Consider the following 55,761-nt stretch of genomic DNA (forward strand, 5'->3'; position numbering starts at 1 on the left):
ACCGTGCGGCTCGGCGGCGGACTCTTCGGGCTTGGGCATGGACGAGGAACTCGACTGGATGGGAACTTGCACGACGACCCGTTCGAAAGAGCTGAGAAGACAATCAGAAATCCTGCCCGCACTAACAAGGCGTATGTCCGCGGACAAGCAACCTGAAGGCGCAGCAGGGCCATGCATATGGGGCCATAAGCGCTCGCGCGATGGCAGGAATGAGGCGTTGGCCGGTATGCGCCGGTGCGCCTTCGCCGCCCGGACCCGGCATTGCGACGACGCGGCGAGAAATCCCCCTCCCTTCCGGCCCGCCTACACTAATGGCCCGAACGGAAGGGTCCCCATGGATACGACGCACAACCTCGATCTCCCGCTCATCGTCGCCGCACAGGCGCAGAAACACGTCACCCACAACGAGGCGCTGACATCTCTCGATGCGATCGTGCATATCGCGATCCTGCGGGACGACCTCGCCACGCCGCCTGCCGGGCCGGAGGATGGCGACCGCTATCTGGTCGCGGCGGGGGCGAGCGACGCCTGGCTCGGCCAGGCCGGTCGCCTGGCCGCGTGGCAGAACGGCGCGTGGCGGTTCTTCGAGCCTCGCCCGGGTTGGATGGCCTATCGCCACGATACCGCAAGCTGCCGGGTCTTTGACGGGGCCGAGTGGCAGCAGATCGGCGGCGCGGCGGCCGACGGTGCCAGCCTGTGGGGCGTGAACGCCGCCGCCGATGCCACCAACCGGCTCGTCGTCGCAGCGCCGGCCAGCCTGTTCACCCATGACGGCGACGATCACCGGCTGGCAATCAACAAGGCCGGGGACGACGACACGGCCGCCCTTCTCTTCCAAACCGATTGGTCAGGGCGGGCAGAGATCGGCCTTGCCGGGTCGGACGATCTGGCCCTGCGGGTGAGCGAGGATGGGAGCGCCTGGCGCAGTGGCGTGATCATCGAGGGCGACGGCCGCGCCAGCCTCCCCTTCACCCCCCTCGCCGACAATCTGGTCATCAACGGCAATCTCGCCATCAACCAGCGCGGCTTTGCCGGCGGCGGCCTCGCCGCGGGCGCTTTCGGCCCGGATCGCTGGAAGGCGGGTGCCGAGGGCGCCAGCCTCACATCGAGCGCCGGCGAGGTCACGCTGGACGGGGAGATCCTGCAGGCGATCGAAACCGCGCTCTGGCCCGGCGCTGCCGGAACCGCCTTCACGGTCACGGTGACCGATCTCCGGGACGCCGCCCTGGAGGTCACGCTGGACGACGCACTCGTCACGCTCGACCCCGCCGCCGGGCCGGTCTCCGCGGTGCTGGAGCCGAGCGCCGCGGGCCCCTTCCGCACCTTGCGGCTGCACACGACCGCCGGACCGGCCCGGTTCCGGAACGTCGCGCTCGTCGCCGGCGCGCCTGCGACCGCCCCGCGCGCACGTTCCCTTGCGGAGGAATTGCAGTTCTGCCGACGGTACTTCGCCAAGAGCTACGAGCTTGCCACGATGCCCGGCGACGGCCTCGGACCGCCGGGATACACGCTCGGCGTCTGCTACAGCGACGGCAATATCGCCTCCCAGCGAATCATGCTGTCGCCCCCCATGCGAACGCCGCCCAGCGTCGTGTTCCATGCACCGAACACTGGCAATCCGGTGGCCGCGGGACGCTGGCAGGCACTCGGACCGGGCCTCAGCTACCAGAATGCCGACAGCATGGCGCTGGCCGAGAATGCGTCCACCGGCTTCGTCGTCAATCTCGGCGTGACCGGCAGTCTGTCCGGCTCCGCCTATCTCGCCTGCGGTGGATGGACCGCCAGCGCCGAGCCCTGATCAATAAGTTTTGCTGAGTATTCGGCGGACTGCGAGGCTTGAGAACTGAGGGGTGAGCGTGTATTGGCGCTCCGTCCGGACCACAGATTTGCCCGAGATCGCTAGCGCGCCAACGGCCGATTGACGGCAGCGACGATGGTCACATGGATGGAGACGAAATTTGCAGTCACGTGCAGACGAGATCCGAGCAGAGACCGCGGCGGACAAACGGATCGTCTTTGTATCCGGCAATTTCAACATCTTGCATCCGGGCCATCTGCGCCTTCTGAAGTTTGCGGCCGACATGGCCGACGTTCTGGTGGTCGGTCTGCGGCCCGACGGGACGCCCGGCGTGACCGTGCGCGGCGAGATGCGCCTCGAAAGCGTGCGCTCACTGAATATTGTCGATCACGCGCTTATCCTTACGGAATCCACCACCACCTTCATCGAGCGTCTGCGCCCCGATTTCGTGGTGAAGGGCAAGGAATTCGAGGAGGAAGCCAATCCGGAGGCCGACGCGGTCGCCTCCTATGGCGGCAAGCTGATCTTCTCGTCCGGCGAGATGCGCTTCGCCTCGATGGATCTGCTGAACCGCGACACGGCGACCGATTTCTCGACCATCACCAAGCCGCACGCCTTCGCCGACCGCCATTCCTTCGACATCTCGGCGCTCGGCGACATCCTGCACTCGGTTTCGGGCATGCGGGTCGCGGTGATCGGCGACCTGATCGTCGACGATTACATCACCTGCGACGCCCTCGGCATGTCGCAGGAAGACCCGACCATCGTGGTCACCCCGATCCAGACCAAGACCTTCGTCGGCGGGGCCGGCGTGGTGGCCGCCCATGCGCGCAATCTCGGCGCCGAGACGACGCTGTTCACTGTGATCGGCGGTGACGACGCCTCCGATCTTGCCAGCGCCGAGCTCGGCGAAGCCGGGATCGACTTCCATGGCTTCCTCGACGAGACGCGACCGACCACCCGCAAGCAGCGCTTCCGGGCCCTCAACAAGACGCTGCTGCGAGTCAATCATCTGCGCCAGCACGATATCGGCCGGGAGATCGAGACCGAGATCCTGAAGCGGATCGAGGCGCTGCTGCCGAAGGTCGACCTGCTGATGTTCGCCGACTTCAACTATGGCTGCCTGCCGCAGACGCTGGTCGATGCGATCGGCGAGATGGCGCGGGCCCGCGGCGTCATCATGACCGCCGACAGCCAGGCCTCGTCGCAGGTCTCCGACATCTCGCGCTTCAAGGGCATGAGCCTGATCACCCCGACCGAGCGCGAGGCGCGGCTTGCCATGCGCGATTCGGCATCGGGGCTGGCGGTGCTCGCCGAGGAACTGCGCGAAACGGCCGACGCTGCCAATGTCATCATCACGCTGGGCGGCGAAGGCATGCTGGTGCACGGCAAGGGCGAGAGCGGGAAGCACATGACCGACCGGCTGCCCGCGCTCAACACCTCGCCGAAGGATGTCGCGGGCGCTGGCGACAGCCTCTTCACCGCCACATCGATGGCGTTGTGTGGCGGCTACGACATCTGGCGCGGGGCCTATCTCGGCGCCGTCGCGGCCGCCTGCCAGGTCTCGCGGGTCGGCAATTCGCCGCTGCGCTGCGCCGATATCCTCAAGGAGATCGAGCTGCCGGACGAATAGCGGGACGGCAGCGGATTTTCGACGGGGCACGGGAGACGACGATCACATGGCCATGCGGGCACTTCTACTGGCAGCCGGGCTCGGCACGCGGCTTCGGCCCCTGACGCTGACGGTGCCGAAATGTCTGGTACCGATCCACGGCAAGCCGCTTCTGGACTACTGGCTGGACCACGTCTTCGCCGCCGGCATCGACCGCGTCCTGATCAACACCCATTGGCTGGCCGACGCCGTCGAGCGCCACGTCGCCGCCTCGCCCTGGCGCGACCGCATCGATCTCGTCCAGGAAGACGAGCTCCTGGGGACCGCCGGTACCGTCGCCGCCAATCGCGATTGGCTCGGCAACGACCCCTTCCTGCTTGCCCATGCCGACAATCTCACCGATTTCGACGTGAGAAACTTCGCGCAACGTCATGCGGCGCGTCCGCAGCATTGCGCCATGTCGATGCTGGCCTTCCGTACGGACATGCCACGGACCTGCGGGATCCTCGATCTCGACGCCGACGGGGTCGTCCAGACATTTCACGAAAAGGTCGCGAATCCGCCCGGAAATCTGGCTAATGCTGCCGTGTATCTCTGCGAATCCGAGGTCGCAGACTTCATTACCGGGCTTGGCCGGCCGGTCGTCGACTTTTCGACCGAGGTCATCCCGCACTTTCTGGGGAGAATCCTCGCCGTGGAAACGGCCGGATATCACCGCGACATCGGCTCGGCGGAGGCGCTTGCCCTCGCCGAGGCGGAGTACCGTCCGTAAATGTCACAGGGCGATCGAAAGTACCGGTCGCAGTTGACACCGCATGGGAATTAGGCGACGCATCCGACCGATCCTGCGCCGCTGTGAGTTTTCGCGTCGACCATCGTAAAATCAAGTCTTCAGGAAGAAAATCACATGAAGATCTTCGTCACCGGTGCCTGCGGATACAAGGGCACTGTGCTCGTACCGAAGTTGATCGAGAAGGGGCATGAGGTCGTTGCCTTCGACATCCAGTGGTTCGGCAACAACCTGCGCGAGCACCCGAACCTGACCGTGGTCCAGGGCGATATCTGCGATACCGAGTCTTACGACCTGACCGGCGTCGACGCGATCATCCACCTGTCGTCGATCGCCAACGACCCGGCCGGCGACCTGAACCCGAAGCTTACCTGGGAGGTCAGCTGCCTCGCCACCATGCGGCTGGCCGACAAGGCCAAGCGCAGCGGCATCAAGCGCTTCATCTTCGCCTCCTCGGGCAGCGTCTACGGCGTCAAGGAAGAAGAGCAGGTCACCGAGGACCTCGAGCTCGTCCCGATCTCCGAGTACAACAAGACCAAGATGTGCGCCGAGCGCATCCTGTTGTCCTACAGCGACGACATGACGGTCCAGATCGTGCGGCCGGCGACGGTGTGCGGCTTCTCGCCGACGATGCGCAACGACGTGTCGGTGAACATGCTGACCATGCTGGCGCTGAAGAACGGCAAGATCACCGTGTTCGGCGGCGACCAGGCCCGCCCGAACGTTCATATCGACGACATCACCGATCTCTACCTGTTCCTGCTCGACCACCCCGAGCACACCGGCATCTACAATGCCGGCTTCGAGAACATCACCATCATGCAGATCGCCGAACTCGTCGCCAAGCATGTCGATGCCGAGATCGAGGTCACGCCGTCGAACGATCCCCGCTCCTACCGGGTGAACTCGGACCGCCTGCTGGCGACCGGCTTCAAGCCCAAGAAGGGCGTCGAGGAGGCGATCAAGGAGCTCGTCGGCCTCTATCGCCAGGGCGCGTGGACCGACGATCCGAGCTACCACCGCATGAAGTGGATGCAGAAGGAAGTCCTGTAATGTCGCTGGCCCGCCAGACCCCCGCAGGCGGCGCGAGCGCCGCGCATTTCGCCGATTACAGCCGGCGGCTGTCGGAGCTCCTGGCCGCCTTCGACTGGAGCGGTGTCGTTGCCCTCGCCGACGATCTGTTCGACGCGGCCTGTACCGGGCGGCAGGTGTTTCTGTGCGGCAATGGCGGCAGCGCCGGCAATGCCAACCACCTCGCCAACGATTTCCTCTATGCCTGGTCGAAGACCGCCGGCCAGGGCCTGCGGGTCAGCGCCCTGTCGGCCAATCCGGCCGTGCTGACCTGCCTGGCCAACGACGAAGGCTACGATCAGGTCTATTCGCTGCAGCTCGCCGTGCAGGCGCAGCCCGGCGACATCCTGATCGCCTTCTCCGGCAGCGGCAATTCGCCGAACATCGTCAAGGCGCTCGAAGAGGGCAAGCGGATCGGCATGCGATCCTATGCGGTGCTCGGCTTCACTGGCGGCAAGGCGAAGCCGCTGGCCGACGTTCCGATCCACTTCGAGACGGACGACATGCAGATCGCCGAGGATACGCAGGTCGTCATCGGCCATGCGATCGTTCAGTACCTCAACGCGCGACGCTCCGAAGTGAGCAAGTAAGGCACGATGGCCGATCCCAAATTTCTCGTTCTCGGCTCGAACTCGTTTTCGGGCGCCACCTTCTGCGACTACCTCGCCGAGCAGGGTTACGACGTCGTCGCGACCAGCCGCTCGCCCGAGCCGAACGTCGCGCAGCTGCCCTACAAATGGCAGGCCCGGCCCGGCTCCGTCCGGTTCGAGAAGGTCGACATCAACCACGATCTCGACGCGCTGGAAGCGCTGCTCAAGCGCGAGCGCTTCACCCATGTGGTGAACTTCGCGGCGCAGTCGATGGTCGGCCAGAGCTGGGATCATCCGGACGACTGGATGATGACCAACGTGGTCTCCACCGTGCGCCTGCATGTCCTCCTGCGCGGCCTCGACTTCCTCGACCGCTACGTCCATGTGACGACGCCCGAGGTCTACGGCTCGACCGAGGGCTGGGTGCGCGAGGACACGCCGTTCAACCCGTCGACCCCCTATGCGGTGTCGCGCGCGGCCGGCGACATGTCGCTGAAGACCTTTGTCGATACCTACCAGATGCCCGCCGTCTCGACCCGCGCGGCCAACGTCTACGGCCCCGGCCAGCAGCTCTACCGCATCATCCCGCGCACCGTGTATGCGGCGATGACCGGCCAGAAGCTGCGCCTCGACGGCGGCGGCAAGTCGGTGCGCGTGTTCATCCACATGCGCGACACCTCCGACGCCACGCTGAAGATCGCGCTGAAGGGCACCGTCGGCGATACCTACCATATCTCCGGCTACGAGCTGGTCTCGATCCGCACCCTGGTCGAGATGATCCTCGCCAAGCTCGGCAAGTCCTTCGACGAATGCGTCGAGCTGGGCCCCGAGCGCCCCGGCAAGGACGCGGCCTACACGCTGGATTCGTTCAAGCTGCGCACCGAACTCGGCTGGCAGGACAAGATCTCCCTCGACGAGGGCCTGTCCGACGTCATCGCCTGGGCCGAGCGCTTCCGCGACGAGATCCCCAAGCTGGACCCCGCTTACGTCCACAAGGCCTGAGCCCACCCCGTCCGCCGATTCTTCGGGAGAGAATGACGACATGAATGCACATGCGAAGATCAGCGACGGCGCCGTCCTGGCCCGCCAGGCGGCGGAGCTGCGGGGACGCGTCATCGAGATGTCGCACAAGGCGAAGTCGGCGCATCTCGCCTCCTCGCTGTCCTGCCTCGACATCCTGACCGCCGCCTATTGGGGCGTCCTCGACATCGACCCGGCCAATTCGGCCGACCCCAAGCGCGACCGCTTCATCCTGTCGAAGGGCCATGCGGCGATGGCGCTCTACGCCACGCTCGCGGCGCGCGGCTATTTCCCGTCCGAGGAGCTGGAGACCTACAATCAGGATGGCGGCCGCCTGGCCGAGCATCCGCCGGCAAATCTCCTGCCCGGCGTCGAGGCGGCCACCGGCTCGCTCGGCCACGGCCTACCGATCGGCTGCGGCATGGCGCTGGCGGCGCGGGTGAAGGGCGAGGATCCCTACCGAGTCTTCGTCTTGCTGTCCGACGGCGAGTGCAACGAGGGCTCGGTCTGGGAAGCGGCGATGTTCGCCGCCGGCCAGAAGCTCGACAATCTCTGCGTCATCGTCGACTACAACAAGTGGCAGGCGACCGCCCGGTCCAACGAGACCCTGGCGCTGGCGCCGCTGCGGGACAAATGGGCCAGCTTCGGCTGGGACGCCCATGAGGTGGACGGCCACGACGTCGGCAAGCTCGCCGAGCTGATGACCAAGGTGCCCAACGGCTCCGGCAAGCCCGTCGCCTTCATCGCCCACACCGTCAAGGGCAAGGGCGTGTCCTTCATGGAGGACGACAACAACTGGCACTATCGCGCGCCGACCGCCGAAGAGGTCGAACTGGCGCACAAGGAGCTCGGCCTCAAATGAGAAACGCCTTCGCGGACGAACTGACCAAGATCGGCACCGAGGACGACCGTCTGGTGATGCTGTCGGGCGACATCGGGAACCGGCTCTTCGACAAGTTCCGGGACGCCCGCCCCAACAGCTTCTTCAATTGCGGCGTCGCCGAAGCCAACATGACGGGCCTGGCCGCCGGCCTGGCGATGTCGGGCCTGCGCCCCTTCACCTACACCATCACGCCCTTCGTCACGACGCGCTGCCTCGAGCAGATCCGCACGGACGTGTGCTACCACGACCTGCCGGTGACTATCGTCGCGGTCGGCGCCGGCCTTGCCTATGCCGGTCTCGGACCGACGCATCACGCCTGCGAGGACATCTCCTTCCTGCGTTCGCTGCCGAACATGAACGTCATCTGCCCGGGCGACCAGTGGGAGGTGCGCGCCGCCATGCGCGCCGTGATGAAGCAGGACAAGCCGTCCTACATCCGCATGGGCAAGAAGGGCGAACCGGTCGTCCATGACGGTCCGCTCGCCGATTTCGCCATCGGCCGCGCCATCACCGTCGCCGAGGGCGACGAGGTCTGCATCCTGTCGACGGGCAACATGCTGCCGGAGGCCGTCGAGGCCGGCAAGCTGCTGTCCGAACAGGGCCACGGCACCCGCGTCGTCAGCTTCCACACGGTCAAGCCGCTGGACGAGGCGTGCCTCGCCGAAGCCATGGCCCGCTTCAAGCTCGTCGTCACCGTCGAGGAGCACAGCATGATCGGCGGCTTCGGCTCGGCCGTCGCCGAATGGGCGGTCGACCGGCGCGAGGACACCCGCAAGCTGATGCGCTTCGGCACCCCCGATGCCTTCTTCAAGAAGTCGGGCGAGCAGGAATATGCGCGCGAGCAGCTCGGCCTGACCGGCCACCAGATCGCCCATGCGATCGCCGCCCGGCTGGGCGAGCACTGACAATTCGGCCATGCCATCCGCCGCGCGGTGAGCGCGGCGGATGTTTCGACACGTCCGTCTGCCGGGCGACCGGGGCATCGTCCATGACCCGGCCGCACCCAGCGACGGACCACGCACAGTTCCAGGAGGGTCCCAGACCATGAAGACCGAAGCCGCACTGCTCGTCGCGACCGGAGAGCCCCTCGTTCTCGCCACCATCGAGACCCCCGAGCTGAAGCCGGGCCAGGTCCTGGTCGAGATCGCCTATTCCGGCGCCTGCGGCACCCAGCTCATGGAAATCGCCGGCGACAAGGGCGAGGACAAATGGGTGCCCCATTGCCTCGGCCACGAGGCGACCGGCACCGTCATCGAGACCGGCTCGGCCGTCACCAAGGTCAAGGTCGGCGACGACGTCGTCCTGTCCTGGATCAAGGGCAACGGCATCGAGGCCGGCGGCGCCGTCTATGACTGGGACGGCAAGAAGGTGAATGCCGGCGGTGTCACCACCTTCCAGCGCCACGCCGTGGTCAGCGAGAACCGCCTGACGCTGGTGCCGGAGGGCATGCCGCTCGACGTCGCCGTGCTGCTCGGCTGCGCCGCCCCCACCGGCATGGGCGCCGTCTACAACGTCCTCAAGGTCGCGGCCGGCGACAGCATCGCCGTGTTCGGCACCGGCGGCATCGGTCTCAACGCGATCATGGCCGCGGCGCTCGCCGGCGCCACCACCGTCATCGGCGTCGACCTGCGCGAATCGCGCCGCGAGCTCGCCCGGGCCTTCGGCGCCACCCACACGATCGACCCGGCCGAGGGCGATGTCGCGGCGCAGATCAAGGCGATCATCCCGACCGGCGTCGACCTTGCCGTCGAGGCGACCGGCGTGCCCGACGTCATGGCCACCGCCATCGGCGTCACCCGCCAGCAGGGCGGCAAGGCCGTCGTCATCGGCAATGCCCGCTACGACGCCCAGCTGTCGATCAGCCCGGCGGTCTTCAACCAGGGCAAGAGCCTGATGGGCACCTGGGGCGGCGACAGCGTGCCCGACCGCGACTATGCCAAGTTCGGCCGGCTGATCTCCCAGAGCCGCTACCCGGTGCGCAACCTGCTCTCCGAGCCCTACAAGCTCGAGGACATCAACGACGCCATCGCCGATCTGCGCTCGGGCAAGATCGGGCGCCCGCTGATCGACATGAAGAAGCGCTGAGGCCGCTAAGATGCGGATCGGGATCGACTTCGACAACACGATCGCCTGCTATGAGGGCGTGTTCCACGCCGCTGCGCTGGAACGCGGCCTGATCTCGGCCGAGATCGGCACGGACAAGAACTCGGTCCGCGACTTCCTCAACGGGTCGGGCCGCAAGGACGATTTCACCGAGCTGCAGGGCTATGTCTACGGGGCCCGCATGGACCTCGTGGCGCCCTATGCCGGCTTTGCCGATTTCGTCGACGCGCAGATCGCGGCGGGCCACGACCTCTTCGTCGTCAGCCACAAGACGCGCCATCCGATGATGGGGCCGGCCTACGACATGCACGAGGCGGCGCGCGGCTTCCTGGCCGCCAACGCCCTCGTCGCCGAGACCCGGCTGTTGCCCGACCGGGTGTTCTTCGAACTGACGAAGGACGAGAAGGTCGCGCGCGCCGCCAGCCTCGACGTCGACGTCTTCATCGACGACCTGCCCGAGATCCTCGCCATGGAGGGCTTCCCGGCCGGCACCCGCAAGGTGCTGTTCGATCCCCATGGCGTGCATCCGGCGGAGCGTTCGGCCGAGCGCGGCTGGATCCATGTCGACGGCTGGGCCGGCATGGCAGACGCCCTGGCAGCGGCCTCGGCATGACCGGCGACGCCGCGACCGGCACGACGCCCGACGACAGCGCGGCCGTCGCGGGCCGCCTGCTGGCGCAGGCACGGCTGCCTGCCCTGTCGGGCATCGGCCGGCTGGCCGGCGGCAAGAACAACCGCGTCTTCCAGCTCGATCTCGCCGATGGCGGGCGCGCCGTCCTGAAGCGCTACCATGTCGATGCCCGCGACGACCGCGACCGGCTCGGTGCCGAATGGCGCTTTCTCGACTATGTCTGGGCCCGCGGCGTGCGTAACGTGCCGCAGCCGTTCGCCTGCGACCGGGGCGTCAGCGCCGGCCTCTACGGCTTCATCGACGGCCGCCGGCTGGAGAGCGCCGAGATCGACGCAGAGGTCGTGGCGGCCGCCGCCGACTTCGTCGTCGCGATCAATGGCGAGCCGCGCCGGCCGGACGATCTGGCGCCGGGCTCGGAAGCCTGTTTCAGCCTCGCCGATCATCTGGCCACCGTCGACCGGCGCGTCGCCCGCCTCGACGCCATCGACCTGGGCGCGCCCCGTGGCGAGGACGCCGCGCGCTTCGTCGCAACGCGCCTCAAGCCCACATGGACCGCAGTGCGCGGCCGCATCCTTACCGCCGCGCAGCAAGCCGGCCTCGATCTTGCCGCGCCGATCGGCCGCCCGGTCGTCTCGCCGTCGGATTTCGGCTTCCACAACATGCTGCGCGACGCTGCCGGCCGGTCGATCTTCATCGACTTCGAATATGCCGGGCGCGACGATCCGGCCAAGCTCGTATGCGACTTCTTCTGCCAGCCGGAAGTGCCTGTTCCGGCGCAGTTCTTCGACGGCTTCGCCGACCGGCTCGCCGGCGCGCTGGCGCTGTCCGACGCCGACCGCCACCGCTGCACCCTCTTGCTCGACGCCTACCGGGTGAAATGGGTGTGCATCATTCTCAACGAGTTCCTGCCGCTCGGCGCCTCGCGCCGCGCCTTTGCCGATTCCGGCGAGCGGGCGGCCCGCTGCGCGCGCCAGCTTGCCCGCGCCGAAACACAGATCGCGCCCGTCAGCGCCTGATCGTCCACCTGAGAGGAGCCCCCATGGCCTATCGCGACTTCGTCAGCCTCGTCCACAAATCCACCCCGCGCGACTATCTCGCCCGCGTCACCGAGCGCGATAAGGCGGAAGTCGCCGAGCTCGCCCTGCAGTGGGACTATGATTACTGGGACGGCAGCCGCCAGACCGGCTTCGGCGGCTACAAATATGACGGCCGCTGGCGCAAGGTCGCCGACGCGATGGTCGAGACCTACGGTATCAAGCCGGGCATGCGCATTCTCGACGTGGGCGCCGGCAAGGGCTTCCTCCTGCACGACTTCCTGGAATCGGTGCCGGGCGTCGAAGTCCACGGCCTCGACATTTCGCGCTACGGCATCGACCACGCCATGGAGACGGTGAAGGACAACATCGTCGAGGGCACCGCGTCGAAGCTGCCCTATCCGGACGACCATTTCGACCTGGTCATCTCGATCAACACCCTGCACAACCTCTACATCTACGACCTGTTCTCGGCCTTCAAGGAGATCGAGCGGGTGTCGCGCGGCGGCAAGTACATCTGCGTCGAGGCCTATCGCAACGAGCGCGAGAAGGTGAACCTGATGTACTGGCAGCTCACCTGCCGCGCCTTCCACACGCCGGAAGAGTGGGAGTGGATCTTCGCCGAGACCGGCTACACCGGCGACTACGAGTTCATCACCTTCGAATAGGCGGACGATCCGCCGGCCACTCGTGGCAGCCGGACACGCTCTTGCGATGCGAAACGTCAGCCGCGCCCGTTCTGGGCGCGGCTGTCTTGCTTTGGGATGATCGGATCTCGGCGTGTGGTTGGCGCGCGGCGTCAGCGTCGGAAGAGGCGTCTGCCCAGGCTGCGCGGCACCCGCCGCCACGCCGCCGCCAGCAGCGGCCGTGTCGGCGCAGCGTGAACCACCGAATCGCGTGTCGCGGCACTGGCCCGCGGCAGCGCATGATTGCGCAGCCATGCCTCCACCTCGGGATGCAGGCCGCCCTGCCCGTCGCCGTCGGTGCCATTCACGCTGAGCTGGGCGAGCAATCGAAGAGATTCTGCGGGCCGACGTCCAGAATTCGCGCCTGCCCCTCCTTCAGGTAACCGCGCTGGGACAGGTACCGCAGATAGACAAATCGCATCATGGATCTGGATCCCGTGTTCGGCTCGGCGACGCGTTCCCCGACCGACGGGACGCGCGCAGCATGGTCCTCTCCTGCATCTATGGGATGCGAGCGCGCCCTAACGCAACTATTCCTCCGGCGTCGTCGACGGGCCAGTCCGCTGGCCCGACCGCCCGGCATCCGGCGGAGAGGTCAGCCGGTCCGTGTCGGCCCGCCGTGCCTTCTTCGACAGGTACGAACCGATCGAGATTCCGGGTTTTTCGATGAGCACGTAGGACACGATGGCCCAGAAGATCGCCCCGGGAGCGAAGATGGCCGGCAGATACCACCACGGCATGCGTTCGAAGGTTTGGAAGTATTCGACGTTCTGGGAAAAGCCCTGCATGCCGGGAAAGTTTGCCAGGATGTAGATCGGGTGGGTGACATACAGACTGTACGACACCAGCCCGAGAAGCCGCAGCGGATAGACGTCCAGCCCCTTGCCGAGGTTGTGCAGATGCGGCGTCGACGCCAGCATCAACATGAAGCCGATACCGAGGCCCGTGGTCTGCCTGTCAAAGCGGGGATAGGTGAAACCGATCATCGCGGCCCAGTCCGTATCCTGTGGCACACCGCTGAGATCGAACAACAGGAGCGCCAGTCCGACGACGAACAGCCAAGGGGCATGGCGCTTGATCATCGGGGATATCTCGGAGGCCAGGATACCCAGCATGAAGAACTGCCACAGGCCAAAATTCCGGCTGTGGAGATCCGCGAAGGCAACCGTCACCGCTCCCACCAGCGCGAACAGCGCCATCCGCCGACGCCCCACGACGATAAAGAACATGGGAAGCAGACAATAGAATATCAGCTCTATATAGAGACTCCACGCGACCGGGTTCGCAAAGCGAATGAACCCGATCGAATAGTACATGAGGATTTCGCCGACGAAGAGGCGCACAGGTGCTTCGTTGCCGTAGAAATCCCAGAACGCCAGCAATATCGTGGCGGCGGCATAGACTGGCCAGATACGAAACAGTCTGCGGATGCCATAAGCACGGAGGTCGGCGAGGGTCTGCAGTTTCTGGACTGAACGATAGATCAGGAAACCGCTGAGGACGCAGAAGATCGGAACGGCCGCCGCACCATATTCGAGCCAGGAGGCCTTGAGCTGCGTCTCGGCAAAGACCGGATAGGTAAAGAACCAGCAATGGCCGGTCGCGACCAAGACCGCAGCCAGGCCGCGATAGGCGTCAAAGCCCCTGAAATGCTGACTGGTCCCCTGGAAATGCGTGATCGGAAGCGGGAGATAGACCTCCCTGACCCGCGCGAAGGAGAGCGCGAACAGAATGGCATACAAGGCGAAGGCAGAGACCGACGCGAAGGGAAAAGCCCACAAGATCGACGTCACTGGCTACTCCCCGGATATTTGCCACTTGCGCCCTGCGCGCGTTCGTTGGCCGCCTGGGCACTCAACGAACCCCCTGAGCGCGATATTCGGACCCGGGCAATCATCTCGGAGCGACAACTTCCGTCCCCTTGCGAAACGTGCGTATTGGTGCGCTTTCCATGAAGGCGCAGCAAGCGTCCCGGCGGCTTCGGCTAAAGGCAGGCGACCAGCGTGGCATTTTCGGCACGATCGGCCGTCGCCTCGCCCCGCGGCGCGCTGCGCGATATCCGTATTCTGATCGCGCCGGAGGAGACTGCCGGGCCTCCATGCGCGATGGAAAACATCGATTCGCCCCCGCCCGGATTACAGCCTGGACGTTGCCAGCCCCGCCAGCCAGCCGCTGCACGCCACGACACTGTCCAGCCGCGTAACCGGCACCGGTTCGGCGGTCAGCGGCTCGCGATCGGCGCGGTCGCCGACAAGGGCGATGTGCGGCACGCCCGCCGCCGAAGCGGCGCCGGCATCGCTCCAGCGGTCGCCGATCATCGCCGAGCGCGAGAGGTCGAGGCCAAGATCGTCGCGCGCCTGCAGAAGCATGCCGGGACGCGGCTTGCGCCAGGGATGGTCCGGATGCCGGTACTGCGCAACCGTTGCCGCCGGGTGATACGGGCAATGATAGACCCGCGCGACGGCGGCATCCTCGTCCGCGAAGCGCGCGATCATCCAGTCCGTCAGGTCGAGGAAGGCAGCCTCGCTGAAATAGCCGCGGGCGATTCCGGACTGGTTGGTGACGATGACCGGCACGTAGCCCGCTGCCCGCGCCTGCCGCACCAGGTCGAAGATCCCGTCCATGAAGACGATGTGCTCGGGGCGATGGGCGAAGTCCGTATCGACATTGACGATCCCGTCCCGATCCAGAAACAGCGCCGGTTGGCCGGTTGCGATCCCATGAGGCATGTCGGGCACGTCCCTTCTTCAGCGCGGCGGACCGGCGCGAGGTGGCCGGCCGCCGTTGCAGGGTCTCCTACCCCGCCGGGCTGCCGTGACGGAAGAGGCTTTCGGGTCCCACTCCCCTTTCGGCCAGCGCGGGCGGGGTTGGCTTGTCGCCGAGCCACGTCTATAGGCAGGGCAACGAAGGTACCGATGTTCGCTGCACGCAACGGGGGCGCCGGCCGCGTCGTCCTCGCGTCCCGGCCGAGGGTGCAGTCCGGCAATGCCTGGAAGACATACGATGCCTCCCGGCCTGGAGAGTCCTGAATGAAGCTCGTTTCGCATCACGCCCGGGCCCGCAGCGACCTGCTGCTGGCCATCAAGGATGCCTATATCTGGAACTCGCTGGCGGTTGCGGACATCCGGTCGAAATACCGACTGTCGACGCTCGGCTCGCTGTGGATCACCATGAGCACCGGCGCGCTCGCGGTGGCCATCGGCCTCCTCTACGGCCAGTTCTTCGGCCAGGACATCCGCGACTACCTGCCCTATTTCGCGGCGGGCTACATCGCCTGGATCTTCATGTCGTCGATCATCTCCGAGGCCTCGACCAACCTCATCGAGTCCAGCGGCCTGATCAAGGGCACCTCGCTGCCGATCGTCTTCCACATCATGCGGATGATCCAGCGCCACCTGATCATCTACGGTCACAACTTCCTCGTGGTGATCGCAATCTGGCTGTATTTCGCCTGGCCGCTCGGCCTGTCGACGCTGCTCGCCCTCTACGGTCTCATCACCTGCTATCTCTTCATGGCGGGCCTCGCGGTGATCATCGCCGTCATCTGCGTGCGCTATCGCGACATTCCGCCGTTGATCCAGGCGCTGACCCAGTTCCTGTTCTTCGCGTCGCCGGTGATCTGGCAGCCCGAAAGCCTCTCCTATGGTCGGATCATCCTCTATCTGAACCCGATCACCTATTTCCTCACCACGATCCGCGACCCGCTGCTGAACCGCCCGCTCGACGGCTTCGCCTTCCTCGGCGCGACGGTGCTGGCCATCGGCTCGCTTGCGCTCGGGTCGCTGTTCTACATCCGCTTCCGCGGCCGCATCGCATATTGGGTTTGAGAAGATGGCACGTCTGATCCTCGAGAACGTCAATGTCGATATCCCGATCCCGTCCATGCGGGCCCGGTCGCTGCGGACCGTCGCCATTGCCAAGGCCCGCGCCATCGGCGGGCAGATCATCAATTCCGGCACCGAGATCAGCGTCATGCGCGCGCTGGAGAACGTCTCCTTCTCGCTGAAGGATGGCGACCGGCTCGGCCTCGTCGGCCCCAACGGCGCCGGCAAGACCACGCTGATCCGCGTCCTCTCCGACGTCTACCAGCCGACGGCCGGCGTCTATCGGCGCGAGGGCACGCTGGTGCCGATGCTGGACCTCAATCTCGGCTTCGACGACGAGGCCACCGGCAGCGAGAACATCTTCATGCGCGGGCTGATGATCGGCCTCTCGCGCAAGGAGATCGAAAGCCGCGTCGAGGAGATCTCGACCTTCAGCGAGCTGGGCGAATATCTCGACCTGCCGCTGCGCACCTATTCGCAGGGCATGCGCCTGCGCCTGATGTTCGCCATCGCCGTGACGGTGAGCGGCGACATTGTGCTGATGGACGAATGGATCAGCGTCGGCGACGAATCCTTCAAGCACAAGGCGCAGGAGCGCCTGCAGGAGGTCATCGGCCGGGCGGGTATCCTCGTGATCGCCTCCCACGACAACGCCATCCTGCGCGAGAACTGCAATCTCGCGCTGCGGCTGGAAAAGGGCCGCATCACGGCCTTCGGTCCGATCAACGAGGTCATCGGCGAAGAGGACTGAGGGGACGACCGACCGGGCGATCCGGCGGACGGACGGGGATACGCCAGACGTGCAACACCGCCTATATCTGACCGGGAGCCCTTCCGGAAGGGAAGGATTGGTCGTATTCATGCCGCAGCGTTGAAGGACAATCCTTCGATTACCTCGATCTTCAGAAAGTACGGATGACCAGTCAGTTGCCCGATTCCTCGAAGACCCCCGATCCCTTCGCCCTGGCATCCTTCGTGCGGCGCGTTCGACTCGCCGTGCGAGCGTCCGACCGCGCCGAGTTGAGCCGTAAGCAGCGCGCCGTCCGGACGTCGTACCGGCTGGGACAGTACATTCCAGCAGCTTTTCGCAATTCGAGCGCCCTGCGGAATGCCTCACAGCTGGGCAAGCGCGTCCGCAATTCAGCTGCGGCGCGTTCGGAGCGGGCACTACAAGTCGTCGCTGCCCGACTCTACAACCAACGGCGCCAGATCAAGGCCTTGATGACCAAGGTCGTCAACGGGCGCAGCACGAACGAGGACTGGACACGCGCGCGGCGGGTCCTTGCGACGGCGCAGAACATCGTCGACCGGCAGATTCCGCTTGTGTCCGGCCGCGTCCTGGAACTGCTGAACTTCACCATGGTCACTATGCTGACGGCCCAGATGACCGCCGGCAACCACAACAACACCCTGATGTTGGCGCGCCTGCTCAATCTCAGCTTTCGTCCGCATATCAAGGACAAGCGGTTTCCCACTGCCTTCGTCTACTTTCAGGCCCTGCTGCACACGCGCCAGTACGAGCGCATCGCCCGCGAATTCGACTATGGCGACAAGATCGACAACCACTATCTCGCGCATATCGTCGGCGTGGCTTTCCTCTACACGAACCGTCCGCGCACGGCCCTTTACTTCCTTGAGCGAGCCAATGCTCTCAACGGTGGCAGCCACTCCGACCATCGCATGCTCGGCCGGGCCCATCTCCTGCTCGGCAACCTCGCCGAGGCGGCCTCCTGGTTCAAGCACGGGATCAGTCTCGCACCCTCGACGGTGATGGCGCACCAGAACTATGCCGGCCGTTACGACGTCCAGAACTACAAGCCCAAGGATTGGGAGCTGCGCCGTGCCGGCGCGCTCATGATCTATGACAATTTCGGCCAGCTCGCCGAGGATTTCTTCCTGCTCGGCGATTTCGACACCAGCTTCCGCTGCTACCAGCAGATGCTGGATTTCCAGCGTCGGTGGAAACGCCAGCATCCCCTGCCGGCCAAGCTCCGGGCCGAGTTCCAGGTGCGCTACGATCTGTTTGATCCGGCCAAGCCGATCCGCATCCTGCCCTATGAATGGGTCACCCAGTTCGGCCACATCGCGCTGCTCGACAGCTATCTGAAGATGGCGCGGCTCGGCATGTATCCCGACGCCAATTACGTCGTGCTCGCGCCGAAGGACAAGGTCGTCAACGAGCAGTACCTGACCTATTGGGAAAAGCACTTCATCGTCGTGCGCGACGAGGATCTGGTCAACGAGCTCTTCCCCTATCAGCGGCTGGTCGGCGACAATTTCATGGCCTATCCCGGCGCCGACGGCCTTGCCGAGCCCTGGACCCGTGCCGCCGCCCGCGCCCATATCCGCTGGGCCGAGGAGAAGCGCGAACCGCTGCTCAGCGTCAGCGACGAAAGCCGCAAGGCCGGCGAAAAGGCGCTGGCCAAGCTCGGCGTTCCCGAGGGCGCCTGGTATGTCGGCCTGCATGTGCGCGAGGGCGGCTATTACGGCGAAGGCAGTGGCTCGATCAGCACCCACCGCAATTCCCGGATCGAGGACTACATGCCGGCGGTCCGCGAGATCGTCCGGCGGGGCGGCTACGTGATCCGCCTCGGCGACAAGTCGATGCGTCCGCTGCCGCCGATGGACGGGGTGATCGACTACGCCCACAGCAAGTACAAATCGCCCGACGTCGACATCTTCTTCTGCGCCACCAGCCGTTTCGTCATCGGCACGACGTCCGGTCTGACCACCGCGTGCCTCTCCTTCGGCACGCCCATGGTGCTGGTCAACGCCATCTCCAACGACTGGCAGCTCTGGTCGGACGATACCGATTTCGTCGTGAAGACCGTCCGCGACATCCACAGCAAGCAGATCGTGCCGTTCAGCAAGGTGTTCGCCATGCCGATGCAGGGCTACCTGATCAACAGTCAGGTGATGCGCCGCAACGGTCTGGAAGCGCTTGCGAACTCGGCCGAGGACATCACCGAGGCCGTGCGCTACAAGCTCGACATCCTCGACGGCATCCTGACCCGCGAGGAGATCGACGCGCATCCGCTGATGCGGCGGTATCGCGAGGAAATGCAGGCCAACAGCCCGATGTTCGGGGCCGCGCGACCGGTCATCCCGTTCCTCGAGCGTCATCCCGAAGTGTTCGCCACCTTCCCCGCAGCCGCACCGGACGACGGCGCGCCGACGGACCGCCCGGGCCTTTCGACCACCGCATATGCCGGCACGGCCCATTGAGGCCACCGGTCGTTGAAAGGCTGAACACATGCAGAGCCGTGGCCTGAAGCTGATCGTCGGCATCGCCGCGCTGGCGGTGCTGATGCGCCTCGGCGCAACGACGCAGCTCGATGCCTGGCCGCAGGTCAAGGCGCTGCTCATCCCGTTTGCGCAGGTCTATCTCGACATCTTCAATTCGCCGGCGACGGCCATTCTCCTGTGTCTGGCGATGGTCGTCGCGGCGACGGCACTGTTCCTTTATTTCTGGCGCCGACGGCTGGCACCGGCGCGGCGCGACCTGCGGATCACCGCCTCCCGCCTGCATGCGCTCACCGACACCCGGCCGGCAGATCTCCTGGCCCGGCTCGACGAGATCATGGGCGCATCGCCCAATCTCGCCCGCGGCTGGACGCTCTACCGGCGCACGCTGGTGCGCGGACCCGATGGCGCCTACGTCTCGCGGGTACGACCGCAGGCCTATTTCAGTATGCATGCGCTGGAGCGCGATCTGCGCCTGCGGGTCTATTTCGGCCTGCCCAATGATTTCGTCGGGATCGGCCTCGTCTTCACCTTCATGGGGCTCGTCGCCGGCATCTATTTCGCCAGCCGCAGCATGATGTCCACCGATCTGGCGGAGTCGCGACAGGCCCTCGTCCAGCTCCTGCATGCGGCGACCTTCAAGTTCATGACCTCGATCACCGGCATCGGCCTGTCGCTGCTCCTGTCCTGGAGCCAGCGCGCGCTTCTGGAAGATATCCAGTCGGAACTGATGGAGATCCAGTTCCTGCTCGAGCAGGCGCTACCGGCCTCCGCCGCCGTCGCCGGCACGGCCGCTCACGCCGGAGCATTGACCCCGGTAACGTCTGGTGGCACCCCTGTGCCGGCCAGCGCGGCCTGAGGCGCGGCGATGAGCGAGACCGACATGTGGGAGCCGGATTCGGGCGATCTGTCCGACAGCCACGGCTATTTCATCCCGATGGTCGACATGATGGCCGGCGTCGTCTTCATCCTCGTCGTATTGCTGGCATCGGTGAACCTCGTCTCCCGGGACGATTTCACCGAAGCGACCGAAGCCAGCGCCGAGATCCAGCGGATCCAGACCGAGCTGGACGCCGCTCGCCAGATCGAGCAACGGGTGCTGGAGCCGCGCCGGATCGCGGACGCCGCTCTCAACACCCTCCTCGAACGCCTTGCCCGGCACCTGTCGGACGCCGGCATTGCGGCCATTGCCGATCCCGCAACGGGACGCCTCGATATCGCCGACGACGCGTCGCGCGCAGCCGATGCCGGAGCCCCGGACACAGCCGCTGATGCGCGCCTGGCCGCAGGGCTTTCCGCCGCACTGAGCGCCGAGCTGCCCTGTCTTGCGCCGGGCGGCCCGGCCGCCGCGACCACCGACTGCGCCGCCTATGGCGGAGCCCGCCTCGACCGCGGCCTCGTCATCGCCCGACCTGGGCCGGAGGCCGGTCCTGAGGCGGAGAACCGGGCGAGTGCCCGCGCCCTGTCGCTGCTCTCCCAGGCCGTCGCACGCAGCCCAGCGCTTCTGGGGCTTCGCGCCGTCGACGGCGAGGCCCTGCTCGGCTACCGCGGCGCCGGCGCGACGTCGGCGGACGAACCGACGCTGTCGCTCACCTTCCAGTTCGATCGCCCGCCTTTGCCATGACCATGCCGGATATCCGGTCCCACGACCGCCCCGATGCCCGAGAGGAAGCTTGCGCGTTAACGACGCAGAGCGACAGCCCGGGTATGTTCTCTCCTGCGCTTTACTCGCGACGGCCTTTGGCCTTAGCTAATTTCTCCCTGACGACAAGATTGGTGGCAGATACCCTTGACCGTGGCTTCCAACAAGAACATGCGGAGCGGCTCGGAAAAACCGGTCTTCAGCATCGGCACCGCATTGAAGAGCTGCCGCACCGGCTTCATTGCCGTGGCGATCTTCAGCATGTTCATGAACCTTCTGATGCTGACCGCGCCGCTCTACATGATCCAGGTCTATGACCGGGTGCTGTCGAGCCGCAGTGTCGACACGCTGCTGTATCTGACGCTGATCGTCATCTTCGCCCTCGCCATTCTCGGCTTCATCGATCTTGCCCGCGGCCGCGTCATGGCCTCCATCGGCACCTGGCTCGATCACCGCCTGTCGCCGCAGATCTTCGAGCGGGCGCTACAGGGCCGGCTGCGCGGCCGGTCCTACGGGCCGGAAGCCGTCGGCGACCTCTCGGTCATCCGCAGCTTCGTCTCCAGCCCCGGCGCCATGGCGCTGTTCGATCTGCCGTGGACGCTGATCTTCATCGCCGCCGCCTATACGCTGCACCCCTATTTCGGGCATCTGGCGGTCGCTTCGGCCATCCTGCTGCTCGTCCTGACGACCATCGGCGAATATGCGACGCGGGACGCGATCCGCAATGTCGGCGAGGTCGGCATGCGGGCCCGGCGCGATCTGGAAGCGTCGAGCCGCAATGCCGAGGTCGTCGAGGCCATGGGCATGCGCTCCGCGCTGGCGCGGCGCTGGGCCGAGCGGAACGGCGAAATGCTGGAATTGCAGACGCTGATCCTGCGACGCTCGACGCTTCTGTCCTCGCTCACCAAGTTCGTCCGGCTGGCGGTCCAGAGCCTCGGCCTCGGCCTCGGCGCCTGGCTCGTCCTGCAGCAGGAGGTGACCCCCGGCGCGATCATCGCCGCCTCGATCCTGTTGTCGCGGGCCCTCGCCCCGATCGAACAGGGGATCGGCGCCTGGAAGAGCATCGTCTCGGTGCGCGCCGCGGTCGCCCGCCTGAAGCCCTTCACCACCGAGAAGGCGTACCGGCCCGAAGCCATGCCGCTGCCCATGCCGAAGGGCGAAGTGTCCTGCGAGAACGTCGCCTTCGCCCTCGATCCGGCGGCCCCGCCGATCCTGCGCGGCGTGTCCTTCCAGATCGCGGCGGGCGAAGCGCTCGCCATCGTCGGCCCCTCGGGCGCCGGCAAGTCGACCCTGTCGCGGATTCTCGTCGGGGCGATCTCGCCGGTGCGCGGCGTGGTGCGGATCGACGGCGCCGACATCTTCAGCTGGGACCGGGACCAGGTCGGCGATTTCCTCGGCTATCTGCCCCAGGACGTCGAACTGTTTTCCGGCACGGTGGCGCAGAACATCGCCCGGCTGCGCGACTTCAAACCCGAGGCCGTGGTGGAAGCGGCGCGGATGGCCAATGTCCACGACATGATCGTGCGGTTGCCGCATGGCTATGAGACCGAACTCGGCGAAGGCGGGCAGCAGCTTTCGGGCGGACAGCGCCAGCGCATCGCACTGGCCCGCGCCGTCTACGGCAAGCCGCGCGTGGTGGTGCTGGACGAGCCGAACTCCAATCTCGACAGCGACGGCGAGTTCGCGCTGGCCCAGGCCATGGCGACGATGAAGGCGGCCGGCACGACGGTGATCGTGGTCACCCATCGCCCGGCCCTCGTGCAGCATGTGGAGAAGATGCTGCTGCTGCGCGACGGACAGGTGGAGGCCTTCGGCCCCCGGCAGGAGGTCTATGCCCGGCTCCTGCGCCCGGCGCAGCCGGCAGCCGGCGCTGCTGCGCCGCAGCCCCCTGCCGCCGCTGCCGCGGGCGGCGCCAAGGTCCAGCAGGCGGGTCCGCGCAATACGACGATGCCGGCCTCGAACCAGCCGTGACCGATATGACGGTCCGGCACGGGGAAGCGGCTCGGCTCCGCGAATGCAGGAAGAGAGACCAGAAGCGATGAACAGTCAGGGATTCCAGCGTCCGGCCCCCAATCGCCCTCGCCTCTTCGGGCCGATGCTCATCGGCGTGACCGCCGTGTCGATCTTCTTCGGCGGCTTCGCGGCCTGGGCGGTCGTCGCACCGATCTCCAGCGCCGCCAATGCGCCCGGCCGGGTCCGGGTCGAAAGCTATCGCAAGACCATCCAGCATCTGGAAGGCGGCATCATCCGCGAGATCCTGGTCAGCGAAGGCGAGGTCGTGGAGGCGGGGCAATTGCTGGTGCGGCTCGACGATGTCCAGGCCGATTCGATGTCGGCGCTCGTTGCCGGCCAGGTCCAGTCGCTGCGCGCGCAGGTGGCGCGGCTCGTCGCCGAGCGCGATGGCCGCGACGCGATCGCGTTTCCGCAGGACATTCTCGACCAGAAGGACGACCTCTCCATCGGCGCCATCATCGATGGCCAGACGCAGATCTTCGAAAGCCGCAAGACCAGCCTCGACGGCCAGATGGAGCTGCTGGCCAAGAAGATCAGCGCCCTACGCTCCGAGATCGAGGCCTATCAGGCCCAGCAGAACGCCGCTGAGCGTCAGATGGCGATGCTGACAGACGAGCTCGACGGTGTTCGCGATCTCGCCAAGCGCGGCTTCGAGACGCGGTCGCGCATGCTGTCGCTGGAGCGGGAACTGGCCAAGGTGGAAGGCGACCGCGGCGAACAGCTCGGCCTTGCCGCCCGCGCCGAGCAGTCGATCGGCGAGGCGGAATTGCAGATGGTGGACCTGCGCAACCAGCGGGCCGCCGAGATCGCCGCGGAACTGCGCGACGCCCAGACCAAGCTGGCCGAACTGCAGGACCGGCTGCGCGCCGCCAGCGACGTGCGCGACCGCACCGACATCCTGGCGCCGCAGGACGGCCGCATCGTCAGCATCCGCAACGTCACGCCGGGCGGCGTCGTGCGACCGGGCGAGCCGATCATGGATCTGGTGCCGGTGGACGACGAGATGGTGATCGAGGCACAGATCTCGCCGCTCGACATCGACACCGTGCATCCGGGCCTTCCGGCCGAGGTGAAGCTCACCTCCTACAAGCAGCAGCGACTGCCGATCCTCATCGGCGAGGTCGTGTCGGTCTCGGCCGACGCGCTGACCGAGGAGCGCACGGGCGCCGATTATTATCTGGCGGAGATCCAGTTCACCCCGAAGCAGCTGGAGATTCTCGAAGATGTCCGGCTCTATCCGGGCATGCCGGCGGAGGTGCTGGTCGTCACCGGCGAACGCACGCCATTCGAATATCTCGCACAGCCCGTCCGCGACAGTTTCCGCCGCGCCCTGCGCGAGGACTGAGCGACGCCGCTGCCGCGCGCCGGACGCATCGGCCCGCCGCACTCCGAAGACAGAGCACATAATCGACAAAGCGAAGGCTGCGGGCACCGGCCATCACCGGTCTCCGCAGCCTGCCGCGTCTCGTCTCTTCAGACATGCGCGCCGGGTTGCGCCTCAGGCGAAGTAATAGTCCGAGGAATCCAGCGCCGTTCCGTCATGGCCCTGCAGGATGAACTGCTGGACGACGGACCCGTCGGCACTGGCCACCTGGAAGCTGGTCTGGCTGACCTGCGTGACGGTCGCACCCGCACCGAAGCCGCCGAAGGACATGCGGTCGCCGCCGGCGACGCCTGCCCCGGCGAAATCGCCGATGATGTCCACCGTTCCCGTTTCGGCCGTCACGACGAAGATGTCGTCGCCGCCGCCGCCGACCAGATAGTCGCTGCCGCCGCGGCCGAACAGGACGTTCACGCCGGCATTGCCGAAGAGCTGGTTGTTGCCGGAATTGCCGAAGCCCTGCACCGCCGAGCCGGTCAGCAGCAGGGTCTCGATCTCCTCGGGCAGGTAGAAGTCGATGCTGGCATAGACGGAATCGTCGCCGCCGCCCGCCTGCTCGATGATGCCGTCCGAGCTGGAATCCACCGAATAGGTGTCGTTGCCGGCCCCCCCGACCATCACGTCGTCGCCGCCGGCGCCGTTGATGTAGTTGTTGCCGGGATTGCCGTAGATATAATTGCGCTCGCCATTGCCGTTGGTGGCGAGGTCGCCGGTCCCGGTCATGATGAGGGACTCGACATATTCCGGCATGTCGTAGGACACCGACGTGTAGATCGTGTCGAAGCCCTCGCCGCCATTCTCGGACACGGCATCGCCGGCCGTGTCGACCGAATAGGCGTCATTGCCGGCTCCGCCGACCATCACGTCGTTGCCGCCGGCGCCGTTGATGTAGTTGTTGCCGACATTGCCGAACATGTAGTTCGACAGCCCGTTGCCGTTCGACGCCAGATCGCCCGTGCCCTGCATGACCAGCGACTCGACATTCTCGGGCAGGTCGTAGGAGACGGTGATGTAGACGACGTCGTTGCCCTCGCCGGCATTCTCGACGATGGCGTCGCCGCCATTGTCGACGCCGTAGGTGTCGTCGCCCGCGGCGCCCACCATCACGTCCGTGCCGCCCGCGCCGTTGATGACGTTGTTGCCCGTATTGCCGAAGATGTAGTTGGCGAGCCCGTTGCCGGTCCCGAAGAGGTTGGATCCGCCGGTCAGGACGAGGCTCTCGACATTGTCGGTCAACGTGTAGTTGATCGACGCGTAGACGACGTCGCTGCCGAGGCCGAAGCCCTCCTGCACCGCGTCGCCGGCATTGTCGACGGAGTAGGTGTCGTCGCCGCCGCCGCCGGCCATGGAATCGGCGCCCGCACCGCCGACCAGCACGTTGTTCGCCAGATTGCCCCAGAGCGTGTCGTTGCCCGCGCCGCCGGTGGCGTTCTCGATCATCACGTTGCGGGCGATGGCGATGTTCTCGTTGTAGCCGAGAACGTTGGAATAGGTGCCGGCCGACAGATTGATGAACTGGTTGCCGCCATAGCCGCTGACGTCGATCGTGTCGTTGCCGCCGGCATCCCAGATGGCGAAGATCGGCACGCCGGTCCCGTAGGTGGTGAAGTCGAAGACGTCGCGCCCTGCATTGGAATTGTAGCCGTAGGTCGTGTTCCCGGTGCGCGTCGTCAGGTCGGCGCCGTAGATCGCCTGGATCGCCGAGATGTCGTCGATCATCGGCGTCGAGGAATAGTAATAGTTCGAATAGGCCGGGCCCGTCGTCCAGGCGTCGGTGAAGGGATTGTAGGCGCCGAAATACGACATGATCGTATATTTGCGCTGATCCTCGGCATATTCGGCATTCGCCGCGTAGGTTATGGAGCCGCCGCTGCCGGCATTGTAGGTGCCGGGATGCGACAGGCCGAGCGCGTGCCCGATCTCATGCAGATAGGTCTGGAAGCCGTAGCCGCCGAAATACATGTCGGCGTCGGTATCGTGCGAGTTCCAGGTGCTGTCCGCCCAGATCTCGACCCGGTTCATGTTGTAGTCATTGTTCCCATACTGGTTGGTGCCGGCATAGGACACGCTGTCGAAGCTGGCATAGGTGCCGCCGCCGGTGTTGTTCGAATATTCGAACTGGATCTGGGTGCTGGCGGCCGCGAAGCTGCGGGTGAGATTGATGTTGATCAGCTCGTCCCAGAGCTCGAAGGCCAGCGCGGCCCGGGACTGCATCAGCGCGGTCATCGTCTGCAAGCCGCTGATCTCGGGGGAGCCGTTGGCCAGCGGCGTGCCGCCGATGAAGTATTCGACCGTGCCGCTCGCACCGACCTGGGACCAGTCGTAGGTATAGCCTTCGAAGGGCGTAGCCGGCGTCCACTGGGTGCGCAATTGCTGGATGATCGCGCTCAGGCCGAAGGACGGCGCACTGACGCTGTCGGGCACGACGATGCCATGGGCGCGTTCGGGCGTTCCGAGATCCGCCGCGATCGGCACCGATGCGCCTGCAGAACCGCTCGAGAGGCCACCTGTCAGATCGCCGAGATCGGCGCCATCCGCGAGAAAATTCCTGGCCATTGCTGCCTCCCGGTTTCGCCGCTGCACCATGCAGACATTGCTGTCGCGCGCAAGCGCGCTTGCTCAGAGTCTGCGGGGGTCGAGGGTTGCGAGGCAACATGAACCCCTCTTTCCCTTACCTCAACTCAATCCTGCCGCGCGAATTGTCCGCCTGTCTGATCGATGCTAGTTAATCCCTTGATACCATTCGAGAGCGGCATCCGGTCACACGGTTCTAGGAGACCAGTATTGCCTGGAGATGACCGCCGGCCGGACCCGACACGGGCCGGCGTTCGGAGCGCGTGCCGCATGCGCACAGTCCGCAAAGAGGCGGTACCCGGTGGTCTGCGGAGGATCGGGCCATGACACATGCGAGCAGGTCCATCGGCGTGGCGCTGTGCGGCTGCGCAGTCATCGTTTCGGTAGCCATTGCCGGCCCGCCCCCCGGCGCAATCGAGGAAAAGATGATGAAGGCACAGAATGACGGGCCCCGAAACGCCATGCCGCCGCCGCGCGCCGATTTCGAAGAGGGGCAGGAGCAGCTCATCCGCCGCGAATTCGACCTGACCCTCGCCAAGGGCAGCGACGACGCCCTGCGCCAGTTCGCGGCCCGCTTTCCCGGCCACCCCCTCGCGCTTCGCGCAGAGGCCATGCTGAAGCAGCGCGCCGAGGCCAATCCGCAGACCCCGCCTTCCCCGAACTGACGGCCGCATCCGCGCGCGTCAGCGACAGTGGTTGCCGGCCGGCCACAGACGCCTCCCCATCAGGCAAGGCGGGTGCCGCCAGGATTGACTCGATCCCTCGAAAGGGTTCGAGGAAGAGTGGCGATCTTCGACGGAACCCCTTCTGAATGTGGCATCATTTATCGGTGAACCCGCTCGCGACCGTCTCCGCGATCGGGTTCTACGCAATCCTTCTGGCGCTCGCCTTCCCCGAGATCCGTGAGCGCGCCATGCCGCTGCCGAAACGGACCGGCGGAGCCCAGCACCTGCATCTGGAAGGACTGGACGCCTATCGCGGCTTTGCCAGCCTGCTGGTCGCGCTCGGACATATGTGGTGGTTCGCCAGCCCGCTCTTCCAGGCGTCGCAGGGTGCGTTCCCGCCCATGGCCCGGGGCGCCGCCGCGGTGCCGGTCTTCTGCGTCCTCAGCGGCTTCCTGATCAGCCGATCGGCCCTCGCCATCCGCACGGCGGAGGATTTGCGGGCCTACGCCATCCGGCGAGTGTTCCGGATCTGGCCCGTCTACGCTGTCGGCGTGTTGCTCTGTGCGGCAATGGGCATCTACGGGGCGACGGCGCTCCCCATGCGCTCCTTCTTTGCCGACCTGTTCATGTTCCGCGTCCTGTGGTGGCCGGGATACGCCAATCCGGTGGCCTGGAGCCTCTATCACGAGCTCCTGTTCTACGCCCTGATGCCGCTCATCGCCGTGGTGGCGGGACGCAGGCACCTGGCGCTCTTCGCGCTCCTGGCGATCGTCGCCTTCGTCCTGGCCGATCACCCGGAGCGCAATTTCGGCATCTGGCGCTTCTTCATGATCGGTGTGCTGGCGTCGGAACTGACATCGCGGCTGCCGGTCCGATGGGCCACGGCGACCTTCGTCAGCGGCCTGATCGTCGGTATCTTCTACATGCTGATGCCGCAAAGAATGGCCGATGTGACCTCGCTGGTTGGGCTAACGGTGCCGCGCGACGACGACGCGGGCCTCCTCCTTGGCCTTGGCTGTTTCCTCGTCCTCGTCGCGACGCCCCACCTGCCGGCGGTCGGCCGATTCCTCGAGGCCTATCCGCTCCGCCTGTTCGGCATGGTGTCCTACAGCCTTTACGTCACGCATCTGTTCTTTCTGCAGGCGAACTATCCGGATTGGCGTGTGCTCACCCAGAATCTCGAGTTCTTCGGCCAGTTCGAACCGATGCCCTTCTGGTATCTGCCGGTGGTGTTCCTGCCGGGCATGCTGTTCTGGGCGATCGTCTGCTACGTCGCCGTCGAGCGGCCGGGCATCGCGCTGGGCAAACGGCTGGCGCGGCGCGAGCCGGTCTGGCCGCGCGGCCTCGGGGGGAACCGTCAGCCGGGCGACAACCCCGCCTGACGCGCATGCCCTACTCCGCCTGCGGCGGCTTTGTGGCCCCTCCGTCCCGCCGGTCACGGCGCAGGGCGTGGGCGAGGCGGCGGATGCGGATGGCGCGGTTGAGCTCGCCGCCGAAGATCAGCACCAGGGCGGCCAGATACAGGAAGTACAGCGCCGCGATGATGCCCGCGAGGCCGGCATAGTAGCTGGCGTAATTGGCGAACTGGCCGATATAGACCGAGAAGGCCGCCACCAGCGCCGACCAGGCGCAGAGGGTGAACAGGATGCCCGGCCACATGTTGCTGAAGCGCGAGCGCCGCGCCGGCAGGAAGACATGGGCGACGAACAGAGCCGTCGTCAGGATCGCCGCGGTCGCGGGATAGCGCACCAGGCTCGGCGTCACCGAGGACGGCTGGAAGCCCGGCATCAGCTGGTGCAGGAACGATCCGGCGCGCGGCGCCAGGACCAGCAGATAGCCGACGACGACGAGCACCAGCCCGGTCAGGACGACGGTCAGCACCTGCAGCAGATAGAGGACGATGGTCGAGCGGGTCTCGCGGATGTCGTAGGCGCGGTTCAGGCCGACACGGACACCGTCGACGCCGCCGATGGCGAACCAGATCGTCAGGAGAACGCCGACGCTGAGCACCCCGCCCCGCCGTATGGTGACGATGTTCATCACCTCCGACACCAGCGGCTCGGCCAGGGCCGGCGGGACGATGGCGATCAGGAAGGTGACGAGGCCGTCGGCCATTTCGCGATTGCCGATGAAGGCGGTCAGCGAACTGGCGAAGATCAGGAACGGAAAGATGGCGAGGACGGCGCGGAAGGCGATGTTGCCGGCCAGCCCCATGGCGTCGTCGTTCCACAGGCGCAGGATGGCTTCCCGCAGCACCGCCCAGACCGCCCGCCAGCCCGAGCCGAAGAGGAGATCCTCGGGATGCTCGCTCAGGACTCCGTTTGGCCGGCGCTTGTCGCGCGCGGTTTCGTTTTCGGCCTTTGCGTCCATTCAGCCGCTCTCGCACAGGCTTGCGTCCGCCGCAATCTCTCCTGCGGGGTCGGGCGGCACAACGCGGGACGCTGCCTTTGGCTCCGCGGCCGCAGACCGGTCACAGCCCGGTGGGCGGATCAGCGCGACCAGCGGGGCAGATGGCGCTTCCAGCGTTCGCCGGCGCGCAGACCACCGGTCCGCTGGCGACGGCGGCCGGCCGGGCGTGCCTCGGTGGCGGCCGTCTCGATCTCGGCAAGGCTGGTTTCCGCCGTCTGCGCATCCACCACCGGCGCCGGAGCGACCGGCGCGGCGTCGACCGCCGGGGTGCGGCTCCAGTCGCGCTCCACCTGCGGCTGCGACTGGCTCTCGGGTTCGACGGCGGCAGGACGCTGCGGTGTCTCGGCGACGACCTTGCGCGGCCGGCCGCGGCGGCGCACCGGACGCTCGGCCGGCTCCGGGTCGGCTTCCGGCTCGGCCATGACGGGTTCGCTCGGGCGGCTCTGGAGAATGCGCGGCTGGCGGGTCGGTGCCGCGTCGCTCTTGCCCGCCGCCGGCTCGGCCTTTGCCGGCGTCTTGGCGGCGGCAGCGGCAGGCGCCTCGTCCTCGTCCCGGGCCAGGTCGCTCTCGGCCGCGGCGATCAGATGCGAAACATCCGACCAGACGGACTTCTTCTTGCCCTCTGGCGAAAGCTTGCGCCGTTTCACGGCGACGGTGAACGGTTTCGACTGTGGTTTCATCGTGCCCGGAGCTGTGTGCATGGAGACCGGCCGCAGCCGGCGGAAAATGCGAGGAATCAGGTGAATCACGGCCGCAACGGCCATCTTCCCCTTCAGATATGTGCTGACAGGCGGCTTGCCAATAAGGTTTGGCCGAATAAGCGCGGGAAAACTGTCGCGGCGGAGATGATGACGCGGCTTTCCTTGCTGCCATCATGCGGTGTCTTGTCCTGAGCGCGCCAACCGACAGATCGGAATGCGCGGCGGCAAGTGTCCGCAACGAAACGGCAAATGGCCGGCGCCGCAAGATCGGCAGGACGCGGGGCGCGCCTGCCCTAGAATGGCAGGGATGGAACGGATCGCCGACGCAGGATCACCGGACACCGACACATCGCACCGGCGCGCGATCCTCCGCGCCTGGCCGGCGGCGCTCGGCATCGCTATTCTGGCGGGCCTGTGGCTCAGTCCGCTGGTCGAGATGAGCCGGCGGGCCTTTTCCGCCCACATGATCCTGCATCTGGGCATCGTCACCCTGGCCGCGCCGATGATCGTCATCGGGCTGCGGCGGATCGGCGTCGGCCTGCACGTCATCCGCCCCGGCATCGGCTCGGCGATCGCCGCCTCCGCCTTCGACATGTTCGTCATCTGGGGCTGGCACACGCCGGTGCTGCACGAGGCCGCGGCGCGGGACGGGGGCGTCTTCGTGGTGCAGCAGGTCAGCTTCCTCGCCGCAGGCCTCCTCGTCTGGGCCGTCAGCTTCGCCGGCCGCCATTCCGGCGACGCGGCCATCGGCGCCTTCGCCATGCTGGCGACCTTCATTCACATGACCATGCTGGGCGTTCTTCTCGCGCTGGCCCCGGTCCTCGTCTACGCACCCGATGTCTGCGTCGGCGCCTTCGGCTTCGAACGCCTCGACGACCAGCGCCTCGGCGGCATCCTGATGGCGGTGTTCGGCGGCCTTCCCTGCCTCGTCGGGGGCCTCGTGCTGGTGCAGCGGCTGCTCGGGTCCGACACCGCCGCGGCGGGCAGGACAGATGGTCCCGTCCGGGGCTGACCGCGACATGATGTCAGGGTGCCGTGCCGCACTGTTTACGCCGGTTTGATAGCCGGCGACCTTTCACGCCGCGGTCGTGGCCCTATCCTGCTGACCCTCGCTGCCTGCAACGCCGGCGGTCGCGGCCAGAAACAGGATCGAGGAGCAGGGTTTGCATCGCAGTATTGCCGACTACGCCATGATCGGGGACTGCGAAAGCGCAGCCCTCGTCTCCAAGGACGGCTCGATCGACTGGCTCTGCCTGCCGCGCTTCGATTCCCGCGCCTGCTTCGCCTCGCTGATCGGCACGCCGGAGAACGGCCGCTGGCGCATCGCGCCGAGCGACCTGGAGTTCACCTCCTCGCGGCGCTATCGCGACGGCACGCTGATCCTCGAGACGACCTTCAGGACGGCGACCGGCAGCGCCATGCTTATCGACTTCATGCCGCCCCGCGACGGCATCGCCAACGTCATGCGCATCGTGGTCGGCCTCGAGGGCAGCGTCGATCTCGATTTCGACCTCGTCATGCGCTTCGACTACGGCCGGACGGTGCCCTGGGTGACGCGCATCGACCGCGACACGATGACGGCGGTCGCGGGACCGGAGATGCTGGTGATGCGCGCACCGGTCAATCTGCATGGCGAGGACATGCACACCAAGGGCCGCTTTACCGTCTCGGCGGACGAGCGCCTGGCCTTCACCCTCCTGCACCAGCCGTCCAACCAGGAGCCGCTGGCGGGCACCGACCCCGAGGCGACCCTTGCCGACACCGAAGCCTTCTGGACCGCCTTTTCCTCCCGCTGCCCCGAGGTCGGCAACTGGACCGAGGAGGTGCGCCGCTCGCTGATCACCCTGAAGGCGCTGACCTTCCGGCCGACCGGCGGCATCGTCGCGGCCGCGACGACGTCGCTGCCCGAGGAGATCGGCGGCAGCCGCAACTGGGATTACCGCTATTGCTGGCTGCGGGACGCCACGCTGACGCTGATGGCCTTCATGGATCTCGGCTATTACGAGGAAGCCGAAGCCTGGCGCGAATGGCTGATGCGGTCGGTCGCGGGCGATCCGGCGCAGATGCAGATCATGTACGGCGTCGCCGGCGAGCGGCATCTCCTGGAATGGGAGGTGCCATGGCTCGAGGGCTTCCGCGAGTCGCAGCCGGTGCGGGTCGGCAATGCCGCCTCCGAGCAGTTCCAGCTCGACATCTATGGCGAGGTCGCCGACCTCCTGGCCCAGGCGCGCACGGGCGGCCTCGCCCCGCATCCGCGCTCGGCCGCGCTGGCCCATTCGGTCATGCCGTTCCTGGAAAAGGCCTGGCGCCGGCCCGACGACGGCATCTGGGAAATCCGCGGCGAACACCGGCACTTCGTCCACTCCAAGGTCATGGCCTGGGTGGCCTTCGACCGCGCGTCGAAGATGGCCGCGGACATCGACGGCGGCGAGAACTATGCCAAGCACTGGCGCCGGGTGGCCGACGACATCCATGAGGACGTCTGCAGGAACGGCTATGACGCCGAGCTCGGCTCCTTCGTTCAGGCCTATGGCTCGACGGCGCTGGACGCCAGCCTGCTCCACATCCCGCTGACCGGCTTCCTGCCGGCCGACGATCCGCGGGTGAAGGGCACGGTCGCGGCGATCGAGCAGCGCCTTTTGCGCGACGGTCTGGTGATCCGCTACGACAATGGCGAGACCGGCGATGGCCTCGAGGGCGAGGAAGGCGCGTTCCTGGCCTGCTCGTTCTGGCTGGCCGACGTCTATGCCCTGCTCGGACGGTTCGACGACGCGGTGGCCCTCTACGAGCGTCTCTGCGGCCTGAAGAACGATGTCGGCCTGCTCGCCGAGGAATACGATCCGGTGGGCGACGAGATGCTCGGCAATTTCCCCCAGGCCTTCAGCCATGTCGGTGTGATCATCACGGCGCTGAATCTGGCACGGGCCAAGGGTCCGGCGAAGGAACGCACCGACACGAATGGCCAGCCTGTCGCCTGACCGGCCCGCCACGGGGTCGCCCGATCCCGGCGCGGATCAGGGGGTGCGGGCCGCTCGCCAGGGTATCGGCGACGGCCGTTCATCAACCATTGCATGTTCGGCCTGATCGTTCAGGAGCCATTCAGCTTCCCGGACGTTGAATGGAACAGGATGGAATCTGTCGCCCGGAGGTCGGTATGAAATTGTTCAAGTCGTTTGCGGTCAGGTCTATGGCCGTTGCTCTCGCGCTGGCGGTGGCGCCGGCGACCCTGCCGGCGGGGGCCCCGCTCGGCATCGCCCAGGCCCAGGCCGAGCCCTTTGTCGGCGCCGGCGTTCACCTGGTGGGCGGACGCCATTACGGCCGTCGCCACTATCGCGGCGGACGGCACTATCGCGGCGGGCGCCGCCATTATCGCCGCCATGGCGGCATCGATTCCGGTGGCGCGGCCGTTCTGGGCGGCATCATCGGCCTCGGCATCGGCGCCGCCATCGCCAGCCAACCCCGCTATTACGACGCACCGCGGCCGCTCTACCGCGTGGCGCCGCGCGGCTACGCGCCGGCCTATGGCACAGGCGAATGGTATCGCTATTGCGCCGACAAGTACCGGTCCTTCGATCCGCGCAGCGGCACCTACCAGCCCTATCACGGCCCGCGCCGCGTCTGCCGCTGATCGGCCGCAACGACCCGGCCATCCCCGCGCGTCAGCGGGCCAGGCCTGAAACCGGAAGACCCGCCGCAATCCCTGCGGCGGGTCTTTTTCGTCTAGGGCGCCGTCAGGCGACGACGGGCCGTCCCACCGGACGCGTCGCCGCCTCCAGCCAGTCGCGGTCGGTCGCGTCGAGCCGCTCGCCGAGCGCCGCGCGCACCTGCCGGTGATAATCATCCAGCCAGGCGATCTCGTCGGCCGTCATCAGCTCAGGCGCAACCAGCCGCGTGTCGATCGGGGCGAGCGTCAGCGTTTCGAAGCCGTGCATGGCGATGTCGCCGCCGGAGATCTCGGTCGCCGGTTCGGTCAGGATGAGGTTCTCGATGCGGATGCCGAAGGCGCCCTCGCGGTAATAGCCCGGCTCGTTCGACAGGATCATGCCGGCTTCAATCACCGCCATGCCGCGGCGCGAGATCGACTGCGGCCCCTCATGGACGGCGAGATAGGAGCCGATACCGTGGCCGGTGCCATGGGCGAAGTCGCAGCCCGCCTTCCACAAAGCGATGCGGGCCAGCGGATCGAGATCGACGCCGCGCGTGCCCTTGGGAAACCGCGCCGTCGCAATGGCGATCATGCCCTTGAGCACCAGCGTGAACTTGCGGCGCATCTCGCTGGTCGGCTCGCCCACCGGCAGGGTGCGGGTAATGTCCGTCGTGCCGTCCTGGTACTGGGCGCCGGAATCCAGCAGGAACAATTCACCCTCGCGCAGCAGCCGGTCGGAATCGCGGTTCACCCGGTAATGAACGATCGCGCCGTTCGGTCCGGAGCCGGCAATGGTGTCGAAGGAGATGTCCTTCAGCGGAAAACCGTCCTCCTGCGCATGTTCGGCGCGCATCGCTTCCAGCTTTTCGGCGGCGGCGATCTCGGTGACCGTGCCGGGCTCCTGCCGGTCGAACCAGGCCAGGAAACGCGTCACCGCGACGCCGTCGCGCAGATGCGCGGCGCGCGCCCCGGCGATCTCGCCGTCATTCTTGATCGCCCGCGGCAGCCGCGCCGGGTCCGGCATCTCGGCCACCGTGCCGCCGGCGGCCTCGACGATGGTCGACAGGCGCGCCGCGGCAAGCTGCGGATCGAGACCGATGGTGCGCCCGGAGGCCTCGCGCCGGACCGCCGGCTCGAAGGCCTCCGGCGTGTCGATGTCGGCCAGCGCCGCAAGGTGGTCCTGCACCACATCGTCCAGCTTGGCCGGATCGACGAAGAGCGTCGGGCGCCCGTCGGCGCGCAGGATGGCGAAGCCCAGCATCAGCGGCGTGTGCGCCACGTCCGAGCCGCGGATGTTGAAGGCCCAGGCGATCGACGACGGGTCGGTCAGGATCGTCGCATCAGCCTTCGCCTCGGCAATCGTTTTTGCCAGCTCGGCGAGCTTGTCGCCTGCCGGCTTACCGGCGAAGCTCTCCGGATGGATGACGGCGCGGCCGGCCGGCGGCGCGGGACGGTCGTTCCAGATCCGGTCGATCGGATTGGCGGCCAAAGCGACGAGTTCGCCGCCCACCGATTCCAGCGCGGTGCGCAGGCGTTTCGCCTCGCCCGCCGTGTGCAGCCAGGGATCGAAACCGATGCGCTTGCCGGCGGCTTCATTCTTCAGGAAATCGGCCAGCGGGGTCTCGGCCGAGGCGACCGGTTCGAAGACGTCGAGATCGACCTGCTGGCGCACCTGCAGCGTATAGCGGCCATCGACGAGAATCGCCGCGCTGTCGGCAAGCACCACCGCGACGCCGGCCGAGCCGGAAAAGCCGGTCAGCCATTCCAGCCGCGCCGCCGAGGGCGGAATGTATTCGCCCTGATGCTCATCGGCGCGCGGCACGATGAAGCCGTCGACGCCGTCGGCGCGCAGGCCGTCCCGCAGGCGGGCGACCCGGGCCGCGCTCTGGGAAAAGTCGGCGATCTCGTCGAAGCTCTGGAACATCGGATGGCTCTTGAAAATGGAGGAGGCCGCGCTGCGGCGCGCGGTAATTGTCTGCGGGGCCGGAACATATGCATTTGGCGAGGAAGCGCAAAGGTTACCGGATTATGACGGGAGCGCCGATGTTGCACTGCAAAAACGGGACGGACCTATGCAGTGCGGACTCTACCTGACGGGGACGCGGCAACGCATATTGGGGTCACCGGGAGGCCACGAGCCGAACAGGAGACTTTCCATGGCGACTTCCACCTATACCGACGTATCCCTGCGCAATTCCGCCCGCTCCAGGGGCTTCATGCGCAACATGCTCGACCGGGTGATCGAGGCCCGCGAGCGCGAGGCCCGTCGCTATGTCGACAACCACTTCACGATGATGGGCCGCGAGGAATTCGGCTCCAACGCACGCGAGTCGCTCTTCGAGGGCCGCGCGCCCGAGCGGGGCTGAGCAGCCCGGCCGCGTCACCGCAGCCATTCCGACCGAAACAGACGCCGGCCGCAGCCCCCTGCGCGCCGGCGTTTTCGTGTCCGGTCCGGTGCTGTAGGCTCGGCCTTGTTCTCTTCGCCGTGTGAGGCTGCCATGTGCCTGCAGTGCCTGAAGCCCGATGTGGTGTTCGTCGTGCCGGACGCCGTCTGGCGCGACTACGACGCCCTGCGCGCGCGCTGCGATCCGCTGACGCTTCGGTTTCACCACACATGCGAGCGCGAGGTGCGGGCGGCCGTCCAGCAGCGTGATCTGAGGACAGCCCTGCACTGGCGCGCCGTCGATCGTCTCGCGCTGGAATACGGCCGGTCGCCGGTCAGCGCGCTGGAGGTCGGCGGAGTACGGTTTCGCGAGACCGAGAAGCAATCCTTCCTGCGCTATCCCGACGATGCCGATTTGCGGCCGGTTCCGATCGGCGTCGCGCCGGCCGCCTGACCCGCGCGAGGCCTAGCGCAGATGCAGGGTGACCCATTCGCCGCGCACCAGCGTGGCGACATGGTAGAGGCCCTGGTTGCGGAAGGCGGCGAGAACCGCATTGCGCTGCGTGGTGAGGATGCCCGACAGGACGATGTCGCCGCCATGGGCCAGATGCCGGTGGAACTCCGGCGCGAGCTTCATCAGCGGTCCGGCCAGGATGTTGGCGACGATCAGATCGTAGGGCGCACGCTCGCGGATCGCCTCGGCGCCGAAACCGATGGCCGTGGAGCAATCGACGAAATTCGCCACGCCATTCGCCTCGACATTCGCCCGCGCCACGCGGACCGCCACCGGGTCGATGTCGGTCGCCAGCACCGGCACCCGGGCGAGCTTGGCCAGGCCAATGGCCAGCACCGCGCTGCCGGTGCCCAGGTCCAGCGCGTTGCGCGGCTTGCGGCGCGTCGCCAGCCGGGCGATCGTTTCCAGGCAGCCGGCCGTCGTGCCGTGATGTCCCGTGCCGAAGGCCTGCCCGGCCTCGATCTCGATCGCCAGGTCGTTGGTCTTCACCTTGTCGCGGTCATGGGCGCCATGCACCAGGAAGCGTCCGGCCCGCACCGGCTTCAGCGCCGCCAGCACATCGGCCATCCAGTCCTTGTCGGGCAGGTCCTCGCGGCAGATCTCGCCGCCGCCGGCCTCGGCGATGGCGCCGGCGAACAGGCGCTCCGCCTCCTCGCCATCGGGCGCGTCGACATAGGCCGAGACCTCGAAGATCGCCTTCGCCTCGTCGATCTCGGCCAGCGACACCGGCGTGCCGAGATCCTCGAAGGCGGTCTCGACGGCGGCGTAGCAGGCGTCGGCCGCGGCCTTGTCCGCGGTGACGTAGAAACGGATCTGCGGCATTCCTGCTAGCCCTCTTTCGGCTTCACGGCTTCGCTGGTCATGCGGGCCTTCTCGGCCCGCGCCTCGCGCTCGGTGGTCGTCGCCTTGACGATCTTTTCCTGGTCGCGCTGGGGCGGCTTGGGTCCGAAGGAGATGATCGTGTCCCCCTCGCCCGGCTCGCCGGAGCCCTCGTTGGAGGCAAAGAGCAGATTGCCGGAGGGCCGGATCCACAGGATCACATGGGTGCCTTCCGGCCGCGTCGCCGAAAAGCGCTCATAGTCGAACTCCTCGGTCAGCCGGGTCGCCTGGAAGTTCCAGCCGTCGACCACCAGATCGCGCAGTTCCGTGAAGGTCTTGGGCGGCTGGAACAGCGGCTGGCCGCCGATGGTGAAGTTCATCGAACGCCGGTCGGAGCCCTCGATCTTGCCGATCTGGAAGACCTCGGAGCGGCCGATCTCGGGACCGAAATCGGTACAGACCAGCGCGTTGTAGGCGTCGTTGTCGGTGGCGGCGACCATGTGGTCGAAGCGCGACAGATTGAGATTGTGGTGGGCCGCCTCGGAGAGGATCTCGCCGTACCAGACCTCGAGTTCGGCCAGCCGCGCCTCGGAGATGCGCGACCAGTTGGCGTCCGCGATGAGCACCGGCACGTCCTGCGCCTTCAGCCGGCGCGCAAAGGCGATGGTGAAGCGCGAGGCGCCGACGAACAGGATGCCGGGCCGGTCGGCCGACCGCAAGTCCAGCGCCCGGGCGAGCGGTCCCAGCGTGAAACCGTGCAGGAGGATGGTCACCGCCACCAATGCGAAGGTGTAGGCGATCATGCGGTCGGCATCGGCAACGCCGAGGCCGCTGAGGGTCGCGCCGAACAGGCCGGCGACCGCCACGGCGACGATGCCGCGCGGCGCGATCCAGCCGACCAGCAGGCGCTCCCGCCAGGTCAGGCCGGCGCCGAGCGTGCTGACGAACACGGCCACCGGCCGCACCACGAAGAGCACCGCCGCGAGGAAGCCGATGACGCGCCATTCGAGGCTCGCCAGCACCTCGCGCTGCAGCGAGGCGGTGAGGATGATGAACAGGCCCGAGACGAGCAGCAGCGTGATCGTCTCCTTGAACCGCCTGAGGTCGCTCAGGCTGGCGATCCGCGTGTTCGCCATGGTGATGCCCATGACGGTCACGGTCAGCAGGCCGCCCTCCTCCAGCACCAGATTGGTCAGCGAATTCATGCCGACCACGGCCACCAGCAGGATCGGCGCCTTCAGATATTCCGGCGCCTCGCCGCGGGCGAAGACCCAGCTCAGGAAGCGCCCGGCCAGGAAGCCGCCGGGAATGGCGATGATGATCGCCAGGATGACGTTGAGGATCAGGTTCTCGGCCTCGTGGCCGGCGTTCAGGACCAGATAGGTCTCGAAGGCGATCACCGCGAAGAGCGCGCCGATCGGATCGTTGACGATCGCCTCCCAGCGCAGGATCGAGGCCGGCCGGTTCTTCAGCTTGGCGTGGCGCAGCAGCGGCGTGATCACGGTCGGACCGGTGACCACCAGGATCGCACCGAGGATGATCGCGGTCGGCCAGCTCAGATTGCCGATGTAATGGCCGGCGAGCGCCGTCATCACCCAGACCAGCGGCCCGCCGATGATGACCATGCGGCGCACCGCCGTCGAAGTCTCGCGGATGTCGCGGAAATTCAGTGTCATCCCGCCTTCGAACAGGATGATCGCGACGGCGGTCGAGACCAGCGGCGTATAGAGGTCGCCGAAATCCTCGCGCGGATTCATGAAGCCGGTGATCGGCCCGAACAACAGCCCGACGCCGAGCAGGAGGATGATGGCCGGCACCTGGACGCGCCACGCCAGCCACTGGGCAGCGATGCCGGCGACGCCAATGAGAGCGAGCTGAAGGGCAAGATCATGCATGAAGGAGATTCCCGGGGCCGGGCGACACGGCCAATGCGGCCTTCACGACCACGCCCGTTCCGACCAATGTTCTGCGATGAGCCGAAACTAGTCCAGCGTGCCGGATCGGAAACCCCTGCATGCCGGTATTCGCGCGGGTTGCGTCAGACGCCGACGAGGCGCTCCAGCTTGGCCAGCGCGGTATCGGGGTTCTCGCCATAGGCCAGCGTGCCGGCCAGTTCCCCGGTCTCGTCGATCAGGAAGGTCGTGGCGGTGTGGTCCATGTTGTAATCGTCGCCCTCGCCGATCTTCGCCGAATAGACGCCCCAGCCCTTCAGCATCGCGGCGATCTTCTCGGGCGAGCCGCTCAGCGCCGTGATGTCCGGCGAGACCGCCTCGACATAGTTCTTCATCACCTCGGGCGTGTCGCGCTCGGGATCGACGGTGACGAAGACCACCTGCAGATCACCGCCTTTTTCCGCAAGCTGCTTCTGGTAGCCGGCCAGCTCGTAGAGCGTCGTCGGGCAGACCTCGGGGCAATGGGTGAAGCCGAAGAACACCGCCGTCGGCTTTGCCCGCAGATCGGCCTGGGTGAAGGACTGGCCGGTCTCGTCGATCAGCGAGAAGTCCGAGCCGTAGGGCTCGCCGCTGCGGCCGGGGCCACCCTGGGCGTAGATCAGCGCCAGGGCCACCGCGGCGCCGGCAATCAGCGCCACGATCGTCCAGAGCGCGGCCCGGAACATCTTCACTCCACTCATGTCGTCCAGCGGGCGCCGCATGCGGCCTCGCCCGTCCCCTGCTCGTGCATCTGTCGGTCTGTGTTGCAGAGCCGATAGCACGGCGGGACGCCGCTGCGCGACAGTCGCTGTGCGTATGGGCGTTCACGAAGGCGCCAATCGTCGCGGCGCCCGTGCCGACCTCGCGTCCTGTCAGAAGCAGGCAGCCCAGCCGGCCTCCAGGAGATGCAGGAAGATCGCCTCGCCATGCTTCGCCCAGCCGGCGACGGCCCCGCCCGACAGAAGCGCCAGCGCGACGACCGCCAGGGCGACCAGCACCGCAGTCCGGCGGCCATGCGTGGCGGCGCCCTGCCGTGGTTCCTCGATCGTCGGGACTTCCTGCGTCATCGGCCCGTCCTGCGCACGCCTTCGCTCCGGCCATCATAGCGCCGATCGGCCCGCCACGCACCTGGCGCCCGGCAACGCTCGACGAACCGGTGCCGTGCGCGCTCAGCCCGCGGCGCTCGCCGCCTCACCGCGGTCGGCGGCAAGGTAGTAAAGGAGCGCCGCGCCCGGCATGGCGATGCCGATGACGCAGATGCCGGTCCAGCCGAAGGTCTCCAGCACCGGGCTGGTCAGGGCCGAGCCTAGCGCGCCGCCGAGGAAAAAGGTCGTCATGTAGACGGCGTTCAGCCGGTTCCGGATGCTGGCATCGAGCTGGTAGATCTCGCGCTGACCAAAGACGAGGTTGGCCTGGACGCCGAGATCGATGAGGATGCCGGCTGCAACCAGCGCGACCAGAGAGGTCTCGCCGAACAGGGCGGCGACGAAGGCAATGACGACGGTAGCGATCGCCGCGATGGTGCCGATGCGGGTGTAGCCGCGATCGGCCAGCCGCCCGGCGATGGGCGCGGCGAAGACGCCGAGAACGCCGGCCAGTGCGAACAGCGCGACGCCGCTCGGCGAAAAGCCGTAGGGCTCGCGCAGCAGGATGATCGGCGCCGCCGTCCAGAACAGCGAGAACGCCCCGAACATCGCCGCATGGTAGAGGCCGCGCCGGCGCAGCACTTTCTGGTGCACGAAGAGCTTGCCGAGCGAGGCGATCAGCGCGCCATAGCCGCGCGTGCCCTCCGGACGCCGCTGCGGCAGCAGCACCAGCCCGGCGACCATCAGCACCGCCACCAGTCCACCGGACAGGCCGAAGACACCGCGCCAGCCAACATAGTCGGCCAGGAAACTCGCCGCCGGCCGGGCCAGCAGGATGCCGGCCAGAAGCCCGCTCATGACATTGCCGACGACGGCGCCACGCTCGTTGGGCGGGGCCAGATTGGCGGCGAGCGGCACCAGCATCTGCGCGGCGGTCGACGAGACGCCGACGAACAGCATCGCAGCGAACAGCGCCGTCAGGCCCGGCGCCAGCGCCAGGCCGGCCAGCGCCACGAGATTGGCCGCCATGGTGATCAGGATCAGCCGTCGGTTCTCGACGACGTCGCCGAGCGGCACGAGCAGCACGAGGCCGATGGCGTAGCCGATCTGCGCCACTGTGACGATGGCGCTTTCGGCGGCCACCGACAGGCCGGTATCCTCGCCGATCAGCGCGACGAGGGGCTGGGCGTAATAGAGATTGGCCGCCAGCGCGCCGCAGGCAAAGGCGAAGAAGACGGTCAGCACCGGGCCGAGGCCGGCCGGCCGCGCGTCTGTCTCCACCATCTCCTCTGGCGCGCCTGCGATGGCGGAAGCCTCTGTCATCGTCTGATCCTGTCGGTAGGGGCCGCGGCGGGTTCTGCGGTATGACGGAGACCGCCGCCGTTTCGCAGTTGCGAGATAGGGCGGCGCCTGGCGGCGATCAGCCCCGTTTGACGGTGCGTTCGGCAAAGACATCGGCTGCGGCTTGCAAGTGCCCCGCCGGCCCTTATGGTTCCCGCGATTGCGAAGACGACGAACAGGATGACGCGCATGCGCTTTACCGGGACCGACGCCTATGTGGCCGGCAAGGACCTCACCGTCGCGGTCAACGCGGCGATCACGCTGGAACGGCCGCTGCTGGTGAAGGGCGAGCCGGGCACCGGCAAGACCGAGCTCGCCTTCCAGATCGCCGAGGCGCTGGGACTGCGGCTGATCCAGTGGACGGTGAAGTCGACGACGCGCGCGGCGCAGGGCCTTTACGAATACGACGCCGTCTCACGGCTGCGGGACAGCCAGCTCGGCGACGAGAAGGTCAACGACATCCGCAACTACATCCGCCGCGGCAAGCTCTGGGAGGCCTTCGCTTCGGAAGAGCGCGTGGTGCTTCTGATCGACGAGATCGACAAGGCCGACATCGAGTTTCCCAACGATCTGTTGCAGGAACTCGACCGGATGGAGTTCGACGTCTACGAGACCGACGAGACGATCCGCGCGAAGCACCGGCCGATCGTCATCATCACCTCCAACAACGAGAAGGAACTGCCGGACGCCTTCCTGCGCCGCTGCTTCTTCCACTACATCCAGTTCCCCGACCCGGAGACGCTGGCGCGGATCGTCGACGTCCATCATCCGCACATCAAGCAGGATCTGGTGCGCGCGGCCCTGACCCAGTTCTACGAGATCCGCGAACAGCCCGGCATCAAGAAGAAGCCCTCGACCTCCGAGGCGCTCGACTGGATCCGGCTCTTGGTCGCCGAGGACATCGAGGCCAAGGATCTGCGCGAAAGCCCGACCAAGGCCCTGCCCAAGCTCGCCGGCGCGCTCCTGAAGAACGAGCAGGACGTCCACCTCTTCGAGCGGCTGGCCTTCCTGGCGCGGCGGCAGGGGTGAAGGGCGGCGGCGCCCGTCGAACGGAACGAACAGGAGCCAGCATGAACAACGCGGTGCGGATTCGCCCGATCGGACCGGACGACGAGGCCGAATGGCGCCGGCTGTGGACCGACTATCTGACCTTCTACGAGGCAAGCGTTTCTGAGGAGGTCTATGCCACGACCTTCGCGCGGCTCCTGTCTGGCGCCGACAACGAGTTCCGCGGCCTGATCGCGGAAGCGGACGGCCAGCCCGTCGGGCTCGTGCATTTCCTGTTCCACCGCCATTGCTGGCGGGTCGAGAATGTCTGCTATCTGCAGGACCTCTATGCCGATCCGGAGGTGCGCGGCACCGGTGTCGGACGCAGGCTGATCGAGGCGGTCTATGCGGCAGCCGACGCGGCGGGCTCGCCGACCGTCTACTGGATGACGCAGGACTTCAACACGACGGCGCGCACGCTCTACGACCGCGTCGCCGCGGTGACGCCTTTCATCAAGTACCAGCGAAAGCTCCCGTGATGACCACCCTGCCGATCTACCAGGTCGATGCCTTTACCGACCGGCTGTTCGCCGGCAATCCGGCGGCCGTGGTGCCGCTCGAAGCCTGGCTGCCGGACGCCGCCATGCTGGCGATCGCGGCCGAGAACAATCTGGCGGAGACCGCCTTCTTCGTGCCGACCGGCCCGGCGCGCTGGGAATTGCGCTGGTTCACCCCGGCGATCGAGGTGCCGCTCTGCGGCCACGCGACTTTGGCCACCGCCTTCGTCCTCACCGAATGCCTCGGGGAGAGCGCGGCGACGCTGACCTTCGTGACGCGCGAATCCGGCGAGCTGACGGTGACCCGCGGCGAGGACGGCTGGTTCGTCATGCGCTTCCCGCGTCGGCACGAGGCCGGCACCGTGGATGCCGCCGAGATCGAGCAGCTGGCGGAGGCCCTGGGCGCGCAGCCCAAGGCGGTGATCTCCTATGCGGTGCCGAACGACACGTCTTGGCTGGCGGTGATGGAGAGCGCGGCCGAGGTCGAGGCGCTCGCCCCCGACATCCGGGCGATCGCCGCCCTGCCGCCGCGCAACGTCATCGCCACGGCACAGGGCGCGCCGGGCTCCGGCCTCGACTTCGTCTCGCGCATGTTCGCGCCCAAGGCCGGCATCGACGAGGACCCGGTCACCGGTTCGGCCCATTGCTCGCTGGTGCCCTATTGGGCCGGCGAGCTCGGCGGAAGCGCGTTCACCGCGCGGCAGGTGTCGAAGCGCGGCGGCGATCTGCGCTGCCGTCTGGAGGGCGAGACGGTCGTCGTGGCCGGCCAGGCGGTGCTCTATCTGACGGGCGAGATCGCCGTCCCCGACTGAGTGGGCATCAAGGGGTTTGAGCGATGCGCCCTACTCCGCCGCCTCGACGGTCTGCGCGGCGTCGATGGCTTCCATCACCAGTTCCGGCCGCCGGGCCAGCACGTTGAGCAGCACCCGGGCCGGACCGGTCGGATAGCGCCGCCCCTGCTCCCAGTTGCGCAACGTCGCGATCGGCACACCGATCTTCAGCGCGAAATCGGCCTGGGTCAGCTTCAGCTTGCGCCGCAGCCGGGCGACGTCCGGCACCTCGATCTTGTAGCGATGGACGGTGACCTGCGAATCGTCGCCCTGAAACCATTTCAGCGCCTGCTCCAGCGATTCGAGCATATGGGCGTCGGCTTCTTCCTGGGTCTCGACCGGTACGCGCTTCGTCATAGCCTAGAATCCAAACAGCCGTTTCACGTCGTTGATCACCCGTATGGTCTTCAGGACGACCGAGGCCGGCCGCGAGACCGGCGCTTCCAGCGGCACCACCCGCAACAGGACGATCCGGGCGAGTTCGTCGGACAAGGCGTAGGTGATCCGCAGCGATCGAAACGACCAGTCCCAGAGGGTCGGCGAATTCGCTCGCTGAATGCCGATCACGGGGTCGGACCGCAGGAGCTGCAGCGCCAGTTCGTAGCGCTCGCCCTCCAGGCCGTAGAGCCCGCAATCGAGGCGAAACCGCTCCGTCTCCCCGATCTCGACCTGATACATCCAGAGCCTCATATACGCCATTGGCGTAGCGCACGCAAGATTGTCGCCAGCGGATAGCCGCAAGCCTGCCCTACCTGTGCCGGTGACGGCAAGCCGCATTCGGCCGGCTGACTTCCCGCCCCCGCTGCCCTATTCTCGCAGCCATGTTCCTGACCTTCTTCCTCAAGCTCAAGGCTGCCGGCGTGCCGGTCACGCTGCGCGAGCATCTCGCCCTGCTCGACGCCATGCGGGCCGATCTCGTCACCTACGATGTCGAGGGCTTCTACTATCTGGCCCGCGCGACACTGGTGAAGGACGAGCGCTTCATCGACCGCTTCGACCGGGTCTTCGGCGATGTTTTCAAGGGCGTCGAGGCGGTGTCCGGCGAGGCTGGCGACGGCGTCGACGCGCGCGAACTGCCGGAGGAATGGCTGCGGCGGCTGGCCGAGAAGCACCTCACGGACGAGGAGAAGAAGCTGGTCGAATCCCTTGGCGGCTTTGACAAACTCATGGAGACGCTCAAACAAAGGCTGGAGGAGCAGAAGGAACGCCACCAGGGCGGCTCGAAATGGATCGGCACGGGCGGCACCTCCCCCTTCGGCGCCTATGGCTACAATCCGGAAGGCGTGCGCATCGGCCAGAAGGAAAGCCGGCACCGGCGCGCCGTGAAGGTCTGGGACCGGCGCGACTTCCGCGACCTCGACGACAGCATCGAGCTGGGCACCCGCAACATCAAGGTGGCGCTGAAGCGGCTGCGTCGCTGGGTGCGCGACGGCGCCGAGCAGGAATTCGACCTCACCGGCACGATCCGCGCCACGGCGGAGCACGGCTATCTCGACGTCAAGACGCGGCCCGAGCGGCGCAACGCGGTCAAGGTGCTGCTCTTCCTCGATATCGGCGGCTCGATGGACGATCATGTCCGCGAGGTCGAGGAGCTGTTCTCCGCCGCCCGGTCGGAGCTCAAGCACCTCGAATTCTTCTATTTCCACAACTGCCCCTATGAGCGGCTGTGGCAGAGCAATCACCGCCGCCATGCCGAGGCGATCGCGACCATGGACGTCCTCAACCGCTTCGGGCCGGACTACCGCGCCGTCTTCGTCGGCGACGCCTCGATGAGCCCCTACGAGATCGCCATGCCCGGCGGCTCGGTGGAGCACTGGAATGCCGAGCCCGGCGCCGTCTGGCTCGACCGCTTCACCCGGCAATGGCCGAAATCGGTCTGGCTCAACCCGGTGCCGCGCCAGCACTGGGACTGGACCCAGTCCATCGCCATGATCCGCGAGGCCATGGAGGACCGGATGTTCCCGATGACCCTGAAGGGCATCGAGGCGGCAACGAAGACGCTGTCGCGCTGAATCGGTGGCGTGCCGCCCGCTTTTCGCCAGTTCTGCATGCATAATTTTCAGGCAGCCATAGCGTTGTGATCCGGCATTCCCCATATTGAGCCCGACGCAACCAGACGGGAACCGACATGGCCAACCGCCTTCGCCTCGGCTCGCTTTTCGCGAGCCTTCTCTTTGTCTTCTCCTTCGTCGCCGTCGACTATGCCGACGCGCGGCGTGGCGGCAGCTTCGGCAGCCGGGGCTTTCGCACCTATCAGAGCGCGCCGGCGACCAGGACGGCCCCGAGCGCCGCGCCCGTGCAGCGTTCGATGACGCCCGGCCAGGCGACGCAGCCCGGCGGCAGCGCCGCGCAGAGCGCCGCCGGCGCCCGGCGTCCGGGCCTCTTCGGCGGCATCGGCGGCGGCCTTCTCGGTGGCCTGATGCTGGGCGGCCTGTTCGGCATGCTGATGGGCACCGGCTTCGGCGGCATGGGCGGCTTCCTCGCCCTTCTGGTCCAGGGCCTGCTCATCGGTCTCGGCGCGATGCTGCTGATCCGCTTCTTCCGCAGCCGCAATCCGAGCCCGGCCCGGGCCAACGGCTCCAGCCCCACCGAGCGCCGTGCCTATGAGGAACCGGCGCAGCCGGCCGGCAATGGCGGTTTCCGCATTCCCTCGATCGGCTCGGGCGCGGGTCTCGGCGGCGGCGCCGCGGCGGGCGCGGCGACCGCGGCGGCCGAACCGTCTGACGAGATCGGCATCACCGACGCCGACCTCGACACCTTCGAGCAGAAGCTGCACGAGGTTCAGGCGGCATTCTCGCGCGAGGATTATGCCGCGCTGCGGACGATCACCACACCGGAGATCATGTCCTATCTCGCCGAGGAACTGTCGGAGAACGCCACGTCCGGCCGCAAGAACGACGTACTCGACGTCAAGCTCGAGCAGGGCGACATCGCCGAGGCATGGCGCGAGGGCGACACCGAGTATGCCAGCCTCGCCATGCGCTATTCGTCGATCGACGTGATGCGCGACCGGACCACCGGCGAGGTCGTCGAGGGCGATCCCGACACCCCGACCGAGACGACGGAATTGTGGACCTTCGTGCGCGACAAGGGCGGCGAGTGGAAACTCTCCGCCATCCAGGAAACCTGATCTCTCACGGGCCGGCTCTGCCGGCCCGTTTTCTTGTGGGGCTTCAGAAACCGGCGGCGCGGGCGAAGGCGACCATCGCCGTGCCGATCGCCACGGTGACGATCAGCGGCAGGCGCAGCGCCAGGACGATGCAGACGAGGATGGCGATGCGCTCGGGCCAGCCGCCCGACACCAGTGCCGGTGTCACGATGGTCGTCAGCACCGCCGCCGGCACGGCGTTCAGCGCCGCATCGAGACGCGGCGGAATGCTGCCGATGCGGGCCAGCAGCAGGTGCCCGCCGGTGCGGGTCAGATAGGTCAGGCCGCCGGCGAGCAGGATGATCCACCAGATCTCATCCATGACGATCCTCCCCTTGCGCGGGTGCGGCCGCCGGCTTCGGCGGCATGAGCGCTGCGACGGCGATACCGGCGAGGCCGCCCAGCGTCACGTGCCAGGGCGGGCCGAGGGTCAAATAGACGACGATGGATGCCGCGGCGCTGGTCAGGGCCACCGGGTAGAAGCCGCTGCGGGCGCGAAACGTCATCAGCAGCGTCAGGAAATAGACCGGCAGGATGAAATCCAGCCCGTAGCGCGACGGATCGTCGATCAGCGACCCGAACACCGCCCCGAGCGCCGACGAGGCGAGCCAGCCGACATAGAGCACGCAGCCATAGGCGAAGTAGAAGGTCTTGGTCAGCGGCTGGACGCTGGCCCGCGCCTCGGCCGCGCCGAACACCGGATCGACCAGGAAGAAGAAGGCCATGGCCTTCTGCAGGCCGGAGAAGCGATGCAGGTGCCGCCCGACCGAGGCCGAATAGAGCACGTGCCGGAAGTTCAGCGCCACCACCGCCAGAAGCACCGACCAGACCGGGGCGCCGAGCCCGATGAGTTGCAGCGCCGCGAGCTGCGAGGCGCCGGCATAGACCGTCGCCGAAAAGCCCATGGTCTGGGCAAAGCTCAGCCCTTCCGCCGTCGCGATCGTGCCGTAGACCATGCCGAAGGGCACGACGGCGAGAAGCACGGGCAGAAGCTCGCGCAACGCCGCGCGGATCTCCGATCGGGTGGTCTCGGTCACTGGACACTCGGGGTTTGTGGATGGGCGCGCGCCGATTACTCAGCCCGGCTTATGCTTCTTCGATGCGCCGCACACAAGCCGTGCCCGGATGAACGGCGCGTTGCGCCCGCCCCCGGCTCAGAGCGACGGGTCGAGAATCTGCGCCTCGAACTCGGCCAGCGCGATGGTCCAGCGGTCGAAGGCGTCGTTCAGCTGCGTGCGGGTGACCCCGCCGCGCAGCGACAGGTTCAGTTCGACCACCGGATACTGGTCCTCGGTCTGATACGCCTTGTGAAACGGATGCGTGCGGTTCCAAGCGTTCAGCGCGTCGAGCGCGACGTCGGGCCGGTCCCAGATGGCGTAGAAATTGGCGACCTCGCAGTCCGTCCCGTCGGTGCAGTCGAGGAAGAACAGCTGGTAGGCGACGCCGTTGATGATGCCGGTGATCACCGGGTCGCCCGTCTCGGTCGTCACGAGCTCGGCCTCGCCATAGCCCTGCGCGATGTCGAGGATGGTGTCGGTGTCGTCGGCGCGCAGCATGTCGGCGGTCATTTCGGCCGCCTCGGTGCCCGATTTCGCCGCCAGCGACCGCGACAACAGGCCCGGCTCCTCCTCGACGGCCGGCGGCGTCGAGACGGCGGTGGCCGAGACGGCTCCCGCGGAGATGGTGATCAGGGCGACGGCAAGACCGGTGCGCAACAGGCGCGGCGGGCAGAGGAGCATAGGGATTCCTTGTTCGGACGCCGCCAATCTCTGCCTTGTATCAAAGACCTGCAAGCCGCGATCGGCGACGTGCTGCGGTTCTGGCGGCGACCGTGGCGGGGATACATCGTACCCGCCCGGCGGCCCCGACGTCAGCTGCCGCGCGCGGCCGCAAACGATGGCGCCGCTGCCGACGCCGCCCGGCCCTCACGTCGGCGCGCGAGCCCGAACCGGAGATTGTCGCGGCGAATCGCGGTCAGGCGTCGCGGCCGATCCGCACGAACCAGGCATCCTCGTCGATCACCTCGACGCCCAGCTCGGCGGCCTTCTTCAGCTTCGAGCCGGCGCCGGGACCGGCGACGACGAGATCGGTCTTCTTCGACACCGAGCCGGCCACCTTGGCCCCCAGCCCCTCGGCCATCGCCTTGGCCTCGTCGCGGGTCATCTTCTCCAGCGAACCGGTAAAGACGATGGTCTGGCCCGAGACGGGCGATGTCGCCGCCGGCTGTTCGGCCGGCTGCACGTCGAGCTCGGCGACGAGGTCCTCGACCAGCTTCAGATTGTGGTCCTCGGAGAAGAACCGTGCCGTCGCGGTGATGACGGCGCCGCCGATGTCGTCGAGCGCGTCCATCTCGCCGCTCGCCTCCTCGTCGCCGGCCGCCACCTTCAGCGCCGCCTCGTGGAAGGCCTCGAAGGTGCCGTAGGCCCTTGCGAGCGTCTTTGCCGTGGTCTCGCCGACATGGCGGATGCCGAGGGAGAAGATCAGCCGGTCGAGCGGGATGGTCCGCCGCGCCTCGATCGCCGCGAAGAGATTCTTCGCCGAGACCTCGCCGAACCCCTCCTTGTCCTTCAGCTTCTTCAGGCCCTCCTGATTGCGGCCGTGCATGCGGAAGATGTCGGCCGGCGTGCGGACCTGGAAATCGGGATCGTCGTAGAACAGGTCGATCTGCTTGTCGCCGAGCCCCTCGATGTCGAAGGCCTTGCGCGAGACGAAGAGCTTCAGATGTTCGCGGCGCTGGAAGGGACAGGCGAACTCGCCTGTGCAGCGGCGCACGACGCTCTGGGCGCCAGAGGCGGTTTCCTCGCGCACCACGTCGGTCTTCAGCTCGCAGGGACAGGTCGTGGGAAAGGCGAAGGGCTCGGCACCCTCCGGACGCTTGTCCGCGACGATGCCGAGCACCTGCGGGATGACGTCGCCGGCCCGCTGGATCTGCACCGTGTCGCCGACGCGCACATCCAGCCGCTCGATCTCCTCGGCATTGTGCAGCGTCGCGTTGGCGACCATGACGCCGCCGACATTGACCGGATCGAGCTTGGCCACCGGCGTCAGCGCCCCGGTGCGGCCGACCTGGATCTCGATCGCCCGCAGCACCGTCGTCGCCTGCTCGGCCGGGAACTTGTGGGCGATCGCCCAGCGCGGCGAACGCGAGACGAAGCCGAGACGCTTCTGCAGCGCCAGATCGTCGACCTTGTAGACGACGCCGTCGATGTCGTAGCCGAGCCCGGCCCGGTTCTCCTCGATCGCATGGTAATGCGCGATCAGCCCCTCGATGGTCTCGAAGCGCTTCATCCGTTCGTTCACCGGAAAGCCGAAGCCGGCGATCGCCGCAACGACCTCGGTCTGGGTCTCGCCCGGCACCTCGCTCGCCTCGCCCCAGGCATAGGCGAAGAACTGCAGCTTGCGGGCGCGGGTGATCCCCGCGTCGAGCTGGCGCAGCGAGCCGGCGGCGGCATTGCGCGGATTGGCGTAGACCGGCTTGCCCTCCTCCGCCTGGCGGGCATTGAGGTCGGTGAAGGCGGCGTGGCTCATATAGACCTCGCCGCGCACCTCGAAGACCTCCGGCGCCCTGCCCTTCAGCCGGTTCGGGATGTCGTCGATGGTCCGGGCGTTGCGGGTCACGTCCTCGCCGGTGGCGCCGTCGCCGCGGGTGGCGGCCGAGACCAGTTCGCCCTTCTCGTAGCGCAGCGACAGCGACAGGCCGTCGATCTTCGGCTCGGCGGTAATGGCCAGCGGCGCGTCGTCGTCGAGCTTCAGGAAGCGGCGCACGCGCTTGGCGAAGTCGGCGACGTCCTCGTCGGAAAAGGCATTGTCGAGCGACAGCATCGGCACGGCATGGCGGATCTTGCCGAACTTCTCCGACACCTCGGTTCCCACCCGCGCGGACGGGGAATCCTCCCGGATCAGCTCGGGAAAGCGCGCCTCGATGGCGGCGTTGCGCCGACGCAGCGCGTCGTATTCGGCGTCGGTGACGGTCGGCGCGTCCTCGCGGTAATAGGCCCGGTCATGTTCGGCGATCTTGCCGGCCAGCCGTTCCAGTTCGGCCGCCGCCTCGTCCCTGTCCAGCGTCTCGACCGCCTTGTCGCTCATCGCCCGTCCGAATCCCTGCTGTTTGTCCGGCCCGTCATAGCCATTCGGGCTGCGGCAGGTCGAGGCCGAGAATGCGGTCCGCGATCCGCCCGCGCAGCCATGGGGTCCACGCCGCCAGCGGCATCAGATAGCGCATCGCCAGGAGCGCGGCCGGCGGCGGCGCCGCGATGAAGTCGGTGCCCCGGCGGGTCGCATCCATGACGGAGCGCACGGAGGGCAGCCGGCGCATCTCGTATTCGGTTTCGCGCGACTCGCTGGCCAGGAAGGCCAGGGTCGCCGCGTCCCAGATCCCGAGATTCATGCCGCGCCCGCCGACCGGCGAATGGACATGGGCGGCATCGCCGGCGAGGAACACCCGGCCCTTGGCCATGCGCTCGGCATGGCGGAAGCTGACATGGAAGCGCGAGGCCCAGGTCACGGACTCGATGCCGGGCACGTCGCCGATCAGCGCTTCGGTCGACGGCGCGATGCCGACATAGCGGCCGCGCCGGGCGCCCAGCGGCAGCATGGCGACGGCGCCGCCGGGATCGGCCGATCCGCTGCGCAGATCGATGCGCCCGACAGCGGGATCGACCGGCTTGTCGAAGACCACATCGGCCAGCGCGAACTCCGCCGGATAGCCCGCGCCGCTCCACGGAATGCCGACATCCTCGCGCACCGCCGAATGGGCGCCGTCGGCGCCGACGACGATGTCCGCCGGGACAATCTCACCGGTAGAGAGGGTGACACGCGGTGCGTGGGTGTCGGCGACCGTCTGGAAGGCGACGCCCCATTCGACGTGCACGTCCTGGGCGGCCAGCCATGCGATCATCAGGCGCTCGGTGCGCCCCTGCGGCAGGGTCAGGATGAAGGGATGCGCCGTATGCGCCGGCGCCGTGGTCATCTCGAACAGCCGCCTGCCATTGTCGGCGACGGCCATGCGCGAGATCCGGTTGCCCTCGGCCAGCAGGCGGTCGCTGATGCCGGACGCCGCGAGGATGTCGAGCGTGCGCGGCAAGACGCCGAGCGCCCGCGACTGGTCTTCCGGCGTCGGCCCCTCGCCGGCATCGACGATGCGCGGCGCAAAGCCCCGGCGGCGAAACTCGACCGCGGCGGCCAGTCCGACCGGCCCGGCGCCTGCGATCAGGACGCGGCGGGCCGTCACTGTCACGCTCCCGCGCCGATGAGCCGGGCGGCGGCGGCGCGGGCCTCGTCGGTCACGGTCTCGCCGGCCAGCATGCGGGCGATCTCCTCGCGCCTTCCGTCCTCGCCGATCGGCGCGACGCGGGTGGCCACGCGGTCCTCGCCGGAGGCGGCGCTGCCCTTGGAAATCAGGAGATGGGTCGTGGCGCGCGCGGCGACCTGCGGGGCATGGGTGACGGCCAGCACCTGCACGTTGCGCCCCAGCCGGCCGAGACGGCGGCCGATGGCGTCGGCCACGGCGCCGCCGACGCCGGTGTCGATCTCGTCGAAGACCAAAGTCGGCGCCGAGCCGCGGTCGGCCAGCGCCACTTTCAGCGCCAGCAGGAAGCGCGACAGCTCGCCGCCCGAGGCGACCTTCATCATCGAGCCGGCGCGGGTGCCGGGGTTGGTCTGGACGTAGAACTCGATCTGGTCGATGCCGGCGGCGGACGGGCTCTCGGGGTCGCTTGTCTGTTCGACGAGGAAGGTCGCGCGGTCGAGCTTCAGATCCGGCAGTTCGGCCATCACCGCGCCCTCCAGGAGCCGCGCGGTGGTGCGGCGCTTCTCCGACAGTTCGGCGGCGGCGCGGTCGAAACGCTGGCGCTTTTCGGCGAGCTCGGCCTCCAGCTTGCCCATCCGCTCCTCGCCGGCGTCGAGATCGGCCAGGTCGCCGATCATCCGGGCAGTCAGTTCCGGCAGATCGTCGACAGGCACCGAATATTTGCGGCCCGCGGCGCGCAGCGCGAACAGCCGTTCCTCGGTCTCCTCCAATGCCCGCGGATCGAACTCCAGCGAGCGCAGCGCCGTCTGCAACGCCATCTGCGCGTCGGACAGCGCATCGAGCGCCGTGTCCAGCCGGTCGATCGGCTCGTCCAGAAGGCCGGGGAGCTCGTCGCGCTTGCGGTCGAGGCGCTTCAGGAGGCCGGCGAGCTGCGGGATCGGCGAGGACGAGCCGGACAGCTCCTCATGGGCGTCGTTGACGTCGGTGGCGATCTTTTCGGACCGCATCATCACCTGCCGGCGCTCGGCCAGTTCCTCCTCCTCGCCGGCGATCGGCGCGAGGTCGGAGAGCTCGTCGACCGAAGAGCGCAGATAGTCGGCCTCGCGGGCCGCCGCCTCGACCCGGGCGCGATGGGTGCGCAGCTCGTGCTCGGTGGCGCGCCAGTCGGCATGGGCGCGGGCGACGGAGGCCGCCTCCTGCTGCAGCCCGCCATACTGGTCGAGCAGCGTGCGATGGGCCTGCGGGTCGATCAGCGCGCGGTCGTCGTGCTGGCCGTGGATCTCGACCAGCGCCTGGCCGACGCTGCGCATCAGGGAGACGCTGGCGGGACGGTCGTTGATGAAGCCGCGGGTGCGACCGTCGGCGGTCTGGATGCGGCGTAGGATCAGGTCGCCTTCACTGAGATCCTGCTCGTCGAAGCCGTTGTCGAGGAGGATCGCCCGCACGCCGGCGCCGGACGGCAGGTCGAAGGCGGCCGTCACCTCGCCCTGCTTGGCGCCATGGCGCACCAGTCCGCCATCGCCGCGCCCGCCGAGGGCGAGCGACAGCGAGTCGAGCAGGATCGACTTGCCCGCGCCGGTCTCGCCCGTGAGCACGGAGAGACCCTCGTCGAGGGCAATGTCGAGCCGTTCGATGAGAACGATGTCGCGGATCGAAAGATGAACGAGCATGACCGGGATCGTCGGTACTGAACCGCCACCGAAATGGCAATGGCTCGTCAAGATAGTGCGGATCGGAGCCAAGCGCACCGGCTATCGGCGAAAACCGCCGGAGCCGTCACCGCGTCCGTAGCGCGCGGCCTGCGGCGCCTGCCTGCGGCGCCTGCCCGGCGGCCTGATGACGCAGGTCCCGCAGCCCGGCGGGCTCCACGCCCGCCTGAAGCGTCAACAGGAATGCGGACCGGGGACGAACACCGGCCCGGTCTGTTTCAGGCGCCGGTGATCTTGCGCGCCGCCACGCCGAACCACGACGTCGCACTGCCTTCGCGCGGCGACAGGCCGTTGGTCTGCAGCAGCTGGTAGGAATCGCGGTACCACTGCGAATCCGGGAAGTTCTGGCCGAGCACCGATGCCGCCGCCTGCGCCTCGCGGGTCAGACCCATGGCGTAATAGGCTTCGGTCAGGCGAGCCAGCGCCTCTTCCACGTGCCGGCTGTCGGAATAGACGTCGACGACGTTCTTGAAGCGGTTGATGGCCGCGACGTATTCGCGCCGCTCCAGATAGTACCGGCCGACCTGCATCTCCTTGCCGGCGAGCTGGTCGCGGGCGATGCGCAGCTTGGCGCGGGCGTCCTCGGCATATTCGGAATCGGGGTATTTCTCGAACACCTCGCGCATGGCCGCAGCCGCGCGGGCCGCTTCTTTCTGGTCGCGGGTGACGTCCGGGATCTGGCGGTAATAGGCCAGGCCCATGATGTACTGGGCGTAGGCCGCCTCCTCGCTGCCGGGATACAGCGACAGGTAACGCTTGGAGGAGTTGATCGCCGTGTCGTAGTCGCCGCTGCGATAGCTGGCGAAGGCGCTCATCACCAGCGCCTTGCGGGCCCATTCCGAATAGGGATGCTGGCGGTCGATGGCCTCGAACTTCTTGGACGCCTCGCTGAG

53 protein-coding genes (1 of these 53 only partly in view) are annotated in these 55,761 nt (G+C 67.3%); 31 read left to right on the plus strand and 22 right to left on the minus strand.

Annotated elements, in window-relative coordinates:
* The 12 genes from ACEQX1_RS02670 to ACEQX1_RS02725 form a co-directional block, all read left to right on the plus strand.
* Nucleotides 1-1,798, plus strand: a 1,798-nt coding sequence (locus ACEQX1_RS02670) for a DUF2793 domain-containing protein (RefSeq protein WP_370196481.1), incomplete at its 5' end; no start/stop codon positions are given.
* Nucleotides 1,799-1,958: 160 nt separating this feature from the next.
* Nucleotides 1,959-3,431, plus strand: coding sequence for a PfkB family carbohydrate kinase (locus tag ACEQX1_RS02675; RefSeq protein ID WP_370194098.1), 1,473 nt, complete (start codon nucleotides 1,959-1,961; stop codon nucleotides 3,429-3,431).
* Between the two features lie 52 nt (nucleotides 3,432-3,483).
* A complete protein-coding gene (locus tag ACEQX1_RS02680; protein WP_370194097.1) occupies nucleotides 3,484-4,182 on the plus strand; it encodes a nucleotidyltransferase family protein in 699 nt (232 codons plus the stop codon).
* Nucleotides 4,183-4,317: 135 nt separating this feature from the next.
* Nucleotides 4,318-5,253, plus strand: coding sequence for an NAD-dependent epimerase/dehydratase family protein (locus ACEQX1_RS02685; protein ID WP_370194096.1), 936 nt, complete (start codon nucleotides 4,318-4,320; stop codon nucleotides 5,251-5,253).
* Nucleotides 5,253-5,861, plus strand: a complete 609-nt coding sequence (locus tag ACEQX1_RS02690) for an SIS domain-containing protein (protein WP_188076262.1) — start codon at nucleotides 5,253-5,255, stop codon at nucleotides 5,859-5,861. The genes ACEQX1_RS02685 and ACEQX1_RS02690 overlap by 1 nt, the downstream gene beginning before the upstream one ends.
* A 6-nt stretch (nucleotides 5,862-5,867) precedes the next feature.
* Nucleotides 5,868-6,863, plus strand: coding sequence for a GDP-mannose 4,6-dehydratase (locus ACEQX1_RS02695; RefSeq protein WP_370194095.1), 996 nt, complete (start codon nucleotides 5,868-5,870; stop codon nucleotides 6,861-6,863).
* Between the two features lie 40 nt (nucleotides 6,864-6,903).
* Nucleotides 6,904-7,743 carry a transketolase gene (locus ACEQX1_RS02700; RefSeq protein WP_188076264.1) on the plus strand — a complete coding sequence of 280 codons (840 nt, stop codon included), beginning with the start codon at nucleotides 6,904-6,906 and terminating at the stop codon, nucleotides 7,741-7,743.
* Entirely contained in the window at nucleotides 7,740-8,669 is a 930-nt protein-coding gene (locus tag ACEQX1_RS02705) for a transketolase C-terminal domain-containing protein (RefSeq protein ID WP_188076265.1), read from the plus strand. The genes ACEQX1_RS02700 and ACEQX1_RS02705 overlap by 4 nt, the downstream gene beginning before the upstream one ends.
* Before the next feature lie 139 nt (nucleotides 8,670-8,808).
* Nucleotides 8,809-9,849, plus strand: a complete 1,041-nt coding sequence (locus tag ACEQX1_RS02710; RefSeq protein WP_370194094.1) for a zinc-binding dehydrogenase — start codon at nucleotides 8,809-8,811, stop codon at nucleotides 9,847-9,849.
* Nucleotides 9,850-9,859: 10 nt separating this feature from the next.
* On the plus strand, nucleotides 9,860-10,480 hold the full coding sequence (locus tag ACEQX1_RS02715; protein WP_370194093.1) for a hypothetical protein: 621 nt from the start codon (nucleotides 9,860-9,862) through the stop codon (nucleotides 10,478-10,480).
* Nucleotides 10,477-11,514, plus strand: a complete 1,038-nt coding sequence (locus tag ACEQX1_RS02720; protein WP_370196482.1) for an aminoglycoside phosphotransferase family protein — start codon at nucleotides 10,477-10,479, stop codon at nucleotides 11,512-11,514. The genes ACEQX1_RS02715 and ACEQX1_RS02720 overlap by 4 nt, the downstream gene beginning before the upstream one ends.
* 23 nt (nucleotides 11,515-11,537) lie before the next feature.
* On the plus strand, nucleotides 11,538-12,200 hold the full coding sequence (locus tag ACEQX1_RS02725; RefSeq protein WP_188076268.1) for a class I SAM-dependent methyltransferase: 663 nt from the start codon (nucleotides 11,538-11,540) through the stop codon (nucleotides 12,198-12,200).
* Nucleotides 12,201-12,331: 131 nt separating this feature from the next.
* On the opposite strand, the gene ACEQX1_RS02730 is transcribed toward ACEQX1_RS02725, so the two are convergent.
* The 3 genes from ACEQX1_RS02730 to ACEQX1_RS02740 form a co-directional block, all read right to left on the minus strand.
* Entirely contained in the window at nucleotides 12,332-12,544 is a 213-nt protein-coding gene (locus tag ACEQX1_RS02730) for a hypothetical protein (protein ID WP_370194091.1), read from the minus strand.
* Between the two features lie 204 nt (nucleotides 12,545-12,748).
* Nucleotides 12,749-14,011: an acyltransferase family protein gene (locus tag ACEQX1_RS02735; RefSeq protein ID WP_370194090.1), complete on the minus strand. Its 1,263-nt coding sequence runs from the start codon at nucleotides 14,009-14,011 to the stop codon at nucleotides 12,749-12,751.
* Between the two features lie 342 nt (nucleotides 14,012-14,353).
* Nucleotides 14,354-14,947 carry an HAD family hydrolase gene (locus ACEQX1_RS02740; protein ID WP_370194089.1) on the minus strand — a complete coding sequence of 198 codons (594 nt, stop codon included), beginning with the start codon at nucleotides 14,945-14,947 and terminating at the stop codon, nucleotides 14,354-14,356.
* A gap of 300 nt (nucleotides 14,948-15,247) precedes the next feature.
* Between ACEQX1_RS02740 and ACEQX1_RS02745 the strand changes: the two genes are divergently transcribed.
* The 5 genes from ACEQX1_RS02745 (at nucleotide 15,248) to ACEQX1_RS02765 (ending at nucleotide 20,909) form a co-directional block, all read left to right on the plus strand.
* A complete protein-coding gene (locus ACEQX1_RS02745) occupies nucleotides 15,248-16,045 on the plus strand; it encodes an ABC transporter permease (RefSeq protein WP_188076271.1) in 798 nt (265 codons plus the stop codon).
* Nucleotides 16,046-16,049: 4 nt separating this feature from the next.
* Entirely contained in the window at nucleotides 16,050-16,793 is a 744-nt protein-coding gene (locus tag ACEQX1_RS02750; RefSeq protein ID WP_188076272.1) for an ABC transporter ATP-binding protein, read from the plus strand.
* Between the two features lie 470 nt (nucleotides 16,794-17,263).
* Nucleotides 17,264-19,267, plus strand: a complete 2,004-nt coding sequence (locus tag ACEQX1_RS02755) for a TIGR04372 family glycosyltransferase (protein ID WP_370194088.1) — start codon at nucleotides 17,264-17,266, stop codon at nucleotides 19,265-19,267.
* Nucleotides 19,268-19,295: 28 nt separating this feature from the next.
* On the plus strand, nucleotides 19,296-20,144 hold the full coding sequence (locus tag ACEQX1_RS02760) for a hypothetical protein (RefSeq protein WP_370194087.1): 849 nt from the start codon (nucleotides 19,296-19,298) through the stop codon (nucleotides 20,142-20,144).
* Between the two features lie 9 nt (nucleotides 20,145-20,153).
* Nucleotides 20,154-20,909 (plus strand): hypothetical protein, encoded by a 756-nt coding sequence (locus ACEQX1_RS02765; RefSeq protein WP_370194086.1) that lies wholly within the window; start codon nucleotides 20,154-20,156, stop codon nucleotides 20,907-20,909.
* Between the two features lie 122 nt (nucleotides 20,910-21,031).
* Here the strand turns inward: ACEQX1_RS02765 and ACEQX1_RS02770 are convergent, their stop codons facing one another.
* On the minus strand, nucleotides 21,032-21,190 hold the full coding sequence (locus ACEQX1_RS02770; protein ID WP_370194085.1) for a hypothetical protein: 159 nt from the start codon (nucleotides 21,188-21,190) through the stop codon (nucleotides 21,032-21,034).
* Here ACEQX1_RS02770 and ACEQX1_RS02775 point away from each other — a divergent pair.
* Nucleotides 21,189-22,898 (plus strand): type I secretion system permease/ATPase, encoded by a 1,710-nt coding sequence (locus ACEQX1_RS02775; RefSeq protein WP_370196483.1) that lies wholly within the window; start codon nucleotides 21,189-21,191, stop codon nucleotides 22,896-22,898. The two genes, ACEQX1_RS02770 and ACEQX1_RS02775, sit on opposite strands and share 2 nt — an antisense overlap.
* 67 nt (nucleotides 22,899-22,965) lie before the next feature.
* Complete coding sequence (locus ACEQX1_RS02780; RefSeq protein WP_370194083.1) at nucleotides 22,966-24,285, plus strand: HlyD family type I secretion periplasmic adaptor subunit; 1,320 nt, start codon at nucleotides 22,966-22,968, stop codon at nucleotides 24,283-24,285.
* A gap of 153 nt (nucleotides 24,286-24,438) precedes the next feature.
* Here the strand turns inward: ACEQX1_RS02780 and ACEQX1_RS02785 are convergent, their stop codons facing one another.
* Nucleotides 24,439-26,877: a M10 family metallopeptidase C-terminal domain-containing protein gene (locus ACEQX1_RS02785; RefSeq protein ID WP_370196484.1), complete on the minus strand. Its 2,439-nt coding sequence runs from the start codon at nucleotides 26,875-26,877 to the stop codon at nucleotides 24,439-24,441.
* Nucleotides 26,878-27,218: 341 nt separating this feature from the next.
* Between ACEQX1_RS02785 and ACEQX1_RS02790 the strand changes: the two genes are divergently transcribed.
* Both ACEQX1_RS02790 and ACEQX1_RS02795 read left to right on the plus strand, forming a co-directional pair.
* Nucleotides 27,219-27,560 carry a hypothetical protein gene (locus ACEQX1_RS02790; protein ID WP_370194081.1) on the plus strand — a complete coding sequence of 114 codons (342 nt, stop codon included), beginning with the start codon at nucleotides 27,219-27,221 and terminating at the stop codon, nucleotides 27,558-27,560.
* A 146-nt stretch (nucleotides 27,561-27,706) separates the two neighbouring features.
* Entirely contained in the window at nucleotides 27,707-28,942 is a 1,236-nt protein-coding gene (locus ACEQX1_RS02795; protein WP_370196485.1) for an acyltransferase family protein, read from the plus strand.
* A 10-nt stretch (nucleotides 28,943-28,952) separates the two neighbouring features.
* On the opposite strand, the gene ACEQX1_RS02800 is transcribed toward ACEQX1_RS02795, so the two are convergent.
* Nucleotides 28,953-29,930 carry a YihY/virulence factor BrkB family protein gene (locus ACEQX1_RS02800; protein ID WP_370195748.1) on the minus strand — a complete coding sequence of 326 codons (978 nt, stop codon included), beginning with the start codon at nucleotides 29,928-29,930 and terminating at the stop codon, nucleotides 28,953-28,955.
* 119 nt (nucleotides 29,931-30,049) lie between these two features.
* On the minus strand, nucleotides 30,050-30,670 hold the full coding sequence (locus ACEQX1_RS02805) for a hypothetical protein (protein ID WP_370195749.1): 621 nt from the start codon (nucleotides 30,668-30,670) through the stop codon (nucleotides 30,050-30,052).
* A 307-nt stretch (nucleotides 30,671-30,977) separates the two neighbouring features.
* Between ACEQX1_RS02805 and ACEQX1_RS02810 the strand changes: the two genes are divergently transcribed.
* From ACEQX1_RS02810 to ACEQX1_RS02820, 3 genes are all read left to right on the plus strand, one after another.
* On the plus strand, nucleotides 30,978-31,682 hold the full coding sequence (locus ACEQX1_RS02810; RefSeq protein WP_370195750.1) for a cytochrome c oxidase assembly protein: 705 nt from the start codon (nucleotides 30,978-30,980) through the stop codon (nucleotides 31,680-31,682).
* 151 nt (nucleotides 31,683-31,833) lie between these two features.
* Nucleotides 31,834-33,648, plus strand: coding sequence for a glycoside hydrolase family 15 protein (locus ACEQX1_RS02815; protein WP_370196486.1), 1,815 nt, complete (start codon nucleotides 31,834-31,836; stop codon nucleotides 33,646-33,648).
* Between the two features lie 209 nt (nucleotides 33,649-33,857).
* On the plus strand, nucleotides 33,858-34,298 hold the full coding sequence (locus ACEQX1_RS02820; RefSeq protein ID WP_370195752.1) for a BA14K family protein: 441 nt from the start codon (nucleotides 33,858-33,860) through the stop codon (nucleotides 34,296-34,298).
* A 103-nt stretch (nucleotides 34,299-34,401) separates the two neighbouring features.
* Here the strand turns inward: ACEQX1_RS02820 and ACEQX1_RS02825 are convergent, their stop codons facing one another.
* Entirely contained in the window at nucleotides 34,402-36,240 is a 1,839-nt protein-coding gene (locus ACEQX1_RS02825) for an aminopeptidase P family protein (protein ID WP_370196487.1), read from the minus strand.
* 232 nt (nucleotides 36,241-36,472) lie between these two features.
* Between ACEQX1_RS02825 and ACEQX1_RS02830 the strand changes: the two genes are divergently transcribed.
* Together ACEQX1_RS02830 and ACEQX1_RS02835 are read left to right on the plus strand one after the other, a co-directional pair.
* Nucleotides 36,473-36,682 carry a hypothetical protein gene (locus ACEQX1_RS02830; RefSeq protein ID WP_024351970.1) on the plus strand — a complete coding sequence of 70 codons (210 nt, stop codon included), beginning with the start codon at nucleotides 36,473-36,475 and terminating at the stop codon, nucleotides 36,680-36,682.
* Between the two features lie 132 nt (nucleotides 36,683-36,814).
* On the plus strand, nucleotides 36,815-37,153 hold the full coding sequence (locus ACEQX1_RS02835) for a hypothetical protein (protein ID WP_370195754.1): 339 nt from the start codon (nucleotides 36,815-36,817) through the stop codon (nucleotides 37,151-37,153).
* 12 nt (nucleotides 37,154-37,165) lie between these two features.
* On the opposite strand, the gene ACEQX1_RS02840 is transcribed toward ACEQX1_RS02835, so the two are convergent.
* The 5 genes from ACEQX1_RS02840 to ACEQX1_RS02860 form a co-directional block, all read right to left on the minus strand.
* Complete coding sequence (locus ACEQX1_RS02840; protein WP_370195755.1) at nucleotides 37,166-38,035, minus strand: 50S ribosomal protein L11 methyltransferase; 870 nt, start codon at nucleotides 38,033-38,035, stop codon at nucleotides 37,166-37,168.
* Nucleotides 38,036-38,040: 5 nt separating this feature from the next.
* Nucleotides 38,041-39,927, minus strand: a complete 1,887-nt coding sequence (locus tag ACEQX1_RS02845) for a sodium:proton antiporter (protein WP_024351973.1) — start codon at nucleotides 39,925-39,927, stop codon at nucleotides 38,041-38,043.
* Between the two features lie 143 nt (nucleotides 39,928-40,070).
* Nucleotides 40,071-40,664: an SCO family protein gene (locus ACEQX1_RS02850; protein ID WP_370196488.1), complete on the minus strand. Its 594-nt coding sequence runs from the start codon at nucleotides 40,662-40,664 to the stop codon at nucleotides 40,071-40,073.
* Nucleotides 40,665-40,835: 171 nt separating this feature from the next.
* Nucleotides 40,836-41,030: a hypothetical protein gene (locus ACEQX1_RS02855; protein WP_370194254.1), complete on the minus strand. Its 195-nt coding sequence runs from the start codon at nucleotides 41,028-41,030 to the stop codon at nucleotides 40,836-40,838.
* A 102-nt stretch (nucleotides 41,031-41,132) separates the two neighbouring features.
* Nucleotides 41,133-42,371, minus strand: coding sequence for an MFS transporter (locus ACEQX1_RS02860; protein WP_370194255.1), 1,239 nt, complete (start codon nucleotides 42,369-42,371; stop codon nucleotides 41,133-41,135).
* Between the two features lie 207 nt (nucleotides 42,372-42,578).
* On the opposite strand from ACEQX1_RS02860, the gene ACEQX1_RS02865 reads away from it, so the two are divergent.
* The 3 genes from ACEQX1_RS02865 to ACEQX1_RS02875 are packed head-to-tail and all read left to right on the plus strand — an operon-like array spanning nucleotide 42,579 to nucleotide 44,745.
* Nucleotides 42,579-43,418, plus strand: a complete 840-nt coding sequence (locus ACEQX1_RS02865; RefSeq protein WP_370196489.1) for an AAA family ATPase — start codon at nucleotides 42,579-42,581, stop codon at nucleotides 43,416-43,418.
* A gap of 41 nt (nucleotides 43,419-43,459) precedes the next feature.
* A complete protein-coding gene (locus ACEQX1_RS02870) occupies nucleotides 43,460-43,915 on the plus strand; it encodes an N-acetyltransferase family protein (protein WP_370194257.1) in 456 nt (151 codons plus the stop codon).
* Nucleotides 43,915-44,745, plus strand: a complete 831-nt coding sequence (locus ACEQX1_RS02875) for a PhzF family phenazine biosynthesis protein (RefSeq protein ID WP_370196502.1) — start codon at nucleotides 43,915-43,917, stop codon at nucleotides 44,743-44,745. Before ACEQX1_RS02870 ends, ACEQX1_RS02875 begins: the two co-directional genes overlap by 1 nt.
* A 30-nt stretch (nucleotides 44,746-44,775) precedes the next feature.
* Here the strand turns inward: ACEQX1_RS02875 and ACEQX1_RS02880 are convergent, their stop codons facing one another.
* The gene (locus ACEQX1_RS02880; RefSeq protein ID WP_370194258.1) at nucleotides 44,776-45,120 is read right to left on the minus strand and encodes a helix-turn-helix domain-containing protein; all 345 of its coding nucleotides are present in this window, start codon (nucleotides 45,118-45,120) and stop codon (nucleotides 44,776-44,778) included.
* Between the two features lie 3 nt (nucleotides 45,121-45,123).
* Entirely contained in the window at nucleotides 45,124-45,441 is a 318-nt protein-coding gene (locus ACEQX1_RS02885) for a hypothetical protein (RefSeq protein WP_372521419.1), read from the minus strand.
* Between the two features lie 143 nt (nucleotides 45,442-45,584).
* Between ACEQX1_RS02885 and ACEQX1_RS02890 the strand changes: the two genes are divergently transcribed.
* On the plus strand, nucleotides 45,585-46,775 hold the full coding sequence (locus tag ACEQX1_RS02890) for a VWA domain-containing protein (RefSeq protein ID WP_370194260.1): 1,191 nt from the start codon (nucleotides 45,585-45,587) through the stop codon (nucleotides 46,773-46,775).
* A gap of 116 nt (nucleotides 46,776-46,891) precedes the next feature.
* On the plus strand, nucleotides 46,892-47,893 hold the full coding sequence (locus ACEQX1_RS02895; protein WP_370194261.1) for a Tim44 domain-containing protein: 1,002 nt from the start codon (nucleotides 46,892-46,894) through the stop codon (nucleotides 47,891-47,893).
* 43 nt (nucleotides 47,894-47,936) lie between these two features.
* Here the strand turns inward: ACEQX1_RS02895 and ACEQX1_RS02900 are convergent, their stop codons facing one another.
* The 7 genes from ACEQX1_RS02900 to ACEQX1_RS02930 form a co-directional block, all read right to left on the minus strand.
* Nucleotides 47,937-48,233, minus strand: coding sequence for an AzlD family protein (locus ACEQX1_RS02900; RefSeq protein ID WP_024351984.1), 297 nt, complete (start codon nucleotides 48,231-48,233; stop codon nucleotides 47,937-47,939).
* Complete coding sequence (locus ACEQX1_RS02905) at nucleotides 48,226-48,948, minus strand: AzlC family ABC transporter permease (protein WP_024351985.1); 723 nt, start codon at nucleotides 48,946-48,948, stop codon at nucleotides 48,226-48,228. The genes ACEQX1_RS02900 and ACEQX1_RS02905 overlap by 8 nt, the downstream gene beginning before the upstream one ends.
* A 117-nt stretch (nucleotides 48,949-49,065) precedes the next feature.
* Complete coding sequence (locus ACEQX1_RS02910) at nucleotides 49,066-49,650, minus strand: YbjN domain-containing protein (protein ID WP_024351986.1); 585 nt, start codon at nucleotides 49,648-49,650, stop codon at nucleotides 49,066-49,068.
* 235 nt (nucleotides 49,651-49,885) lie between these two features.
* Nucleotides 49,886-51,997, minus strand: coding sequence for an NAD-dependent DNA ligase LigA (ligA, locus tag ACEQX1_RS02915; RefSeq protein WP_370196490.1), 2,112 nt, complete (start codon nucleotides 51,995-51,997; stop codon nucleotides 49,886-49,888).
* 34 nt (nucleotides 51,998-52,031) lie between these two features.
* Nucleotides 52,032-53,141 (minus strand): FAD-dependent oxidoreductase, encoded by a 1,110-nt coding sequence (locus ACEQX1_RS02920; protein ID WP_370195395.1) that lies wholly within the window; start codon nucleotides 53,139-53,141, stop codon nucleotides 52,032-52,034.
* A 2-nt stretch (nucleotides 53,142-53,143) separates the two neighbouring features.
* Complete coding sequence (gene recN, locus ACEQX1_RS02925) at nucleotides 53,144-54,829, minus strand: DNA repair protein RecN (RefSeq protein ID WP_228239842.1); 1,686 nt, start codon at nucleotides 54,827-54,829, stop codon at nucleotides 53,144-53,146.
* 257 nt (nucleotides 54,830-55,086) lie between these two features.
* Nucleotides 55,087-55,761: the 3' portion of an outer membrane protein assembly factor BamD gene (locus ACEQX1_RS02930; protein ID WP_188076296.1), read on the minus strand. Its footprint extends 207 nt past the window's final position; 675 of the gene's 882 nt are visible here — the last part of the coding sequence; its start codon lies off the right edge, out of view; the stop codon is at nucleotides 55,087-55,089.

Origin of the sequence: Aurantimonas sp. (assembly GCF_964217435.1) — a bacterium.
GTDB classification, from domain to species: Bacteria; Pseudomonadota; Alphaproteobacteria; order Rhizobiales; family Rhizobiaceae; genus Aurantimonas; species Aurantimonas coralicida.

Excerpts from the sequence above, each read along its gene's own strand:
- ACEQX1_RS02785 (WP_370196484.1), bottom strand. The coding sequence starts at position 26,877 with ATGGCCAGGAATTTTCTCGCGGATGGCGCCGATCTCGGCGATCTGACA.
- ACEQX1_RS02725 (WP_188076268.1), top strand. The coding sequence starts at position 11,538 with ATGGCCTATCGCGACTTCGTCAGCCTCGTCCACAAATCCACCCCGCGC.
- ACEQX1_RS02680 (WP_370194097.1), top strand. The coding sequence starts at position 3,484 with ATGCGGGCACTTCTACTGGCAGCCGGGCTCGGCACGCGGCTTCGGCCC.
- ACEQX1_RS02790 (WP_370194081.1), top strand. The coding sequence starts at position 27,219 with ATGACACATGCGAGCAGGTCCATCGGCGTGGCGCTGTGCGGCTGCGCA.
- ACEQX1_RS02690 (WP_188076262.1), top strand. The coding sequence starts at position 5,253 with ATGTCGCTGGCCCGCCAGACCCCCGCAGGCGGCGCGAGCGCCGCGCAT.
- recN (WP_228239842.1), bottom strand. The coding sequence starts at position 54,829 with ATGCTCGTTCATCTTTCGATCCGCGACATCGTTCTCATCGAACGGCTC.
- ACEQX1_RS02755 (WP_370194088.1), top strand. The coding sequence starts at position 17,264 with ATGACCAAGGTCGTCAACGGGCGCAGCACGAACGAGGACTGGACACGC.
- ACEQX1_RS02855 (WP_370194254.1), bottom strand. The coding sequence starts at position 41,030 with ATGACGCAGGAAGTCCCGACGATCGAGGAACCACGGCAGGGCGCCGCC.
- ACEQX1_RS02835 (WP_370195754.1), top strand. The coding sequence starts at position 36,815 with ATGTGCCTGCAGTGCCTGAAGCCCGATGTGGTGTTCGTCGTGCCGGAC.
- ACEQX1_RS02880 (WP_370194258.1), bottom strand. The coding sequence starts at position 45,120 with ATGACGAAGCGCGTACCGGTCGAGACCCAGGAAGAAGCCGACGCCCAT.
- ACEQX1_RS02685 (WP_370194096.1), top strand. The coding sequence starts at position 4,318 with ATGAAGATCTTCGTCACCGGTGCCTGCGGATACAAGGGCACTGTGCTC.
- ACEQX1_RS02825 (WP_370196487.1), bottom strand. The coding sequence starts at position 36,240 with ATGTTCCAGAGCTTCGACGAGATCGCCGACTTTTCCCAGAGCGCGGCC.
- ACEQX1_RS02860 (WP_370194255.1), bottom strand. The coding sequence starts at position 42,371 with ATGACAGAGGCTTCCGCCATCGCAGGCGCGCCAGAGGAGATGGTGGAG.
- ACEQX1_RS02780 (WP_370194083.1), top strand. The coding sequence starts at position 22,966 with ATGAACAGTCAGGGATTCCAGCGTCCGGCCCCCAATCGCCCTCGCCTC.
- ACEQX1_RS02775 (WP_370196483.1), top strand. The coding sequence starts at position 21,189 with ATGTTCATGAACCTTCTGATGCTGACCGCGCCGCTCTACATGATCCAG.
- ligA (WP_370196490.1), bottom strand. The coding sequence starts at position 51,997 with ATGAGCGACAAGGCGGTCGAGACGCTGGACAGGGACGAGGCGGCGGCC.
- ACEQX1_RS02830 (WP_024351970.1), top strand. The coding sequence starts at position 36,473 with ATGGCGACTTCCACCTATACCGACGTATCCCTGCGCAATTCCGCCCGC.
- ACEQX1_RS02750 (WP_188076272.1), top strand. The coding sequence starts at position 16,050 with ATGGCACGTCTGATCCTCGAGAACGTCAATGTCGATATCCCGATCCCG.
- ACEQX1_RS02720 (WP_370196482.1), top strand. The coding sequence starts at position 10,477 with ATGACCGGCGACGCCGCGACCGGCACGACGCCCGACGACAGCGCGGCC.
- ACEQX1_RS02840 (WP_370195755.1), bottom strand. The coding sequence starts at position 38,035 with ATGCCGCAGATCCGTTTCTACGTCACCGCGGACAAGGCCGCGGCCGAC.
- ACEQX1_RS02805 (WP_370195749.1), bottom strand. The coding sequence starts at position 30,670 with ATGCACACAGCTCCGGGCACGATGAAACCACAGTCGAAACCGTTCACC.
- ACEQX1_RS02800 (WP_370195748.1), bottom strand. The coding sequence starts at position 29,930 with ATGGACGCAAAGGCCGAAAACGAAACCGCGCGCGACAAGCGCCGGCCA.
- ACEQX1_RS02865 (WP_370196489.1), top strand. The coding sequence starts at position 42,579 with ATGCGCTTTACCGGGACCGACGCCTATGTGGCCGGCAAGGACCTCACC.
- ACEQX1_RS02710 (WP_370194094.1), top strand. The coding sequence starts at position 8,809 with ATGAAGACCGAAGCCGCACTGCTCGTCGCGACCGGAGAGCCCCTCGTT.
- ACEQX1_RS02770 (WP_370194085.1), bottom strand. The coding sequence starts at position 21,190 with ATGCTGAAGATCGCCACGGCAATGAAGCCGGTGCGGCAGCTCTTCAAT.
- ACEQX1_RS02795 (WP_370196485.1), top strand. The coding sequence starts at position 27,707 with ATGTGGCATCATTTATCGGTGAACCCGCTCGCGACCGTCTCCGCGATC.
- ACEQX1_RS02760 (WP_370194087.1), top strand. The coding sequence starts at position 19,296 with ATGCAGAGCCGTGGCCTGAAGCTGATCGTCGGCATCGCCGCGCTGGCG.
- ACEQX1_RS02900 (WP_024351984.1), bottom strand. The coding sequence starts at position 48,233 with ATGGATGAGATCTGGTGGATCATCCTGCTCGCCGGCGGCCTGACCTAT.
- ACEQX1_RS02820 (WP_370195752.1), top strand. The coding sequence starts at position 33,858 with ATGGCCGTTGCTCTCGCGCTGGCGGTGGCGCCGGCGACCCTGCCGGCG.
- ACEQX1_RS02715 (WP_370194093.1), top strand. The coding sequence starts at position 9,860 with ATGCGGATCGGGATCGACTTCGACAACACGATCGCCTGCTATGAGGGC.
- ACEQX1_RS02885 (WP_372521419.1), bottom strand. The coding sequence starts at position 45,441 with ATGTATCAGGTCGAGATCGGGGAGACGGAGCGGTTTCGCCTCGATTGC.
- ACEQX1_RS02765 (WP_370194086.1), top strand. The coding sequence starts at position 20,154 with ATGAGCGAGACCGACATGTGGGAGCCGGATTCGGGCGATCTGTCCGAC.
- ACEQX1_RS02740 (WP_370194089.1), bottom strand. The coding sequence starts at position 14,947 with ATGCCTCATGGGATCGCAACCGGCCAACCGGCGCTGTTTCTGGATCGG.
- ACEQX1_RS02700 (WP_188076264.1), top strand. The coding sequence starts at position 6,904 with ATGAATGCACATGCGAAGATCAGCGACGGCGCCGTCCTGGCCCGCCAG.
- ACEQX1_RS02910 (WP_024351986.1), bottom strand. The coding sequence starts at position 49,650 with ATGCTCCTCTGCCCGCCGCGCCTGTTGCGCACCGGTCTTGCCGTCGCC.
- ACEQX1_RS02875 (WP_370196502.1), top strand. The coding sequence starts at position 43,915 with ATGACCACCCTGCCGATCTACCAGGTCGATGCCTTTACCGACCGGCTG.
- ACEQX1_RS02705 (WP_188076265.1), top strand. The coding sequence starts at position 7,740 with ATGAGAAACGCCTTCGCGGACGAACTGACCAAGATCGGCACCGAGGAC.
- ACEQX1_RS02695 (WP_370194095.1), top strand. The coding sequence starts at position 5,868 with ATGGCCGATCCCAAATTTCTCGTTCTCGGCTCGAACTCGTTTTCGGGC.
- ACEQX1_RS02895 (WP_370194261.1), top strand. The coding sequence starts at position 46,892 with ATGGCCAACCGCCTTCGCCTCGGCTCGCTTTTCGCGAGCCTTCTCTTT.
- ACEQX1_RS02810 (WP_370195750.1), top strand. The coding sequence starts at position 30,978 with ATGGAACGGATCGCCGACGCAGGATCACCGGACACCGACACATCGCAC.
- ACEQX1_RS02745 (WP_188076271.1), top strand. The coding sequence starts at position 15,248 with ATGAAGCTCGTTTCGCATCACGCCCGGGCCCGCAGCGACCTGCTGCTG.
- ACEQX1_RS02845 (WP_024351973.1), bottom strand. The coding sequence starts at position 39,927 with ATGCATGATCTTGCCCTTCAGCTCGCTCTCATTGGCGTCGCCGGCATC.
- ACEQX1_RS02850 (WP_370196488.1), bottom strand. The coding sequence starts at position 40,664 with ATGAGTGGAGTGAAGATGTTCCGGGCCGCGCTCTGGACGATCGTGGCG.
- ACEQX1_RS02870 (WP_370194257.1), top strand. The coding sequence starts at position 43,460 with ATGAACAACGCGGTGCGGATTCGCCCGATCGGACCGGACGACGAGGCC.
- ACEQX1_RS02890 (WP_370194260.1), top strand. The coding sequence starts at position 45,585 with ATGTTCCTGACCTTCTTCCTCAAGCTCAAGGCTGCCGGCGTGCCGGTC.